Source organism: Acidisoma sp. L85, assembly GCF_009765865.1.
In the GTDB taxonomy this organism is placed as follows: Bacteria; Pseudomonadota; Alphaproteobacteria; order Acetobacterales; family Acetobacteraceae; genus Acidisoma.
In genome coordinates this window covers 343,253-396,772 of sequence record NZ_LMUQ01000026.1, presented here as the reverse complement: position 1 = coordinate 396,772, position 53,520 = coordinate 343,253, and the positions used below count along the sequence as shown (strand labels likewise).

Below are 53,520 nucleotides of genomic sequence, written 5' to 3'. Positions count from 1 at the left end.
CGTCATGGGACCCGCGACCGCGGCGCTCGTCGAGCTCGATCCCAAGCGGGACGGCAAAAAAGCCGCTGTCATCGCCACCGTGGCGATTACGGCGGGTGGCACACTCGGGCCCATCCTGAGCGGCGCCGCGCTCGCCTTGAACGCCGCGCCGAGCGTCACGCCTTACATCGTCCTCGCCGTCGCGGCGGTGGTGACGGCGATTTGCCTGTCACGCACGGCGTGGCCAGCCACGTCGCCGGTCGTGCATCTGTCGGTCGGGATCGCCACTGACGGCTTTGGCCGGACGCTGCGCAACGCGGGGCTGCCCTATGTCATCGCCTGTGCCGGCATGGCGCTCGCCTGGATGGTTGGCGGGACCTTCGTGGGCCTGGGGCCGACCTTCGCCCGCCACCTGATCGGCATCCATAGCGCAGCACTTGCCGGCCTGACCGTCTCCGCCTTCCAGGTCGTCGCGGGAACAAGTCAGTTGCTCACCCGGTCCATGACGCTGAAGCGTATGCTGGTCGGCGGCGCCATTCTCATGGGGCTGAGCCTGCTGCTCTGCACTCTGGCCGCAGCCATGGATTCCGCCGTCATCTTCTGTCTTGGGACGGTATTGACAGGGGCGGGCTTCGGCTGCTGCTTCGCCGGCTCGGCGGCGCTGGCGAGCCGCAGCGCGCCACCGCACTCGCGAGCAACCCTCGTCTCGCTCGCCTATGCCGTCGGCTATATCGGCAACCTGCTGCCAGTAGTGGCCCTGGGCGCCATCGCGGACGACCTCGGCCTGTTCGACGCCATGGCCGCCTGCGCCTTGGCCACCACGATCGGCGCGGCGGGAATCGCCGCGGCGGCATGGCGGGTGCGAGGCGTCTCGGCGGATTAGCGGCGCATACTGAATTGGGCGAGCAGCTCGCTAGTCGCTGCCAGCGAAACGCTGATTAGACGCAGAACCGTCTCAGTAATTTCATTTTCGAAACAATCTTGTTCTTTGTCCGAGACACAAATAGCTTGTGCGGGTGCAAGCGACACTGGCCGGCGTAACCCGCCCGTGTCCTTTCACTTGGTCGAGTATTTATCTGAGCGCCGAAGTTGTGTGCTCCTGATGCAGAGGACGTCCTGCCAACATGTCTCGACTTCAACCGGCCGCGGCGTTTCGCCATGCCCGCGTGGTTTCGCCCGATCTCTCCAAGGCTTCGATCGCTAATGGCTTAGTCGAAGCGCGGAAGTTTTCCGATATCCTCTTGCTCGCTCGGCCCAAGGCTACAGTCGATGCGAAGGCTCTCGGGCGCCGGTTGACGGTCGCCAGGAATACGACAAACTTGCAAATCCAGGCTCTAAATTGGCTGGAGACGCGCGCCAGGCGCGCGTCGTCCGGGGATGACAAAGCCATCGAGGAACTTGACGCGGTCATCTCGGTCCTGAAGCTAATTCAGCCGGAGGCTGCTCCGAACTCGTCCGCTGATGTCACACAGCTAGTCGGCTCGAAGCCTGTCGTGCAGACTTCGACGTCCGCCGCCGCACCTACACCGCCCGCAAAATCCGAACCCGATACTAAGAAGTCGCTCACGACGATCGAGAAGATCGTTAAATTTGGCGACTACTTAGATAAGGCCTTTAAGCCAATCACGCAGGCTATCAGCACAGCAGCTTCCTTAATGACAATCTTAAAAGACCTTGGTGTAACTTTATGACTCTTTTCAGCGACGAAAGCATCGCTAGGAGAGTTTCGTTGTCAGGCGCTTGAGTCTAGCCTCGTCTCAAAGCCTATGGGCTTAGGACCAGCCTCGACCGCGGTCTGGTGCTTTTACTTTTTACTCAATCCTGTTCCCTAGTCTCGTTTGTAGTCGTGAGCATTTCGCGCTGGCAGAGAGGGGAACGACATGTCACGGGTAGCGAGTCTGGCAGCACGATCGACCACCCATCAGTCACCAATCGATCCGGGTAAGCACGATTTCGCGGTCCCGCTCCAGGAGCGCGCTCTTGGCTTCCTCACAGACTCGAACTCAACTGCGCCACCAAACCTCGCTGACGTCAGGGTGACAATTGCTGAGTTCGAGCGTTTACTGGCGCCACTAATTGCCAACCCGCAGAATGAGCCAAACGGCGTCGTGAAGACTGCTCCGCGGATGGAAAGTCGCTGGGGACGCTTACGACCGCTCACATCAGAAATCAACGTGCAATAAATTCTGCGTTCATCGCTCGGCAGAACCGACGACCCGATCACCCAGTTTTAAGTGATATCGAGCCTCCACAGCGGCGGGGGTTGAGAGCGGCCCTGGCACGTCTATTTCGCAGAGGGGCGTAGGCGCCCTATTTCCTTTCCAACGGCAACTGGTCAGGCAGCGCGTCTGGCCAACTCCGGATGCACATCGAAGGAAGCCTCCGTCTTGCCGCGCACCTCGTCCACGGTCACCCCGGGGGCGAGGTCCACTAAAGTCAGACCCGGCCGGGCGACATCGAAGACGCCGAGATCGGTGACGATCATATCCACCACGCCCTTGCCGGTCAGTGGCAAACTACACTCGCGGAGGATCTTCGCCTCGCCCTTCGCGGTATGCTCCATCAGCACCACCACGCGCTTGACGCCGGCGACCAAATCCATAGCGCCGCCCATGCCCTTCACCATCTTGCCGGGCACCATCCAATTCGCGAGATCGCCATTTTCCGCGACCTGAAGCGCGCCGAGAATAGAAAGGTTGATGTGCCCGCCGCGAATCATCGCGAAGCTCTCGGCGCTGTCGAAGAAGCTCGTGGTCGGCAGCACCGTCACGGTCTGCTTGCCGGCATTGATGAGGTCGGCATCCTCTTCCCCTTCGAAGGGAAACGGACCCATCCCCAGCATGCCGTTCTCGCTATGCAGGATGATCTTCATGTCGGGCGGCACGAAATTCGCCACAAGCGTCGGAATGCCGATGCCGAGATTGACGTAAAAGCCATCATGCAACTCGCGCGCCGCGCGGGCCGCCATCTCATCGCGTGTCCAGGCCATGATGCCGCTCCCTAACTGTCGCTGCCGGCAAGCGCCGGTGCCGCTTCGCGCTTGCGCACCGTGCGCTGCTCGATACGCTTGTCGATCACATCCAGCTTCACCAGCTGCGATACGTAAATGCCCGGCGTCACGATGTGGTCGGGATCGAAGCTGCCCGGCTCATGCAACTCCTCGACTTCCGCCACCGTCACCTTCGCGGCCGTCGCCATCATCGGATTGAAGTTGCGCGCGGTCTTTCGATAGATGAGGTTGCCCTCCGTATCGCCCTTCCAGGCATGGATTACCGCGAGGTCACCGAAAATCCCACGCTCCATTACGTAGTGATGCCCATCGAACTCCCGCGTTTCCTTGCCCTCGGCGACCGCAGTGCCATAGCCGGTGCGCGTGAAGAAAGCCGGGATGCCGGCGCCCCCGGCGCGAATGCGCTCGGCGAGCGTGCCCTGCGGATTGAACTCGATCTCCAGCTCGCCGGCCAGGAACTGCTGCATGAACAGCTTGTTCTCTCCGACATAGGAGCTGACCATCCTCTTCACCTGCTTGCTCTCCAGCAGCACGCCGAGGCCCACGCCATCGATGCCGGCATTGTTGGAGACAATGGTGAGATTGGTCACGCCGCTCTCGCGGATCGCCTCGATAAGAGCGGAGGGAATGCCACACAGGCCGAAGCCGCCGGACAGGATCAGCATCCCGTCCTTCAGAACATCCGCCAATGCATCCTTCGCGCTGGCCCGAACCTTAGACGATGGCATTCAGCTCTCCATCCTGAGCCACGGGTATCTCCCGTGGCGGGTAACGCCGCAGCAGGTAGACCATGACGGCTATTGAGGGAAGCGTCGCTAAAGCCGTCATAACGTAGAAGGCATGCCAGCCGAGGGCATGAGCCATGAAGCCCGAGAGTCCTCCCACCGTGCGCAGCGCCAGCGCGGCGACCGAGGAGAGCAGGGCATATTGCGTCGCCGTATGCCGCCGGTCGCAGAGGCCCGACAGATAGGTGATGAAAGCGGCGTCCGCGAGCCCCTCGGCCCCGGATTCCACCGCCGCCGTCAGGATCAGAACGGCGTGGCTGCCGGCGGAATAGGACAGCAGCACATACATGCCCATGCAGAGCGTCTGGAACGAGCCGGTAATGAGCAGCGCGCGTCCGGTCCCGATCCGCGCGACCAGCCAGCCGCCGACCGCCGCGCCCACCAGCACGGCCACCAGCGACACCGGCCCATTCGCCAGCGCGACCTGCGCCCGGTCATAGCCGAGGTGACGGTAGAAGGGCGGCAGCATCGTCCCGGCCAGCGCCTCGCCAAGCCGGAACAGCACGATGAAGGCGAGGATGGCGGTGGCACCGCGCCGCGACAGGAACTCCCGCAACGGCTCCGCCACCGACCGCGCGAAACGCCTGGCGAAGGAAACCTTGGCGCCAAGCTCCCGCACCAAGGAGGCCGCCAGCGCTGGCTCGCGCGCCATCAGCGTCACGATTGGACCGATCAAGGTCAGCGCCGCCATAACGACGAAAACGCCATGCCAGCCTAGGTTGGTCGCGAGGCGGATCGCGGCGGCGCCCGAAACCAGCAGCGCCGCCCGATAGCCCCAGACATAGCCCGCGAGGGCCGTGCCCTGCATCGCCTGGGGAAAGCTCTCGATACGCCAGGCGTCGATGATGGTGTCCTGGCTCGCCGAGCAGAAAGCGAGCAGCGCCGCGAGCCCGATCAGCAAAAACGGCGACGCGCTGGGACTCGCCAATGCCATGGAAAGGCAAGCGAGGCTGAGCAGCGGCTGCACGCCCAGCAGCCAGCCACGCCTTCGGCCAAGCCGGGCGAGGGGGCCTGGCGCCGCATTGTCGAAGATCGGCGACCACAGAAACTTCAGCGCATAGGCGAGGCCGATCGTCGCGGTCAGGCCGATCAGTCCGAGCCCGACATTCCCCTCCGCCAGCCACTGCCGCAGCGTGAAGCCCGATAGCGGCAGCGGCAGGCCGGAGGCAAAACCGAAGCCGGTCATAAGCCAAAGCCGGCGGTCGGCGAGGATGGTGCGGAGGGAGGGCCGGTTGTCAGGACTCACGCCATAGTCTCACACGGCAAGAATGGTTCGGCCATCAGTCGATTGCCTCCAGCAACAGGGGCCGCAACTCCGCTGGCCGCCGCACGGCCGCGCTGAGACGCTCGAAGAAAACGGACTGCACTTCGCCGCGGCGAAGAAAGGCGAGAAACGTTTCGATCGACTGCTGACCCTCAGCGAGCGGCGCAGGCACGCCCGAAGCCGGAATATCCGCCGTCTCGCCGAGCGCCCTGCCATAGCGATAATTTCGCGACTGGGCGGAGGTGCAGGTCAGGATAAGATCGCCAAGCGCGCCCGGCTCGAACAAGGTCCCGGCCGAGGCGCCCAGCAGCGGCAGTAGCCGGCCGAGTTCGCGAATGCCCCGCGCCACGTAGCTCGCACGCGTATTCTCGCCGAGACCCAATCCCTCGCAGAGGCCGGCGCCGAGTGCGATGATGTTCTTCGTCACGCCGACAATCTCCAGACCCCGCAAGTCGCACGTTGCCTGCAGGCCCAGGCGCGGCCCGGCAAGGCGCTCCGCCAGTGTCCGGCCGTGTTCCAGATCGGTGCAGCCGAGCGACATCCAGACGCGATGGCCCGCCTGCATCTCGCTCGCGAAGGTGGGACCGGACAGCATGCCGATGGGATGGGACGGAAAATGCCGAGCGATGACCTCGGTGGGGAAGGCGCAGGCGGCGCCATCCATCCCTTTCATGCAGGACAGAAAGGTAGCCGTCGGCGCGACCGGGTGCGCGATCTGCCCCAGCACTTCCGCCAGTGCCCGGCTTGGCAGTGCGAGGATCACCACGTCGTACGCCGCCAGCTCGATGTGTTCGAGGTGATGGAGGAACCGCGAGGCGGCCAAGAACTCCGTTACCAGCCGGCGGCTGAATACTTCCACCCGGATATCGCCTCGGCATTGCAGCGCCGCCGCCAGGGCCCGGCCGAAGGCGCCATAGCCAATCACCAGCACGCGAAGGGTGCCGTGTTCCATCATGGGGCGATCCGCGCGCTGCTCACGCAGGACGCCTTACGGCAAAGTCGGTGGATGTCCAGCCGGTCAGTCGCGTTTCAGAAGCGGTAGCCGAGTCCCGCGCCGATTATGAGCGGGTCAATGTCGGTATCGGCCGTGACCTCGCCATGATTGATCCGCGCATGGGCGGAGAGAAACAGCTGCTTGATATCGAAGTTGCCATACCACGGGCCACTGATCTGATAGTCGACGCCGATCTGCAGCGCGGCCCCGGCCGCCGCATCGACCCCGAAAGTCTGCACCAGCGGCCCCTCCGGATTCGCGTCGTAATACCAGGCGGCCGCGACACCCGCTCCGATATAGGGGTTGAAGCGGTAATTGGGCAGGAAGTGGTATTCGGCCGTTACAACCAGCGGCACGCTGGAGATCTTGCCGATCGGCACGGTCCCCAGCAGCGTGTCATGGGCCGACAGGCTGGTGCGGAGAAACCCGGTAGTGGCGCCGATCGCAATATGGTCGGTGACGAAGTAGGACAGATCGAAAGCCGGGGAGACGGTGTCATCGACGTCGATATGACCGCCAATCAACGACACCGTCGAATTGCGATCCTCCGGCAGAATGCCGATGACCGAGGCTCGCACGATCAGGCTTCCCGCCCTGAGGCCGCCCGCTGGCGGGACCGACTGTGCCTGCGCTGCCCAAGAGAAGAGGCCAAGGCCACCCGCAAGAAGCACCCGAGAAGCAGCACGCGTCATGACGCCTCCGGAGAAACTCAGTGTTCTTCCAGACTCGCTGTATCGAAGTTGCGCGCCGTCTTCCAGTATTTAATAGAGGTTGAGGCGCTATCCCTCGGCCGCGCAACGTTTCTTGGCGTATTACTGGGTGTTTGGGCAGTTCCCGCGCTTGCTGCCTCGGCACCCGCCGCCACCTCCCTGCCGACGTTGATCGTTCCGGTCTCGCCTGGCTGCGTGACATCTCCCTTCGGTCCGAGGATCATCGCCGGGCAGCCGATCGCCGGCACCTATCATTGGGGCGTCGATTTGCGCGCGGCGGCGGGCGCCTGGGTGCGGGCGGTGGCGAATGGCCGCGTCATCCGCATCGATCGCCGCGGCATGGGCGGGCTTGAGGTCGCGGTCCAGCATGACGGGTTTCGCGCGCTCTACGCCCATCTCGGCCAGGTCTCACCGGCACTGGCCGAGGGCGCGACGCAGGTCCGGGCCGGCCAATGGATTGGCCGCATCGGCCGCACCGGCCTTACCTTCGGCACCCACCTCTATTTCGAGATCGCGGTGGACGGACACCGCGTCGATCCCGCACCCTATCTCGGCGTCGTCCCCTGCGGCGCTGGAAACCAGGCATCGGTGCGGCCGAGCAAGTGATAGGCCACCATCCCCACCCATTCATGGCTCGCGAGGTCGATCATGCCGAGCCGTTCCGGAAGCCCGCCCAACATCAGCACATCGAGCCGCATCGCCGTCTTATAACCGACCGGCCAGGGCAGCACGTTCCAGCCGGCTTTGCGGAAAATGCCGACCGAGCGCGGCATATGCCAGGCCGACGTAATCAGCGCCCAGTGCTGATCTGGACGTGGCATCAGCAGCCGCTTGAGCAGAACCGCATTCTCATAGGTCGTGCGGGATCCGCTCTCGTAGCGCACCCGGCCGGGCGGCACGCCCAGCGAGTCGAATAAAGACCGCGCTACATCCGCTTCGCTCAGCCTTCCGCGCAGCAGTCGCCCGTTGCCGCCGGTGAAGGCCAGGATAGCAGCGGGATAGCGCCGGCTGAGGGCCACCAGCGTCGTCATCCGCTCGGCCGCATCGTTGAGCGCCGGGATGCCATGGGCCTCGGTTAGATCGGTATCGACCGCGCCGCCAAGGACGATGATGCCATCCACCTGCGCTGGCGGCACCGTCACCTGCGGGAACCGGCCTTCCAGCGGCTCCAGCATGAGGGGACCGATCGGCAGCAGGACCACCAACCCCATCGCGCCGAGCGACAGCGTAAGGCAGACCAGCGCCCCAGCGCGCCGCCGAGCGTAGAGCAGCAACAGTCCCAGGAGGCCCAGCAGCAGCAAGAAGCTGCTCGGCCTCAGCAGGATCCAGAGTAGTTTCGAGATTAGGAACACTTGGGCCGCCCATTCAACCGGTGATGTTGGGTGGCGAGGGGCAAAGATGTGTAATGAACGCGATCCAGAGATCCGTCATGGCACGCGAAGGCGTGCCATCCACGCCTGGCGCTTTGTGAAGCAAGAAAAGGCGTGGATGCCCGGCCTTCGCCGAGCATGACGTGGTGGAATGGGCGAGGTTCAAGCCGAAAGCCAATCGGAGGCGAGGACCGCTCAACGGGTTGGCCAACTAAGTCAGGAGCACGTTGCGATCCCGCAGCACCACTGCCGAAAACCTACTCGCAGCGGCCGATGACTTTGCCCGGCGCCGGATAGGCGGCCGGATCGCTGCCCGGCGGCAGGATCTGGATGCCGCGCACCATCCCGGCCCAGGTGCCGCCGCCCTGCCACTGGAACAGCGCGAGGTCCGGGTAATAGCAGCCGTTCTGCACGAACAGGGTGTGATTGGCCTGGCTCGGGTCGGCCGCATCATAAACCGCGATCCACTGCCCCGTGCCGTTCGACAGGGATGTTGTTGGGAAGTTCGGCACCGGTCCGCTCGCCGACATATCCTCCGTCGAGCCCGTGCAGCCGATACCGGTCCACAGCCGCACCAGGCCGGAGGGCGGGGTGCCGCAGGAGCTCTGTGCCAAGGCCGGCGCGGCGAAGCCGAGCAGCAGCGCGCCTCCCAGAAGCACCATGGAGAGCAGCGCGCGGCGAGGGGAGGAACGTGATGCAGAAACCTCGGTCATGGACTGTCCTACCTGAAATCGGGCTGGAAACTACGCCGCCCCAGGCCTTCAAGACAACCTGGGCGGCCTGAGAACCCGCCGGACCGCCTGTCAGCGGAAGTCCCGCGTCGGCACCTTGATGCCGGGTTTGCCCTCCCGAGGGTCCGGCGCACTGCCGCGTTTGACCTCGTCGCCACGGCCATGGGGCAGGGGAAAATCCTCCTCGCCCCGGCCTAGCGACGCCAGCATCGGCGAAAGATCTCCAACCGTCGCCGCCACGATATGCACCACCAACCCCTCTCGCTGGATCCGGCCACGCACCTCCAGCATGCGGGCGGAGATGATCAGCGGCCGGTTGGCGTCGAAGACCGAGGGCCAGATCACGACATTGCCGATCCCCGTCTCGTCCTCGATGGTAATGAACATCACGCCGTTGGCAGAACCGGGCTTCTGCCGCACCAGCACGAGGCCGGCGAATCGTCCCCATCGTCCGTCTCGCGCGGAAGGGAGATCGCCGCAGGGTACCACGCCGCGTGCCTTCAGGGCCGGGCGCAGAAACGCCACCGGATGGCGGCGCAGCGTGAGGCTCACGCTGCGGTAATCCTCCACCACCTCCCGCGCCTCGCTCATCACTGTCAGGGAAACCCCAGGCTCCGCCACCTCGGCCTGAGGCAGGGCGCCCGCATCAGCGGCGGCCCAAAGCGGCAAGGCGCTATCGGCCAAACCACGGATCGCCCAAAGCGCCTGCCGCCGATCGAGGCCGATCGGCGAGAAGGCATCCGCCTCGGCCAGCCGCTCCAGCGCCGCGACGGGCACGCCGCAGCGCCGCCAAGTCTCCTCCACCGTGGCGAAGGGACGGTCCGCCCGCTGCACCACGATTTTGGCGCCATCCTCATTGCCGAGCCCTTTGGCCATGCGCAGCCCGAGCCGGACCGCGTGCGGAGACCCGGTGTTCCCCTCCAAAGTGCAATCCCAGCGCGAGGCATTGATCGACACAGGCCGGATCTCGACGCCATGCGCCGCCGCATCCCGCACCACCTGCGCAGGCGCATAAAAACCCATAGGCTGGCTATTGAGCAAAGCGCAGCAGAAGACGTCGGGGTGATGACACTTCACCCAACTGCTCGCATAGGCAATGATCGCGAAACTCGCGGCATGGCTCTCGGGAAAACCGTACGAGCCGAATCCCTCGATCTGCCGGAAGGTATTTTCCGCGAAGGTGGCATTGTGACCATTGTCTGCCATGCCCTTGAGAAACTTCTCGCGGAACTGGCTTACCCCGCCTGTCACCTTGAAGGTCGCCATCGATCGTCGGAGCTGGTCTGCTTCGCTCGGCGAAAAGCCCGCGCAATGGATCGCGACCTGCATAGCCTGTTCCTGGAACAGCGGCACGCCGAGCGTTTTCGCCAGCACCCGTTTCAATTCCGGTGTCGGATAGTCCGGTTTCTCCCGCCCTTCCCGTCGCCGCAGATAGGGATGCACCATATCGCCTTGGATCGGTCCCGGCCGGACAATCGCGACCTGGATGACGAGATCATAAAACTTCGCCGGCTTGAGTCGCGGCAGCATCGACATCTGCGCCCGGCTCTCGATCTGGAAAGTGCCGAGCGTATCGGCCTTCTGGATCATCGCGAAGGTCGGTTTGTCCTCCTTCGGTATCGTATCCATTGTGAGCGACAAATTCTTATGCGTTTCCATCAAGTCGAAGGCGCGGCGCATGCAGCCGAGCATGCCAAGCCCGAGAACATCGACCTTCATGAATTTCAAATGGTCGATATCGTCCTTGTCCCATTCGATGACCTGGCGATTCTCCATCGCCGCCGGCCCAACCGGCACGAGATCGTCCAGCCGGTCGCGGGTCAGCACGAAACCGCCGGGATGTGTGCCAAGCTGGCGCGGAAAACCGATCAGCAGGCGGGCGAGATCCAGCGTCATCCGCAGCCGCCGGTCCTCGAGGTTGAGATTGAGCGCCTCCGCATGTTCGCGCTCAACCCCATCGCGTGACCAGCCCCAAACCTGCGCCGCCAGCGCTCCCGTCACATCCTCCGACAAGCCGAGCACCTTGCCGACATCCCGCACCGCGCCGCGCGACCGAAAGCGCATGACGGTCGCGCACAACGCGGCATGGCCGCGGCCATAGTGGCTGTAGACCCATTGGATGACGATCTCGCGCTGCTCATGCTCGAAATCGACATCGATATCCGGCGGCTCATTGCGGTTGGCGGAAACGAAGCGCTCGAACAGCAGGCCCGAGAGAACCGGATCGATCTCGGTAATGCCAAGCACGTAACACACAGCGGAATTCGCCGCCGAACCGCGGCCTTGGCAAAGGATGCCCTTTGATCGGGCAAACCTCACGATGGAATGCACCGTGAGGAAATACGGCGCGTATTTCATTTCGGCGATAAGCGTCAATTCGTGCCGTAGCTGAGCGGCGACGTTCTCCGGCAGCTCATTCGGATAGCGAAAGGCAACGCCTTCCTCCCAGACCAATCTTTCGAGCATGTCTTGTGCCGTTTCATTCGGCCGCTCGCTTTCATCCGGATATTGGTATTCGATATCCTTCAGCGCGAATTTGCAGCGCTTCGCGATGATCTCGGTATTGGCGATGGCCTCGGGGTAGTCGGCGAAAAGCCGCGCCATTTCCTTGGGCGGCACGAGGTGACGGTCGGCGAAGCGTTCGCGCCGGAAGCCGACATCATCGATCTTCGTGTGCTCGCGGATGCAGGTCACGATGTCCTGCAGGATGCGCCGCTCGGGCTCGTGATACAGCACATCGCCGGTCGCCAGTAGCGGCACCCGCGCGGACTGGGCGAGCATGGCGAGGTTGTGCCGCCGCACGGCATCGCCGGGGCGCCGGCGCAGGCTGAAGGCGAGATAGGCGCGGTCGGGAAACGTATCACGCAGGCGGGTGAGGTGGCCGGGCAAGGCGTCGTCCGGTTCATCCCCCAGCATGGCGGCGATCAGCCCGCGCGCATGAGCCGCCACATCCGCCCAGTGCAGCAGGCACGACCCGGCGGGCAGCCCGTGCTTATGCGCGCGCCGTTTCCCTAAAGTTAGCAGCCGACAGAGATTGGACCAGGCCGCCCGATCCGTCGGGTAGACGAGCAGGGACGGCGCATCCTCCAGCACCAGCCGGCAGCCCGGCACCAGCCGCAGCCCGGCCTCTTCCGCTCTCTGAGAGGCGCGGGCCATGCCCGCCACGGTGTTGCGATCGGTGACCGCGATTGCCTCGTAGCCCATCAGCTGGGCCGTCGCGATCAACTCCTCCACATGGCTCGCGCCGCGCAGGAAGGAGTAGTTCGTGGTGAGTTGAAGCTCGATATAGGCCATCGCGAAACCCGGTGTTGGTCGGCAGAACGTCTTCTAACTGACGATGAGGTGGATTGGAACAAAACAAGAACAACTCGTTCACGCTGACGGGGCATTTTTCACAAAGATTAAAGAATCCCCGACTAAAGTGGAGGTCTTTCAATTGTGGTGCCGCCTTGACACAGCTCCCGAGTGCCGCCGGCTCCCATCCGTCCATGACGTCCGACAGGTGCGAAGTCGCTTCACCATCCCCCGAGTTTTGCTGCCATCCGTCCGATTACCAGGGGACGGAGGCGAAAACCGTTGAGGCAAAGAAATCGCTTATTAAGCGTGCTCAGCGGACCATCGGAAAAGTCTGGCTCGAACATAGACCTGTACCGCTCGCTAACGGCAACGAACTCACGCTGGTGCACCAGCTCGGAACCCGCCGCATTACCACTGAGGAGGAGGAAACCGCACAGCACTTCCTCAACGAGATTTCCATTGATGTGGACACGACGATCGCCATGGTATCCGGTCCCTGGGACAAGCGGCTCAACGAACTGGGGGCTGCCTGCTTCCTCTTCGCGCCAGAAGGGCCTACGCCAAAAGAAAAAGGCGATCTCCTAAAGATGCTGACGCAAGTCAGAAAGGCGTTGCACAAGCCGATCCGCATCAAGCTATCGGACTATTTGTCCGAGGGTCTCATTGGCTACGTTAACGTCGGGCCGGTTTCCAAAAGACCCAATGGAAAGATATGGTTAAGCCAAATGGAAGGGCTGCCAATAGCGAAGGGAGAAGTGCATCTCAGCCGCGAAGGTTTCAAAAAGTCTCCTGGGATGGAGGCAGCGGTGCTGCATGAAGTCTCACATCGCGAAGCGAATACGACAGATGTCCGCAGCTTGGGGCAAGACGACGAACAGGCCACGTCAGGCTATATCGACTATCCATTTCTTCACTTGGCGCAAGAAATCCGCTTCAGAAAGGGTAGAACGCCCGAAAAACATTTGGCGAAAGTCAATGCTGACGCTTTCACCTATTTCATTCGCGCGCTCGTGGACAAAGAAAAAGTGTCGTCGATATCGACGAAACCCGAGCCAGACCCAGCTAAGCCAACCCCGGCCGTACCAACCGCCACCACCACCTTGGCCCCCACAAAGCCGCCACCGACAAAAACCGACTCGAGGGCAGTAGCGAGACCCCTTCCACTCAACAGTCGCTCGGGTCGTTCCGGCTAAATCGCACCGCCTCAGTAACCGACCCGCACCAGCCGATGCTGCTTCCGGCCCGCCAGTAGCTTTAGCGCGCCATCGCGCAGATCGGCCGCGAGACACCGGCCTTTCATTGCTGATCGCTACGTCGTTCAGTACCCAGCATACCCGACAAACGCTTCAGAAGGCCCACCAGTTACCTACTTCTAAAATCTTGCCACCATTTACAAACTGGCCAGAAGCTAAGGCGGCAACGAGACCCATCTCACACAGCAACGCGCGTCGCTCCGGAAAAAAATCGTCTCGCCTCAGTCGCCGACGCGAACCAACCGATGTTGCTTCCGGCCCGCCGACAACTTCAGCGCGCCATCCCGCAGATCCGCCGCCGAGATCACCAGCCCCTCATCGCTGATCGCCACATCGTTCAGCCGGGCGCCGCCGCCGCGAATGAGCCGGCGCGCCTCCCCGTTGCTTGCGGCGAGACCCGCCGAAACGAAAAGCGCGAAGGCCGGGACCCCCGCCGCAAGTTCCGCCTCCGGCAAGGTCACGCTCGGCAGATTCTCGGCCGCCGCGCCCTCCTCGAAGGCGAGACGCGCGGTCTCGGCCGACGCCGCGGCGGCTTCGGCGCCGTGCGCGAGGGTCGTCGCCTCAGTCGCCAGCCGCTTCTTCGCCTCGTTGATCTCGGCGCCGCCAAGCACCTCCAGGCGCGCGATCTCCTCCAGCGGCACGTCAGTAAATAGCCGCAGGAAGCGGCCGACATCGGCGTCCTCCGTATTGCGCCAGAACTGCCAGTAATCGAAGGGCGACAGCCGCTCCGCTGTCAGCCAGACAGCACCCTTCGCCGTCTTGCCCATCTTAGCGCCCGACGCGGTGGTGATCAGCGGTGCCGTCAGCCCGAAAACCTGCCGCCCATCGGTGCGCCGCACCAGATCGACGCCCGAAACGATATTGCCCCACTGATCCGAGCCGCCCATCTGCAACGCAACCCCAAGCCGGCGGCTGAGTTCGCGAAAATCATAGCTCTGCAATATGGAATAGTTGAATTCGAGGAACGTGAGCCCCTGCTCGCGATCCAGCCGGGACTTCACGCTGTCGAAGGACAGCATGCGGCTGATGCTGAAATGCGGCCCGATCTCACGCAGCAGCTCGATATAGCCAAGCTTGTCGAGCCAATCGGCATTATTCGCCATGATGGCATCCGAAGGCCCGTCGCCGAAACGCAGGAAGGGCGCGATATTGCGGCGGATGCCGGCGATATTCTCCGCGATCTGCGCGTCGGTCAGCAGTTGCCGCGCTTCCTCGCGGAAGGAGGGATCACCGATCTTCGCCGTGCCGCCACCCAGAAGTGCTACCGGCTTATGTCCGTGCTTCTGCAACAGCCGCAGCAGCATGATCTGCACCATATGCCCGACATGCAGGCTGTCACCGGTCGGATCGAAGCCGATATAGCCCGCCACCGTCCCGGCCGAGAGCGCCGCGTCCAGCTCCGCTTCATCCGTGCATTGAAATACGAAGCCGCGCGCATGCGCCTCCGCCAGAAACCCGCTCTTCGTCGTCATCGCCTGCGATCCGTGGCTAAACTGCGCCGCTGGCTATCACGGGAGGGATGAAACGGAAATGTTGCGGGTGATCGGGCTGATGAGCGGCACCTCGCTAGACGGCGTCGATGCCGCCTGGCTAGAGACGGATGGCGAGGCGGTCGACGCCCTCGGCCCGAGCATAACCGTCCCCTACGACCCCAGCCTAAGAGACGACCTCCGCCGCATTCTGGATGACGCCCCCGGACTGGCCCCGGAGGACCCGCATCTACTCGCGGTCACTCGGCGGCTGACCGAAACCCACGTCGAAGCCGTGCGCGCCCTGGCGGCCGAGGCCGATCTCATCGGCTTCCACGGCCAGACCATCCTGCACGACCCGGGTCGTCGGCGAACCTGGCAGATCGGCGACGCGGCCTATCTCGCCGACGCTCTGGACACGCCGGTCGCCTATGCTTTCCGCGAAGCGGATGTTGCGGCAGGCGGGGAGGGTGCGCCCTTCGCCCCTCTGTTCCACGCGGCCCTCGCGCAGAACCTGGCTAAGCCTCTCGCGGTTCTAAATGTCGGCGGCGTTGCCAACGTCACCTTCCTTAGCGCCGATGGCGGCGTCTTCGCGGGCGACACCGGGCCAGGAAACGCTTTGCTCGACGATTGGGTAACGCGCCACACGGGCGCGAGCCGGGACGAGGATGGCCGCCTCGCCGCGAAGGGGAAAGCCGACGCCGCCGTGCTCCGGCGCTGGCTGCAAGACCCGTATCTCGTCCGCGCTTTGCCAAAATCGCTCGACCGCCTGCATTTCCACGCTTGCCTTGACGACATCGCGGCACTTTCCCCGGCGGACGGCGCGGCGACATTGGTCGCCTTCACCGCCGGCGCCGTCGCCCGCACCGCGCTGCCCCAGGCCCCCCAAAGATGGCTGGTCACCGGCGGCGGACGACACAATCCGACGATGATGCACGCGCTCCGCGACGCGCTCGGCGTTCCGGTCGAACCCGTCGAAGCTGTGGGCTGGCATGGTGACGCGCTGGAGGCACAATGTTTCGGCTTCCTCGCCGCCCGCGTGACGCGCGGCCTGCCACTCAGCCTGCCGACGACAACCGGCGTGCCAAACCCCTTGTTGGGCGGCCGCATCGTCAACCCGGCCAAGCCCTGAGAGCCACTCACCTTCTTGCCAGCACGTCTCCCCTTTATGTTGCGTTGCCGGCCTGACCTCGCGATGATCGGCTCCTCTCTAGGGGGGGAGGGTCTCATGATCAGCCTGCGTCCCTATCGTAGCCTCGGTGGCGGCCATCATGGATGGCTCAAAACCCGCCACCACTTTGCTTTCGCCGATTACCAGGATCCCGAGCGCCCCAACTGGGGCAAGCTCCGTGTCTGGAACGACGACGAGATCGCGGCTGGTGCGGGATTCCCGGCGCATCCTCACGCGAATATGGAAATCATCACCTATGTCCGTGATGGCGCCATCACCCATGGCGACAGCCTGGGCAACAAAGGTCGCACCGAGGCCGGAGATGTTCAGGTGATGAGCGCGGGGATCGGCCTGCGCCACGCCGAATACAATCTGGAACCGAGCGCCACCTCGATCTTCCAAATCTGGATCACGCCTGATACGGAGGGCGGCGCACCCTCCTGGGGCAGCCGCGCTTTCCCCAAACAGGACCGCGCCGGAACCTTCACTGTCCTGGCAAGCGGCTTCTCCGAGGACACCGACGCGCTACCCATCCGCAGCGACGCCCGCGTCATCGGCATCACGCTGAAAGCCGGCATGTCCGCCGACTATCCGGTGGCGGAGGGGCGGCTGGTCTACCTCGTCCCCGCGACCGGCCTGGTCGAGGTCAACGGCGTCAGCGTTGCGGCACGCGACGGCGCCGCGATCGAGGACGAAACCTCTCTGCACCTCGCGGCGCTGGAGGAAACCGAGATCGTCCTGGTCGAGACTTCGGCTTAGCCTGCAGGCGAAGGAACCGCCGTTCCCGTCTCCAACGTGAGGCTCGCCTCCAACGCCGGGCTCGGCCCCAGCGTCGTGCTCTTCTGCAACGTCAGGCTCGCTTCCTCGTCATCCTCGGCGAAGGCCAAGGATCCGTGCCTTGCTTGTGGCTGCGGCGGTGAAGGCGTGGATGCTCGGCCTTCGCCGAGCATGACGAATCGCCCGATAGATCAACACGGAGACCGACAAACCCTACAAATACCGTCCGACCAGATTCTCCAAATACTCCTGCTGTCCCGACCGGGGCTTAGGATCGAGGCCCTCCTTCGCCACCCGTGCCGCGATCTCCTCCAGGCTGCGCGAGCCATCCAGCATGGCGCGCCCCTCGGCACCCTCCCATCCGGCGTATCGAGTCTCCACGGCCTTCGGCAGCACACCATCCTCAATCATCGCCGCTGCCATCAGCAATGCCCGCGCGCAAAGATCCATGCCTCCAGCATGGGCGTAGAGCAAATCATCGGGGTCGAGCGATTGCCGCCGGATCTTCGCATCGAAGTTGCACCCGCCCGTGGTGAAGCCGCCCGCGCGCAGTAAATGGAACAGGCCAAGCGCCATCGTCGTCGGATCATTGGGGAACTGATCCGTATCCCAGCCCGACTGCCGGTCGCCCCGATTGACATCCAGCGAACCAAAGATCCCGAGCGCGATCGCAGTCGCGATCTCATGCTCATACGTATGCCCCGCGAGCGTCGCGTGGTTGTCCTCGATATTGACCCGTACCTCGTTTTCCAGCCCGAAGCGCTTGAGGAAACCGTAGACCGTGGCAACGTCGAAGTCATATTGATGCTTCGTCGGTTCCTGCGGCTTCGGCTCGAGCAGGATCGTGCCCTTGAAGCCGATCTTGTGCTTGTGCTCGACGACCATCGTGAGAAAGCGGCCGTACTGTGCGATCTCGCGGCTGAGGTCGGTGTTGAGCAGAGTCTCGTAGCCCTCGCGTCCGCCCCACAGCACGTAATTCTCGCCGTCGAGTCGGTGCGTGGTTTCCAGCGCATGCTTCACCTGCGCGGCGGCATAGGCGAAGACTTCGGGGTCGGGATTGGTCGCGCCGCCGGCCATATAGCGGCGGTGAGAGAACAGGTTCGCGGTGCCCCACAGCACGCGCACCTTCGCGGTCTCCATCTTCTTCTCGAAAAGGTCGGCGATCACATCGAGGTTGCGGTTGCTCTCGGCGAGGCTGTGGCCTTCGGGCGCCACGTCCCGGTCATGGAAGCAGAAGAACGGCACGTCCAGCAGGCGGAACAGCTCGAAACCGACCTCGGCTTTGAGCTTTGCCTGGGTCATTACGTCGCCCGCGAGCATCCAAGGCCGCAGGAAAGTCTCGCCGCCGAAGGGATCGCCGCCGGGCCAGGCCAGGCTATGCCAATAGGCAACGGCGAAGCGCAGATGCTCCTCCATGCGCCGCCCCAGCACGACGCGGTCCTTGTCGTACCAGCGGAAGGCGAGGGGGTTGGTGCTGTCTTTGCCTTCGTAGCGCAGCGGCTCGGTCCGCCCAAAAAACTTGATTGGCTCAGACATTCTCGTCCCCCTCGGCCGTTTCTGTTTGCCGGCAAGCGCGTGCGCGGCAAGGGCGGCGCTACTGCCCCGTCACGCGCGGCGAAAGCCGTGCATCCACGCCTTTTTGAGGGACAGAGGCGGCCGCGACAAGAGACGGTCTGCGCTGAGTATGGCCTGCGGGAGCCGCAACCACAGCCCGGCCTACGGCGCCTTTTTGTCCTCCGGGATCACGCCCAGCGACGCGGCGGCCACCGCAGAGACGACGCCGAAGGCGCTCGCCATCTCGCTTGGGATGATGATCGTCGTGCCGCGATCCTTGTTCATCTCGTAGATCAGGTTCATCTGCCGCAACTTCAGCGCGATCGGGTCATCCGCATAGACCTGCGCCGCCGCCTTCACCTTCAGCGCGATGCCGATCTCGGCCGAAGCCAGCGTCTCTCGCGCCTGCTTCTCACGCTCCGCCTGAGCCTGGCGGCTCATCGCATCCTGCAGAGAATTGGGGATCGCGATGTCCTTGATCTCGACCGAGGTGATTTCGACGCCCCAGATTGTCGTCTTGCGGCTGATCGTGGCGCGCAGCTCCTCATCCGCCGTCTGCCGGTCGGACAAAAGTTGCGACAGATCGTGGCTTCCGATCGTCTCGCGCAGGCTGGTCTGCGCCACGCGCTCCACCGCGAGCCGGTAGTTCTCGATCTCGGTCGCCGCCTGCCGAGGGTCGACCACCCGCCAGAAAACGATGGCATCCATGGCGATCGCCACGGTGTCGCGGGTCAGCGCCTCTTCGGCCCTGATCTCGGTGGTGCGGATCCGCAGGTCGATCACGGTCGCGATGGTTTCCAGGAACGGGATCACATAGAAAAGCCCCGGTCCGCCAAGCCCGCGATACCGCCCGAGCCGGAGGATCACCGCCCGGTTCCACTGATCCGTCATCTTGAGCCAGGCCGGAATCGTGATGGCCGCGATCACCAGGATCACGGCCAGGGCGACCGCAAAGACAGCCTCGTGGCTAAGCTCCACCAGGAGAGCCGCAACGACGAGGCAGATCACGGAGAAGATATAAGCAATGGGCGGAGCGTTCATGGCACGCGTTCCTGGCGGAATGAGGTCGTCAGTCTAGACCCTGCTTAGCCGGAAAGCGGTCGAGGAGGGTGGTCCGCATTGCGGGCGGCAGAAGCGCCGCTAGCCTGGCACCCCAGGCGACCCAGCCGGGGAAGGCGCCTCGCACCGCGCCGCGCTCGATCGCTCGCATCATACGGATCGCGGCCTTCTCGGCGCTCATGATGCCGGGCATGGGAAACTTGTTCACCTCGGTCATCGGCGAAGCAACGAAGCCGGGGCAGAGGCTGGTGAGCAGAATGCCGTGCCGCTTCGCCGTCGGCGCGGTTCCCACCACCCAGGAATCGACCGCCGCCTTCGATGCGCAATAGGCCGGCGCCATAGGTCCCGGCAGGAAAGCGGCGACCGAGGCGACGACCGCAATGCGACCACGCACGCCACCGGCGCCCGGCGACTGGGACATCATGAGCCCAATCGTCGGCAGCACGGTATTGAGAACGCCATCCAGGTTGGTCTCGAAAATCGCCCGCGTCTGCTCTCCGCTCTCCTCGCCGCCCTCGCCGGTGCCGCCCGAAATGCCGGCATTGGCGATGACGAGGTCGAGCGGTCCCGAGGCGTAAATCCAGTTCGCCATGCCCATGCGATCGGTCACGGAAAGTGCGCGAGTCGCGACCTCGGCGCCGCGGATGCGGCACCCCGCCGCCGTCGCTCTCAGCCGCTCGTGATCCCGACCACCGAGATAGAGAGTCGTTCCAGGTTGAGCGAGCAGCACGGCGAGAGCCCGGCCGATGCCCGAGGAGGCGCCGGTGATGAGGATGCGCTGGAGGGGCATGGGATCCATACTAGCTTAGGCGTGATGGTCTTCACACGGCGCCGATTCGCAATACAAGGTGCAACATGGAGCGATCCGAACCTTCTTCAGTGCTGCTACCGCAACCCTGTGCGATGACGACATGATCGCCCCTCGTATCGAACGCCGGGGCCTCTGCCTCGTCCTCGCCGCGCCGTCCGGCGCCGGAAAAAGCAGCATCACCCGCGCCCTGCTGGCCGAGGAGCGCGAGTTGCTGCTCTCCATCAGCCTGACGACCCGTGCGCCCCGGCCCGGCGAGGAAGAGGGCAAGCACTATTATTTCCGCTCGGCGGCCGAGTTCCAGGCGTTGCAGGCCAATGGCGGCCTGCTGGAATGGGCGAATGTCTTCGGGCGCGAGACGCTCTATGGCACGCCGCGCGCCCCGGTCGAGGCGGCGCTGGCGGCGGGCAGGGACATGATCTTTACGATCGACTGGCAGGGCTTCCGACAGATGCGCGCGGCGATGCCGGCCGATGTGGTGGGGGTCTTCCTTCTGCCGCCCTCGATGCAGGTGCTAGAGGAGCGGCTAAGACGCAGGGGGCAGGACAGTCCGGAGGAGATCGCACGCCGCATGGCGGCGGCACGCGGCGAGATCGCCCATTTCACCGAATTCGACCATGTCCTCGTCAATTCCGACTTCAACGATGCGGTGCGCGATGTGCGCGCGATCCTGCGGGCCGCGCGGCTGGCGACCCCGCGCCAGATCGGACTGCACACCTTCACGCAGATGGATTTGGTATGAGACTGATTGCTGGCGGCTGCGCGTTCCTGGGCGCGCTCGGTCTCGCGGCTTGCGCGATTCCCGGCCGCGAGGTGGCGTCGCCCACATCCTACCCACCGTCCCTCGTCACCGTCGAACAGACGGAGGGCCAGTCTGGCCGCGTGCCGTTAGTGACGATCGAGACACCGGTTTCGGCTGCCGACTACAAGGGGCCTTTGGCCCAGGCCGTGCAGGCCGCCGAGGCCCGCAAGCCCGATGTTGCTTTCGACGTGCTTGCGGCCGTCCCGCCTAATGGCACTCCGACCCATCAGGCCGACGCTGCCGACGGAATAACGCCGGACGCTACGGCAGTGGCCGAGGCAATTGCTCGTGACGGGGTCTCCACCGACCGCATCCGCCTGGGCGCGGTGGTCACCGTGAGCAATGTGCCGCCAGCGGTTCGCGTCTACGTGCGGTAGGGCTTACGATCCGGCCGGCTTAACCAGCCACCAATCGATCCGCCTCGATACGCGCCACCGCCGCCGCCACATAACCCTCGTCGATCTCGATCCCGACACCCTCCGCGCCAAGCCGCTCCGCCGCGAGGAGGGTGGTTCCCGCGCCGAGGAACGGATCGAGCACCCGAGGCGTCTCAACGCCATGCAGCTTGATGCAGCGCAAGGGCAACTCCACCGGAAATCCCGCCGGATGGCCAAACTTCTGCGTCTTGGATTGCACGGTCTCGTAGGGAATGAACCAGACATTGCCCGCGCAACGCTTATCCCGAGCGTGACCCCAGCGCGCGATATTGGACTTGTCCTTGAACGGCACCCCCACCGCCAGCCGGTCGATCGGCACCGCGCCCGTTTTGGTGAAGTGGTAGATCGCCTCGTGATTCTGGTTGAGGTAACGCGCGCTGTTGATCGGCTTGAAATGACCGATCGTCTCGTCGCCCTCGCTGAAGGACTTCACCCAGAGTATTTGGTTCTGCAGCAGGAAGCCCGCGCCCATCGCACGCGCCACATCCGCCGCGATCCACGGATCCGTCCCCGTGCTGCCCAGGTTGAGGAAAAACGAGCCCGCCGGCGCAAGCACCTTAGCAATGGCGGCACCAACCTCGCCCAGCCACGCGAGATAAACCTCACGCGGCAAACGGTCTCGGTAGGACCGATAAGCAATGCCGATATTATACGGCGGTGAAGTCACGCAGACATCGAAGCTCTCGGGCTCCAGCCGTGCCAATGCCGCAAGACAGTCATCCGCGATGATGCTCTGGCGGCCAACGCGAATGACGCGGCCCGGCGCCGGTGCAATAGCATCCACGCCCTCAGCGATCCGTAAGCCGGAACTCGATGCGCCTGTTGCGCGCGAAAGCATCCGGCGTCTTGCCCGTATCGAGCGGCTGAGTATCCGCGAAGGCTGTCGCCGCGAGGTGATTGGGCGGCACACCATCGAGGATCAGCAATTGCACCACGGAAATCGCTCGCGCGGCCGAAAGCTGCCAGTTGTCCTTATACGGCCCGCTGGTAATCGGCTGGCTATCCGCATGGCCATCGACACGCAACATCCACGACAGATCCGGCGGAATCTCTTTTGCGATGCCACGAATGGCGGCGGCGATCTTGTCGATTTGCGCCTGGCCGCCGCCCGTCATGTCCGCGCTATTGACCGGGAACAGCACGTCACTCTGGAACACGAAGCGATCGCCGACGATGCGGATATCCGGCTGGTTCTTCAGCACATCACGCAGCTTGCCGAAGAAATCACTACGGTAGCGCTGCAACTCCTGCACCTTGGCGGCCAGCGCGAGGTTCAGCTTGCGCCCAAGATCCGCGATCTGCGCGTCCTTGTCCCGCCCCTGGCTCACCTGCAACTGCAGCGCCACCGAAATCGCCGCGAGCTGATCGCGCAACTGCGCCATCTGCTGACGCAGCAGCTCGATCTCCGCCTGTGCCGAAGCGGTGAGATCCTTCTGCTGATCGAGCGCCGTGCTGCCTGCCGCCGTCACCGCCTTCTGTCGCGCGAGATCCACCTGGTTCTGCTGCAGCTGCACCTGCGCCGCAGCGGTGGCCGCCGTCGCCTGCGTCAAGGCCGACTGCAGATCCGCGAGCCGCGCACTAGCCGAGGTCGCCTGCACACCGCTATCGGCAAGCTGAGCCTGCAGCTTGTCACGCGTCGCGGTCAGCGCGGAGAGTTTTGTCGCATCGCTATTGGCCGTCGCCTCCGCCGCAGATAGCTGCTGCGCCAGCGTGTCACGCGCCGCCGTCACCGCATTGAGGTCATGGGCAAGGCTCGCCACATTGGAACGCAGATCGGAGGTGCGCCCCTGTTCCAGCGACAGCATGTCGGTGAGCTGCGCGATCTCCTGGTTGAGCTTCGCCAGCGCCTTGTCCTTGCTGGTGAGCGTCACCGATAGCAGCCCCTGCGCCAGCACGAAGACCAGCAGCACGAAGATCGTGACCATGAGCAGGGTCGACAGCGCATCGACATAGCCGGGCCAGGCATCCAGCCCATTGCTTTGCCGCCGGCGATGATAACCGGGCATGCTCAGCGGCCCCCTTCGGCCAAGGCCGCGATAGTGCGGGTGAGGACGCGTAGCTCATTGCGCAGCTCGGCCGTGCTCTGCAACCGGCCTTGCTCGGTCTCGGCGATCAACCGCTGCAAGCCGTGTTCGATATTCCGCAGATGGGCGTGCGCCACTTCGTCGGAGGCGCGGTGATCGCGACTTTCGCCGAGCCGCTGCAAGGCCGGCAGCAACCCCGCCTGGGTCTCGGCGATCCGCAGCATAAGTTGCTGGTTAGCCCGCATCGTATCGGTGAAAGTATTGAGCCGGTCGGCCAGCGCCGCCAAAGTTTGCGTCGATTGCCCGCGGCCTTCCTCGCCACGCGACAAGACGGCCTGCAAGCTCTCCATATTCTCGGCGGTCTGCTCCAGCAGCGCCTGCACATAGAGCGGCACATTGCCGCCTTCGCCCTCGCCGCCGAGCACGCCCGAGGACAGCCGGGTAAGGCTCGCGAGCCAATCTTCCAGCTCATTGTAGAACCGATTCTGCGCCTGCCCGGCCTGGAGATCGAGGAAGCCGAGCACCAGCGCGCCGGCCAGCCCGAACATCGAGGAGGAGAAGGCGGTCGACATGCCCGCCAGCGGCCCCGCCAGACCGCTCTTGAGCTGGTCGAACACCGCATTGATATCGCCGCCGCCCACGCTCATGCCGTGGATAACATCGGCGACCGCGCTGACCGTCTTCAGCAAACCCCAAAAGGTGCCGAGCAGGCCGAGGAAGATCATCAGCGCCGTCGCGTAGCGCGAGAGTTCGCGGCTCTCATCCAGCCGGCTTCCGATGCCGTCGAGCAGGCTGCGCATCGCCTGGGTCGAAAGCGTCACGCGGCCATCCGCGCGGGTGCCGCTCTCCGCCCGGCTCGCCAGCATGCGCGCCATAGGTGCGAGCAGTTTGGGCGGCGTGATGCCGGAAATTCGTTGCCGGTTGCGCTGATATTGGCCGACCCAGGAAACCTCGGGCTCAAGCCGCAGCACCTGCCGCAGGTTCCACAGAATGCCGAGCAGCAGCACCAGAAAGATGAAGGCGTTCAGATAGGGGTTGCTGCTGAAGAAAACGCGAAGTTTGGGAATCAGGAAAATCGCGACGACGCCGACCGCGCCCAGGAAGATCAGCATGCGGATGAAGTAGGTAGTGGGGCGGGTCATGTGCGCGTCGGACCGGATCAGTGAGTGGCGGAAGATGGCTGAGGACGGGGCGCCCCGGATGGGCTCGCCACGACCTCGACCCGATTGGGTGGCGAACCGCCCGCATTGCCGAGCGCCAACAGACGGATACGTCCGCCGGGCACTCCGGCTTCGAGCAAGGCGGTCTGGACCGCCTGGGCGCGTGACAAAGCGAGCCGGCGAGGCGTCGATGGGTCGTCGTCGCCGGGCGCTGCCGCGGCATAGGCGCTAACGACGTACTGGGTGGGGCGGCTCGCCCGGTTGTGGGCGAAGTCCCGCAACGCGGCCTGTTCGGCCGGCGGCAGGTCGATATCCTGGACAAGGAACGGCAGCGTCAGCTTGTCGGACCCGGGCGGCAGCCCGACCTCTGCGGACGTCGCGGACGTCGCGGGCGTCGGCTTCCCCGGCGCCGGTGGAGAGGCGGCCGGCAGCGGTGGAGTGGCTGTCGCGAGGCGAGGTTCGGGCAAGGCGGGCGCGGCACCAGGCAGTGCAAGCTCGGGCGGGCTGACTTCGGGCGGGGTAGGCTTGGCCGCGGGCGGCACGACAGCCGCTTTAGGCTCCGGTCCCGGCAAAGGCGGAGGTGTCCATGGCTTCGGTTGTGCCGGGACCGCCGACATCGGGGCTGGCAAAGGCGGCGGTGCAGTGGCGATGGTAGTCAGCGTGGAGACCGAGTTGGGCGGCGTCTTCCCGCTTCCGATTCCGGTGCCGGTCCCGGTCGCGACGGCTGCGGGTGGCGCGGCCTGACCTTGGTTTGGGGCGCCGCGCGCCACGGCACGGTGACGGTGACGCGGAAGCAGGTGGTGCGGTTTCGCCTCCGGCGGCACGGGCAATCCTCCGCCTAGCCGGTCGAGCGCGTTGAGATCGACCGTCACCTGCGCCTGGGCGCCCAGCGGGGCACTCGCCAGGATCACGGGCAAGAAGAGAGGGAAAAACCGACGCATATCATTCGGCTTCTAAGGTAGTTCCGGCTCCGGTGGGAGGGGTTTCACGCGCGAGGCGAGTGCGCCGCCAAGCTGCTCTCGGCGCGGGGCCGTTGCGCGAATGGGCAACTCTCTCCACCTGTGCGGAAAGACTGAGGAAACTCGAGGGAGTGAGCCATGGCGAGCGCCGCATCGGGAACCGCCCCTATCGCTGAGTCCAGGCCGCGCGCATTGCGCGCCTTCCCCGCCATCTTGCGGGTGACCAGCGGCAACTTCCTCGAAATGTACGACTTCATGATCTACGCCTATTACGCCACCTATATCGGTCAGGCGTTTTTCCCTTCGCGTGATCCCTTTGCCTCGCTGATGGCCTCGCTGGCGACCTTCGGCGCCGGCTTCCTCATGCGGCCGGTGGGGGCGGTGGTGCTCGGCGCCTATATCGACCGCTACGGCCGGCGGCGTGGCCTGATCCTGACCCTCGGGCTGATGGCGGTGGCGCTGATCGTCATCGCGCTGACACCGGGCTACGCCAGCATTGGCATCGCGGCGCCGATTCTGGTGGTGATCGGGCGCCTCGTGCAGGGGTTCTCGGCCGGGGTCGAGCTTGGCGGCGTCTCGGTCTATCTGGCGGAGATCGCGCCGCCCGGCCGTCGCGGCTTCTTCTGCGCCTGGCAATCCGGCAGCCAGCAGGTGGCCGTCGCTGTCGCCGCTTTGCTCGGGGTTTTCCTGACCCTCATCCTCACGCCGGAGCAAATGGCCGCCTGGGGTTGGCGCATCCCTTTGCTCGTCGGCTGCGCGATCGTGCCGTTCCTCTTCGTCCTGCGCCGTTCGCTGCAGGAAACTCAAGCCTTCGCTGAGCGTGTCCATCCCAGCATCGGCGCCATCCTCCGCTCGATCGCGAGCCATTGGGCGATCGTGCTGATCGGCATGATGCTGATCGCGATGACGACGGTGAGTTTCTACCTGCTGACCGCCTATACCCCGACCTTCGGCCGCAAGGTTCTCGGTCTCGGCAATACTCATGTGATGCTGGTGACGCTGGCCGTGGCGGTCTCGAACTTCATTTGGCTGCCCGTCTGGGGCGCGATCTCGGACCGCATTGGCCGCCGGCCGGTTCTACTGGGCGCGACGATCGCCTCATTGGTAACAGGCTTTCCAGTTTTACTCTGGCTGACCCGCGACCCTTCTGTCGGCCATTTACTGGTCTCCGAGTTGTGGCTCTCGCTGCTCTTCGGCGCTTTCAACGGCGCGGCGGTGCCTTTCCTGACCGAGGTCATGCCCGAAGCCGTACGGACCACAGGCTTCTCGCTGGCCTATAGCCTCGCCACGGCTTTGTTCGGCGGATTTACACCGGCGATCTGCACCTTGCTCATCCACGCGACAGGCAGCCGAGCGATGCCGGGCCTATGGCTGAGCTTCGCGGCGGTGCTGGGTCTGGTGGCGACGCTCTTGGCGACCCGCGGAGGTGTCGGCCGCCGGAGCGCCGCGCGAGCCTAGGCGTGGCGCCTCAACTTCCTAGCGCGCTGCCGGCCGCGGCCAACCCCTCCGCCACGGCCTGGAGCAGTACCGGATGGAAATGCGGATTGCCGGAGACGATGTCCGCGCCCACCGTCTCGCGGCCTTCGGGATCGGTCACATAGCCGCCGGCCTCGCGCACCAGCAGGGTTCCGGCCGCGATGTCCCAGGGCTTGATCCCGATCTCCCAATAGCCATCGAAGCGACCGGCCGCGACCCAGGCAAGATCGAGCGCGGCGGAGCCGAAACGCCGGATGCCCGCGATCTGCGGCGACAACAGCCCGAGCGTGCGGGCAAAGGCCAGCCGCTGGCGCGGCGGCGCGATGGCGAATGGAATGCCGGTGGCGAAAACCGCCTCCGACAGATCGCGCCGCGCCGAAACGCGCAGACGGCGGTCATTCATGTAGGCGCCGGCGCCCTTCTCGGCCATGAACATCTCGTCCACCGCCGGGGCATAGATCACTGCCGCCGCGGGCTCGATCTCGCCGGTCGGCAAACGCCGCTCCAGCCCGATGCTGATCGCCCAATGCGGAATGCCGTGCAGGAAGTTGGTGGTGCCATCCAGCGGATCGACCACCCAGCGCCAAGTCCAGTTGTCGGAGCCCGAGGCGCCGGACTCCTCCATGAGGAAGGCATAGCCGGGACGCGCCTTGTTGAGATCCTCGCGGATCGAGTTCTCCGCCCGCACATCGGCCTGCGACACGAAGTCGGACGGGCCTTTGATGCTGACCTGCAATTGCTCGACCTCCGCGAAGTCGCGCAATAGCCGCTTCGCCGCCTTCTGCGCGGCATTGGCCATGATCGTGAGGTTGGGGGAGAGACGGGGTGCCATGTCAGGACCCTCGCGCTGTCAGGACTTCGCTCGCTCCATATAGGTCGCGTCCTCGATGCGGACGACGATGCGTTCCCCCGTCTCGATGAAGGGCGGCACCATGGTCTTCACGCCGTTGGAAAGCCGCGCGGGCTTGTAGGAACTGGTCGCCGTCTGGCCCTTCACCACCGGATCGGCCTCGACGACTTCAAGCGTTGCGGAAACTGGCAGGTGGAGACCCACCGGATCGCCTTCGACCAGATCGACGACGACAGGCATGTTGTCCTGCAGGAACGCCGCGGTGTCACCCAGCAGCGCCACGGGAATCATCGCCTGCTCATAGGTCTCATTATCCATCAGAACGAGGTTGTCCCCGTCGGTATAGGAATAGGTGTATTCCTTGTTGTCGGTCATCAGCCGCTCGACCGTGTCGGCGGTGCGCCAACGTTCGTTGGTCTTATTGCCGGTTTTGAGATCGCGCATTTCAACCTGGATGAACGCGCCGCCTTTGCCCGGTGTGATGATCTGCTGCTTGAGCACCGTCCAGCGGCGCCCGTCATGCTCGATCACTTGGCCGGCGCGGATGAGGTTCGCCTGCTGCTTCATGAGTCTGCTCGATCGGAGAATTGGGAAGGCGGGGTTTCTATCCGCCCGCGCCTCCGGCGGCAAGCACGCAGGCTAGGGGATGGCGGGTTCGTGCAGGACATGCCGCTTGCCGGAGGGATCGTTCACCCCGCCTTGCGCATCGAGATAGCTCGGACCGATCGGCACCTTGCCGGCGCCGCCGGGGATGTCGAGCACATAAGTCGGCCAGGCGAGACCCGTCACGCGCCCGCGCAGCCCCGCGAGCAGCGTCTGCCCCTCCGCGATCGGGACATGAAAGCGGGCGGTGCCCGGCGCCGGGTCGAGCTGGTGCAGGTAGTAGGGCTTCACCCGCGCGGCGATCATGGCCCGCAGCAGCCCCTCCAGCGCCGCCTCGCTGTCATTGACGCCGCGCAGCAGGACCGACTGGCCGAGTACCGGAATGCCGCGCCGCTGCGCCCGGCGGAGCGCGGCACGCGCGGCGTCGGTGAATTCGCGTGCGTGGTTGGCATGGACCACCAGCCAAAGGGAGCGCTCGGTTTCCATTGCATCCGCCAGCGCCTCGGTCAGGCGCTCGGGCATCGCGACCGGCAGGCGGGAGTGCAGCCGGATGGTTTCGACATGGGGGATCGTCGAAAGCCGCGTCACGATGTCGCGAAGGCGTCGTGGCGAGAGCATGAGGGGGTCGCCGCCGGTCAGGATGACCTCGCGCAAGGCAGGTCGCGCGGCGATCCAGTCGATCGCGGTCGAGAGTTCGGCTTCTGACAGCAACCCGCCATCCGGGCCGACATGCTCGCGGCGGAAACAGAAGCGGCAATAGACCGGGCAGATCAGCAGCGGCTTGAGCAGCACGCGGTCGGCGTAGCGATGCACGATGCCAGGCACCGGCGAAAGGCCGTCGTCGGCGATCGGATCGGCACTTTCATGCGGAGCGAGGAGGCGTTCGTCAGGATGCGGCACCACTTGGCGCCCGATCGGGTCGTCCGCGTGCTCGATCAGCGCCGCCATGGCGGGAGGGATGCCGATGGCGTAGCGGGCGCCCACCGCCTCCAGCGCCGGGCGGTCCTCAGGCGTGGCGAGACCGGCGCGCAGTAGCCCGTCGATGTCGCGGATCGCCGTCAGTTCTGACGTCAGAACCGACGGGGCCTCGGCGGCCATCGCGGTCAGCTTTCCTCGGGCACCAGCAGGGCGACCGCCGCCTGTGCCGCGATGCCCTCGCGCCGGCCGGTGAAGCCGAGCTTCTCAGTGGTCGTCGCCTTGACCGAGATGCGGCTGAGGGGAACGCCGAGCAACTCGGCGAGGCGGCCGCGCATGGCCGGGGCGTGGGGGGTGATCTTGGGTGATTCGCAGATCAGCGTGACGTCGGCGTTCGTGAGAATGCCTCCACGCGCTGCGATGCGGCTCGCGGCGTGGATGAGGAACTGGGCGCTGTCGGCATCCTTCCAGTCCATCTCGCTGGGTGGAAAATGGCGCCCGATATCGCCCTCCGCCAATGCCCCGTAAATCGCGTCGCAGAGCGCGTGGATGCCGACATCCGCATCCGAATGTCCCGCTAATCCAAGATCATGCGGCACTTCGATGCCACAAAGGATGAGCTTGCGGCCGGCGGCGAGGGCATGGACGTCGAACCCGGTGCCGACGCGTGGCAGGAGGGCGGGGAGCAATGGGGTGGGCATGGGGACCTAATCTCGGTTGCGGGGGTCTAATCCGTCCGGCGCGATTGCGCGTCAACCGGCTAATCCTGTATCTGCCTAAACTATGGGCAATCACGAGAGACTAGAACCGGCGCCTGAGCGGATGCCTAGGAATGGCTCGCCGCTGGGGCGGCTCCGCCCGATCGCGCTGGGCGGCGCCGGCAATCCGCGGATCGAGATGCCCGTCATCCTGGCGCCGATGTCGGGCGTCACCGATCTCCCCTTCCGCCAGCTTGCGCGCGATCTGGGCGCCGGCTTGGTGGTCTCCGAGATGATCGCCTCCTGGGCGATGGTGCGCGAGAATCAGGCGACCTTGCGGATGGCCCGCGTCGCTTCTGACGGCGGCCCCAATTCCGTGCAGCTCGCCGGCTGCGATCCGGGCGCCATGGCTGAGGCGGCGCGTATCGCTGTGGGTCTCGGCGCCGATATCGTAGACATCAACTTTGGCTGCCCGGTGAAGAAGGTGGCGGTCGGCCAGATGGCGGGCTCGGCTTTGATGCGGGACGAAAAGGGTGCGGCCGCGATCCTCGAAGCGACGGCGCGCGCGGTCGAAGTGCCGGTGACGCTCAAGATGCGGATGGGCTGGGACCACGCCAATCTCAACGCCCCGCGCCTCGCCCAGATTGCCGAGGAATGCGGGATCCGGATGCTGACGGTGCATGGCCGGACCCGCCAGCAATTCTACACCGGTCAGGCCGACTGGGCCTTCATCGCTCAAGTGAAGGAGGCCGTGAGCATCCCGGTGATTGCCAATGGCGATATCATCACCGAGGAGGATGCCGCCGAGGCGCTGCTCCTATCCGGCGCGGATGGCGTGATGGTCGGGCGCGGCTGCTACGGCCGCCCTTGGTTCCTCGCCCATGTCGCGGAATATCTAACCACGGGCTGCAAGATCCCCGAGCCGACGCTGGCGGCCCGCAAGGAAATCATGCTGCGGCACTACGAGGCGATGCAGCAGCATTTCGGGACGCAGCCGGGAATGCGGATCGCCCGTAAGCATCTCGCCTGGTATTCGCGCGGCCTGCCGGGTTCGGCCGAGTTCCGCCAGGCCATGAACCGAGCCCCGGAAGTGGAGACCGTGCTCGAGATGATCGATCGCTTCTACGATCCGCTGATCGAACGCGGTGTCGCGACGCCGGTAGCCGAAAGGGCAGTGCTGCTGTCTGAGGCAGCATGAGCGGCGTGACCCGAGCCGTCCGCCGGACGGTTCTTTCCGTGGTGAGGCGGCATCCCTCGGCCGAGGAGCCCGGCTTCGATCCGATGATCGTGCTGGGCGCCCTGCCGGTTCCGCTGATCCTGCTCGATGCCGAGGATCGCTTCCGCTACGCCAATCAGGCCGCCGAGCAATTCTTGGGCATTTCGCTCGGCCAGCTGACGCAGATGTCGCTGCATGACGTGTTGCCGGCCGATAGCCCGCTGTTCCTGCTAATCGGCCAGTTGCGGACCGGCGTGACCTCCATCGCCGATCATGAACTCTCCTTCGAGGGGCCGCGCCTGCGCAAGACCGGCATCAGTGTTCAAGGCACGGCGCTGACGGAAGATCCCGGTTCGGTGGTGCTCGTGCTGCAGGATGGCACCATGGCGCGCGCGCTCGATCGGCAAATTTCGGCGCGCACCGCCGCGCGCAGCATCACCGGCATGGCGACAATTCTGGCGCATGAGGTGAAGAACCCGCTTTCCGGAATTCGCGGTGCCGCGCAATTGCTGGAGGCGAGCGTCGGCGAGAGCGACCGCGAACTCGCCGTGCTCATCCGGGACGAGGCCGACCGCATTCGTGCCCTGGTCGATCGCATGGAGGATTTCGGCGAAAAGCCGATTCTGATGGCGCCGGTCAATATCCACCGCGTGCTGGAACATGTGCGCCGTGTGGCGGCGACGGGTTTTGCCGCCGATATCCGCTTCAGCGAGAATTACGATCCTTCCCTGCCGCCCGTTCTGGGCAACCGCGATCAGCTCGTGCAGGTGCTGCTCAACCTGGTGAAGAACGCGGCCGAGGCTTTGCAGGATATCGGCGGAACAGGCGAAATCACGCTGATCACGCGCTATCAGCATGGCCTCCGCCTCGGCACTTCGGCGAGCGAGGCACGCGTGCATCTGCCGCTGCTGGTCGTTGTCAGGGATAGCGGCCCCGGCATTTCCGATGACCTCAAGGCGCATCTGTTCGAGCCTTTCGTCAGCGGGCGGCCCGCCGGCCAGGGACTGGGACTTTCGCTCGTCGCCAAGATCATCGCCGACCATGGCGGATTGATCGAGGTCGAGAGCATGCCGGGCCGCACCGAATTTCGCCTGCACTTGCCGATGGTTTCAGACGAGGACGGAGAATGATGCCCACGGTCCTGGTGGCGGACGACGATCGGTCGATCCGCACGGTTCTGACCCAGGCGCTGGGCCGTTCGGGCTATCAGGTTCGGACCACTGGCAATGCCGCGACGCTGTGGCGCTGGGTGGAAGATGGGGAAGGCGACCTCGTCATCACTGACGTCCTTATGCCGGACGAGAATGGGCTCGATCTCATTCCGCGCATTCGCCGGCTTCGCCCTGATCTGCGGGTCATCGTGATGAGCGCGCAATCGACGCTGACGACGGCGGTCAAGGCGACGCAGCGGGGCGCCTACGAATACCTGCCGAAGCCCTTCGATCTGCGCGAGCTGCTCTCGGTGGTTGACCGCGCGCTCGCGGCGCCGCAGCCGGTCATCGAGCCGACCGAGCCGGTGGAACCTCGCGACGAGGAAGGCCGCTTGCCGCTCATCGGCCGCAGCCCGTCGATGCAGGAGATTTACCGGACGGTCGCGCGGCTTACGACCACCGACCTCACCGTCATGATCAGCGGCGAATCCGGCACCGGCAAGGAGTTGGTGGCGCGGGCGCTGCATGATTACGGCCATCGTCGCACGAAGCCATTTGTCGCGATCAACATGGCGGCGATTCCACGCGAGCTCATCGAGAGCGAATTGTTCGGGCATGAGCGCGGCGCCTTCACCGGTGCGACGACACGCACGCAAGGGCGCTTCGAGCAGGCCAATCGCGGCACGCTGTTCCTCGACGAGATCGGCGACATGCCGCAGGAGGCACAGACGCGTTTGCTGCGCGTCTTGCAGGAGGGTGAGTTCACTCCGGTCGGCGGCCGCCAGTCGGTGCGGGCCAATGTGCGGATCATCGCCGCGACGCATCGGGACTTGCGCATGGCGATCCGGCAAGGGCTGTTCCGCGAGGATTTGTTCTATCGCCTGAACGTTGTTCCCATCCGCCTGCCGCCGCTGCGCGACCGGGTCGAAGACATTCCTTTGCTGGCGCGGCATTTCCTCGATCGCGCCAAGGCGGATGGCTTGCCGGCCAAGACCCTGGAGCCGGCCGCGCTGGATCGGCTGCGGACGCATCGCTGGCCGGGCAATATCCGGGAGCTCGAAAACCTTATGCGCCGGCTTGCGGCTTTGCATCCGCGCGAGAGTATCGAGGAAGAGGCGGTCGCGCGCGATCTGGCGAGCGCCGCCGCGGCACCCGAGGAGGGAAGCGTCGCCTCGCCTGAGGCGCTTGGGCCGGCGATGGAGCGGCACATCCGGCGTTTCCTCGCGGCGCATGAATCGGGGCAGATGGGCAATGATATCTACGACCGGGTGATTGCCGAGGTGGAGCGGCCGCTGATCCAGCTCACTTTGGTGGCGACGCGCGGCAACCAAATCAAGGCGGCGGCGATGCTGGGGCTCAATCGCAATACGCTGCGAAAGAAGATCCGGGACCTCGACGTGCCGGTGGTGCGCGGTGTTTCTTAGGGGCGCTGTCTCGTTGGGCGAAGACGCGGCTGCGCCTTCGTCACACTCCCGTCATGGCACGCGAAGGCGTGCCATCCACGCCTCACTCGCGGCACGAAGGCAAGACGTGGATGCTCGGCCTTCGCCGCGCATAACGGGAGGGGTGCGAAGGCGCTCCGCGTCGACACTGCGGGGGAAAGCCCCATGCTGATCAGCAATACCCGCTCGGCGATGCCGCTGCTTGGCGACGAGACCGCCGATCCGAAGAACCGCTCGCGGTTTGGGCTGATCGTCAATGTGGCGCTCGGCAAGTCGGTGACGCTGATGCTGGCGGCGGCCGCGCTTGTGCTGGCCGTTGCGAGTTTTGTCATTCTTTCCGGCGGCATGTCGCTCGGCCTCAGCCATCGCGCCGTTGTCGCATTGGTGCCGGCGAATTTCGCGTTGCTGTTGCTGCTGGTTGCCTCCGTCGCGGGACGCGTGGTGCGCGTGACGCTGGAACGTCGTCGCGGTTCGGCGGGATCGCGGTTGCAGGCGCAGCTCGTTCTGCTGTTCAGCGTCGTCGCGGTAACACCCGCGATCGTGCTGGCGATTTTCGCAACCGTCTTCTTCCAGCTCGGCATCCAGGCCTGGTTCAATGAACGCGTTCGCACCGCGATCGACGAAAGCATGCAGGTGGCGCAAGGCTATCTCACCGAGCACAAGGATGAGATCCGCACGGATGCTTTCGCGATGGCCAATGATATGGCACGCGCTGGACCCTATCTGACCAGCAACCTGAACAACTTCGGCCAATTCCTCGGCACACAGATTTCCTTGCGGGGCCTCACGGAAGCGATCGTTTTCGAACCGACCACAGGCCAGATCATCGCGTCCACCGGAATGCTCGGCAGCGCTTCGGGTGGGCTGCCGCCGCCATGGGCCGAGGATGTGGCGCGGAATGGCGATGTCGTAGTCATGGGATCGCGGGATGGGTCTAGCGTGACGGGACTGGTGCAGCTCGATTCCACGCCGCCCCTGATGCTGTTGATCCAGAAGCCGGTCGATCCCACGATCCTCGCGCATATGGCGCGGACCGAGGCGGCGGCGGCGGAATATCACCGGCTAGAAGCGCATCGGCATAGCCTGCAGATCACCTTCGTCGTCATCTTCGCGATGGTGGCGTTGCTGGTTCTATCCGCCGCGATTCTATTTGGCCTGGTCTTTGCCAATCAGATCGCACGCCCCGTCGGCCGGCTCATTCGCGCGGCCGAACGCATCCGGTCGGGTGATCTCGGCGTGCGTTTGCCGGAAAGCCGGCGCGATGATGAGATCGCGGGACTTACGCGTGCCTTCAATCGCATGACGGGCCAGCTTGGTGCTCAACGCTCCGAACTTATGCAGGCCTACAGCCAGATCGATGACCGCCGGCGCTTTACTGAGGCGGTGTTGGCGGGTGTCTCGGCGGGCGTCATCGGGTTGGATCCCGCGGGCCGGATCGAATTGCCCAACCGCGCCGCTTCCACGCTGCTCGGCGTCGATCTTCTCGCCGCGATGGGGCAGCCGCTGGCCGAGGTCGTGCCGGATTTCGCGCCGCTGATCGAGGTCGCACGCGCCATGCCGGAGCGGCCGCGCCGGGTCGAGATTTCGATCGGCCCGGCGGCTCATAAGCGGCTACTCAACGTGTGGCTCAGCGTCGAGCTGACGGAGGAGCGGGTTGACGGTTTCGTCATTACCTTCGACGACATCACGGAACTCGCCTCGGCGCAGCGCAAGGCCGCCTGGGCGGATGTTGCTCGCCGCATCGCGCATGAAATCAAGAATCCGTTGACCCCCATTCAGCTATCCGCCGAGCGGCTGAAGCGGCGGTTCCTGTCGGAGATTACCTCGGATCCCGAGACTTTTCGGCAATGCGCGGATACGATCGTGCGTCAGGTCGGCGATATCGGGCGCATGGTCGATGAGTTCTCCGCTTTCGCGCGAATGCCGCAGCCGGTGATCAAGCCCGAGGAGATCGGCTCGGTGGTGCGTGACGCGCTGATGTTGCAGCAGCATGCGCGGCCGGAAATCAATTTCACGGCCGACATTCCTCTCGGTGGTTTCCGGGTGCCCTGTGATCGCCGGCTGATCGGTCAGGCGATCACCAATCTTCTGCAGAATGCCGCCGACGCCATCCAGATGCGGCCGGGCGCGGGCCATATCGATATCGTGGTGAAGCGCGTCGATCAGACCGTGCATATCAGCGTGAGTGACGACGGGGTCGGGCTGCCGGAGGAGGAGCGGGGGGAACTGACGGAACCGTATGTGACGACGAAGCAGAAGGGCACCGGGCTTGGCCTCGCGATCGTCAAGAAGGTCATGGAGGATCACGAGGGCACGGTGCTGCTCGATGACCGGGAGCCGGGGCCCGGCGCGGTCGCGACGCTGGTGCTACCGCTGGTTTCGGAGGCCGCTCAAGTGCAAAGCGTGATGCAGGCTGACGATGGCCGCTGATATCCTCATCGTCGACGACGAAGCCGATATCCGCATGCTGATCGACGGCGTGCTGCGCGACGAGGGCTATCTCACGCGCCAGGCGGCGAATGCGGATGATGCGATCGGCGCGTTCCATGCGCGGCGGCCGAGCCTCGTAGTGCTCGACATCTGGCTGCGGAACTCGCGGCTGGATGGTTTGGGGATCTTGGAGGCGCTGCATCGCGAGCAGCCGCATGTGCCGGTGGTGATGATCTCGGGCCATGGCACGATCGAGACGGCGGTGAATGCCATTCAGCTCGGCGCCTATGACTTCATCGAAAAGCCATTCAAGGCCGACCGGCTGCTGCTGATCGTGCGCCGGGCGTTGGAGGCGGCGCGGCTGGCCGCCGAGAATGCCGAGCTGCGGCTGCGCGCGGGTGCGGAGTCGCAGCTGATCGGCGAGAGCGCGGCCTTGCAGGCGATCCGCGCGGCGGTGGAGCGGGTGGCGCCGACGGGGTCCCGCGTGCTGGTGACGGGTCCGGCGGGGGCGGGCAAGGAGGTGGCGTCGCGCATGCTGCATGCGCTGTCCCGCCGCGCCGACCAGCCGTTCGTGGCGCTCAACTGCGCCACGCTCAATCCCACGCGGTTCGAAGAGGAGCTTTTTGGGGTGGAGGCGGCGGCCGGGGAGCCGCGGCGGGCCGGGGTGCTGGAGCGCGCCCATGGCGGCACGCTGCTGCTCGACGAGGTGGCGGATATGCCGCTGGAGACTCAGGGCAAGATCGTGCGAGCCTTGCAGGACCAGGCGTTCCAGCGGGTTGGCGGTTCGGCGCGGGTGAGCGTCGATGTGCGGGTCATCACCACCACCAACCGGGACCTTCAAGCGGAGATTGCCGGCGGGCGGTTCCGCGAGGATCTGTTTTATCGGCTGGCGGTGGTGCCGCTGCAGATCCCGGCGCTGCGGCAGAGGCGGGAGGATGTGCCGGTGCTGGCCCAGTATTTCCTCGCCCGCGCGGCGGAGAGTGCGGGGATGGCGCCGCGTATTCTGGCGGCCGATGCGGTCGCGGCTTTGCAGGCCTATGACTGGCCGGGGAATGTGCGGCAGCTGCGCAACCTGATGGATTGGCTGCTCATCATGGCTCCCGGCAGCGCTGTCGATGCGATCCGGGCGGATGTGCTGCCGCCGGAGATCAGTTCCCATGCCCCGCGGCTACTGTCGCTCGATCCGGCCGCCGACATGATGGGGCTGACGCTGCGGGAGGCGCGGGATCTGTTCGAGATCCAATACCTACAGGCGCAGCTCGTGCGGCTGGGCGGCAATATCAGCCGCACAGCCGCGTTCGTGGGCATGGAGCGCAGCGCTTTGCATCGCAAGCTCAAGCAGCTCGGGGTGACGACTGAGGAACGGGGCTGAGGTGGGTGTCGCCGTATGTTGCGAGCGGAGTATCCGCGACTTTGAAGCCACCTAGATCGTCGGTCTTTTCCTTAGGGTTACGTTAAGGCGCTGGCGCCAACGCCGGCCGATGTCAGACGTCTCGGATCTGGTACAGTCCGGCAAGCTCGATTGGTGTGTTTTGCGCGAGCGGAGCGGTGGGAGCGGGAAGGTAGCTTTGGGCGGCCCCGGCGCCTTTGCGGATGAGCACACCTGCGGAGTAAGCCACTCCTGCGATGACGACCACGCTAGCCGCAACGGGGGCCACACGAGCCGCTCGCTCCATCAGCCACCGCAGCGAGTAATTGTTGCCCAATACAAGGACATTGGAAGGGATGGGGGCGCGCCAGGGTATGTCAGGCTTCGACCCACCAAACGTGATTTGCCTCATATGATTTTCCCCCAGACTGAAGAAGTCAGCTTGGGGTCTAGAGATTACTAGAAGGTGAATGTCATGACGCTAAGCCACGCCTGAGAAGGTTTTCTTCGTTTTACGGAGCGTGGCCCGCCGAGGTCCTGCCGTTACCCGACAGCCTTAGCCGAGCGAGCCCTCCGTCTTGACGCCCAAGCGCCCCGCCAAATCCTGAATGTACTGCCATGCCACGCGGCCCGAGCGGCCGCCGCGCGTGACGGACCATTCGACAGCGCCGGCTCGCAAGGCTTCCGGCTCGATTGGCAATGCAAGGGCCTCGGAATAGCCCTCGACCATGGCGAAGAAGGTGGGCTGGTCGCAGTTGTGGAAACCGATCCAGAGGCCGAAACGGTCCGACAGGGAGACTTTCTCCTCGACCGCCTCGCCGGGATTGATCGCGGTCGAACGCTCGTTGTCGATCATGTCGCGCGGCATCAGGTGACGGCGGTTGCTCGTGGCGTAGAACAAGACGTTATCCGGCCGCCCCTCAATGCCGCCGTCGAGAACGGATTTGAGCGCTTTGTAGTCGGCATCCTCGCGTTCGAAGGAGAGATCGTCGCAGAGGATCACGCACCGCTCCGGCCTGCCGCGTAGCAGGTTCAGCAGGTCGGGGAGGGTGCGGATGTCCTCGCGATGGATTTCGATGAGCTTGAGGGTGCCGGGCGTTTCGGCATTTACGGCGGCATGGGCGGCCTTGACCAGGGACGACTTGCCCATGCCGCGGGCGCCCCACAGCATCGCGTTATTCGCGGGCAGGCCGCGAGCGAAGCGGGTCGTGTTCTCCAGCATCGCCTCCTTCTGGCGATCGACGCCACGGATAAGGTCGAGTGCGACGCGGGAGATGCGAGGCACGGGAACGAGTGCCGGCGGCCGGGGCTGCCAGACGAAGCCATCGGCCAGAGTGAGGTCCGGAGCGGCCGGAGGCGGCGGCGCCAGACGCTCCAGCGCCTGGGCGATGCGCGTCAGCAGGTCAGGCAAAGTCGTATCCATCAGGCGAGGATCCATCTGGCTTAGGAAGGGAGGCTTGACGGCCGGGGTGCGGAAACTATGGTCCCGCCCCAATCACCGCAAGCTGGACGACCGACAATGCACCTCATTTCCCCGGCCTATGCCCAGTCGCTCGGCGGCGGCATGTCGATGGCGTCGCTGACCCAGTTCGCGCCGCTCATCCTGATCTTCGGGGTGTTTTATTTCATCCTGATCCGGCCGCAGCAGCAAAAGCAGAAGGCGCTCAAGGCAAGCCTCTCCTCCATCAAGCGTGGCGACCGGGTGGTGACGGCGGGCGGTATCCTTGGCACCGTCCAGAAGACCCGCGAAGGCACCAACGAGATCGAAGTCGAGATCGCGCCGAATGTGCGGGTGACGGTGTTGCGGGAGACGATCTCCAATATCGTCAAGCCGACGGTCGCGAATGACGTGAAGCCGGCGTCGCCGCCCGCCAAGGTTTCCTGAGGCGAGTTGCTCCAAGGACGTGCTTCTAAGAGGGATGCAGCCACCGGGTCCATCTGGAAACTGGCGCTGTAATAAGGCTGACCTGATTTCCGAACGCATGATAGCGCTTCAGGTAGCTGGTGAATCCGGGCACTCGTGAAATGGCGCCATACCTCTGCTGGTTATATTTCTGCCTGAACCTTGTGTCGTCGGACGGCACGGACGGCACTGGCGGGACCGGTGTCTGGCGCACCGGTCGGCTCATGGGTTCATTCCAATCCGTGATGCTCCCGATGGTGGCCGTCTGGACATCGCTTCGAGCGGGGCGCGTCCAGTTCTCTTGAATAGCCGGGCTTGGAGATTGCGGCCTATCTTGCCAGCGTAGCCAGTCGGCCATCTCTGCCGGGCTCATCTGCAGCCCGAGAGTCTGGGATGCCTGGGTGACCTGAGCCGGCCAATTGGTTGCGAAGAGTGTGCCTGTCGCCAACGGCCCAGCGCCACTTTGCAGTCGGCTATTGTGGACCGCGTAGGGCAGGGGTGCGGGAGGCCCAATGTGAGGGCGCTCTCCAGATTTAGTAACGACCATCGCCGGAATTGGTTGGCCGGCCGGTGTTGCCGTCTGAGGAAGCGTGAAGAACTCGGAGTTTGAGTCGTCAAGTCGGACGACGACCGTCTGATAATCCGACGGCTGATGACCCGGCGTTCGACCAACCGGCGTCGCCCTAGTCGGCGCTGAAAAGGACATTAAGCCTCAACTTGCAAATGAGAATTATTCTCAACTATCGAGTTGTGTTTAACGAATTGTGAAGGCGGTGGTAGCCGACGCGGAGGCTACCTTCCGGCAACCCCCGCCACCGCTGGTTTCGCCGCGCTTAAGCCAGTTCGTTCGCCGCGAAGTCGTAATTGGCGATCTTGTCCAGCCAATTGGTCACGTAGTCCGGGCGGCGGTTGCGGAAGTCCAGGTAGTAACTGTGCTCCCAGACGTCGAGGCCGAGCAGCGCCTTGCCCTCGCCGGTGGCGAGCGGGTTGGAGCCGTTGGGCGTCTTGGTCACCTTGAGCTTGCCGTCAGCGGCGAGGATCAGCCAAGCCCAGCCCGAACCGAATTGGGTCGTCGCGGCGGTCTTGAAGGCGTCCTTGAAAGCCTGCACCGAGCCGAAATCGGCGGTGATCTTGGTTTCCAGCTTGCCGGGCAGCTTGCCGCCGGTCGGCGACATGTTCTTCCAGAACAGAACATGGTTCCAATGCTGGCCGGCATTGTTGAAAACCGGAGCCAGGTCGCTCTGGCCGTAGGAGAGCTTCACGATTTCTTCGAGGGATTTGCCCTGGAGATTGGCGTTCTTCTCGACGAAGCCGTTGAGCGCGGTGACATAGGCTTGATGGTGCTTGCCGTGGTGCAGTTCCAGCGTCTCCTGGCACATGCCGGCGCCCGCTAGCGCCGAGGTCTCGTAGGGCAGCGGGGGAAGCTCGAAAGCCATGAGGCGTTCTCCGATGTTCTTGTGACGGCGTTCTTGTGACGCAGGCCAGCGCGCAATGGAAAGGGCACGCTGCCTTGACGCCCTTACCTTATGCCCGCGTCACGACCCGTCAACCCGAGTGGCCCGCGTGCCAGGGCTCGCATCACCGCACCGGCTTGTCTGGGCGCGCGAGAAACGCCATCACGCGGCGATGCTTTCCCCGATTGGTGAAATTGTCCGTCGTCATGACCCGGACCGGTTCCTTACGGCGCTGTTTGCTCCGCCGGAGCGGCGCGAGGCGCTGCTGACGCTCTATGCCTTCAACCACGAAATCGCACGGGCACGTGAAGTCGCCAGCCAGCCGCTGCTCGCGCTGATCCGGCTGCAATGGTGGCGGGAGGTGGTGGAGGGGGAGGCGAAGCCGCATGAGGTCGCGACGCCGCTGGCCGAGGCTCTCGCCGAGGGGCGGCTCTCGCGGCCGGATTTGCTGGCGCTCATCGCCGCTCGGGAGACTGAGGTGGAGGGCGAGATCGCGACGGCGGACGCCTGGCGCGACTGGCTGTTCGCGGGCGCGGGGGGCGTTTCGGTGGCGGCTGGGCAAGCGCTGGGGGTGACGTCGCCGGAGGCGTTAGAGGGGCTGAGGCTGAGCGGGGCCGCTTATGGCGTGGCCGGATTGCTGCGGAGCCGAGGGCCGCTTGGGCGCCGGGGCTGGGCGCCTTGGCCCGCCGATCGCCTCGCGCTTGCAGGGCTGACGGCCGCGGCAGCGGCGGCGGCGCCCTTCGATCCGGCTTTGGTGCCGGTGCTTGCCGAACTTGCCGCCGAGGCGCGGGGATGGCTGCATCGGTCCCGCGATATTCGGGTGCCACGCGTTGCCGTGGCCGCGTGGCTGCCAGGCACGCTGGCGCGGCGGGACCTGCGATCGCTGAGCGTTGGGGAGCCTCGGCCGAGGGGGCTGACGGACCGCGCGGCCGTGCTCTGGGCGGGGCTGTCGTACCGGCGTTAGCAACTCGCGCCGTGTCAGTTGGTTTGCAGGTCGAGGCCGAGATCGATGATGGGGGCGCTGTGGGTTATCCAGCCGACCGAAATCAGATCTACGCCTGTCGCCGCAATGGCGCCGACGGTGGCAAGCGAGATGCGTCCCGAAGCTTCCGAGATGGCGCGGCCATTGATCATGCGGACCGCCTGACGCAGCAATTCGGGCGTCATGTTGTCGAGCAGCACGGCATCCACGCCGATTGCCAGAGCCTCAGCGAGTTGAGTGAGGGTATCGACCTCGATCTCGATTTTCACGAGATGGCCGACCGCCGCTTTCGCGCGCTCAAGCGCGGGGCGAATGCCGCCCGCCACGGCGATGTGGTTGTCCTTGATCAGGATGGCGTCGTCCAGCCCGAAGCGATGATTGCCACCGCCGCCGGCGCGCACCGCCTGTTTCTCGAGAACGCGCAGCCCCGGCGTCGTTTTTCGCGTGCAAACGATGCGCGCGTGGCCGTGGTGCCCCGCGGTGCGCATAAGCGCCGCGGTGACTGTTGCGATGCCTGAGAGGCGGCAGAGGAAGTTGAGTGCGACCCGCTCGGCCGAGAGCACGGCGCAAGCGGGTCCTCGGAGCCGTAGCACGATGTCCTCCGGAGCGACTTCCGCGCCGTCTGGCCGCTCGATGATGATGGTGATGGCGGGATCGACGAGCGCGAAGGCGAGTGTGGCGGCCTGGGTGCCGGCGATGACGCCGGCGTCACGGGCGACGATGGCACCCTCGGCCATCGCCTCGGGCGGGATGACGGCGTTGGAGGTGATGTCTCCAGCGCGCCCAAGATCCTCGAGCAGTGCGGCGCGGATCATCGGTTCCACGAGAAGGCGCGGCAGGGGCGGCGGGGTCGGCAACCCGGCGTCCTAGGTGATTGCGATCATGCGCTCGACCGCCGCGCGGGCGGAGACGGCGAGAGCGGGGTCGATCAGGATTTCCTGTGTCATCGTCTCCAAGGCATGGCGAATGCCGGGCAGCGTAATACGCTTCATATGCGGGCAAAGATTGCACGGCCGCAGGAAGGTAACGTCGGGGAATTCGAGGGCGAGGTTGTCGCTCATCGAGCATTCCGTGACGAGCGCGACGCGAGCGGGGCGGCGGGCAGCGACGAACGCCGCCATTTGCGCTGTGGAGCCAGCGCAATCCGCGGCCGCGACGACGGCTTCGGGGCATTCCGGATGGGCCATTACGACGACGTCGGGGTAGCGGGCGCGGACGCCCGCGATGTCCGCCGGAGTGAAGGTTTCGTGCACTTCGCAATGGCCGGACCAGACGATGATCTCGACCTCAGGGATTTGGTTGGCGATGTTGCGGGCGAGGTATTCATCGGGGAGCATGATGACGCGCGGTGCGCCGAGCGAGCGGATCACCGCGAGGGCATTGCCGGAGGTGCAGCAGATGTCGGATTCCGCCTTCACCGCGGCGGAGGTGTTGACATAGGTCACGATCGGGACGCCGGGATATTCGAGGCGCAGTCCGCGAACATCGGCGGCGGTGATGGAGTCGGCGAGGGAGCAGCCGGCGCGAAGATCGGAGATCAGCACACGGCGTTGCGGATTGAGCAGCTTGGCAGTCTCGGCCATGAAATGGACGCCGGCGACGAGGATGACCTCGGCCTGCACCGTTGCCGCTTGGCGGGCGAGCGCCAGGCTGTCGCCGACGATATCGGCGATGGTGCTGGTGATTTCCGGCGGCTGGTAGTTATGCGCAAGGATGACGGCGTTACGCTCGCGCTTGAGGCGGAGGATTGCCGCGATATCGCGCGCCATGATGGGCCACTCGATTGGCGTGACTTGGCCACGCAGGCGGTCATAGAGATCCGGCAGGGGAATAGGGTCCAGCCGGCCCGCAGCAGTCACGCTCATCAACCGTACCGTGTGGTGAAGTGGTGAGCGTTACAGGGCGAAGGTTAACGAGGGGCTAATGCGGAGGTGTGCTTGTCTGGGAGGGTGTGCGGGTGTCACTCAGTCTCTGAACTTACTGCGCCTCGTCAACACTTCTCCCCTCCCTTGCAGGGAGGGGAGATCACGTACTCACTGAATACGCAGCTCACTTGATGCGTGCCATGCCGCGGTTTGGGACGCGGGTTCAGACGGGGGCGAAAACGAGGGTTAAGAGGCGTTGTTCGATCCGCAGTGGGAGAAGTATTGCCCGTGGAAATGTTTCACCAACTCGGGGTCCGCCCCCACTCCCCACTGCTTACAGGCTTCTGCGCAGAAGGCCGCGTACTGTTCTTTGGACATGCAAAAGCCCGTCTTCTGTTGTGAAGCGGGGGCGTGCGGCTGTACGTAGCTTGAGGGGCCGGGAGCGACCGGATATCCTCTCGCATGATGCTGTGCACCAGACTGCGCCGATGACCCGGGACCAGGCCGCTCTCTGAACAGTTCCTCCGTAAGGGTGGGCTGATCCGGATTGAAATTTCCTGCCGAGACGTGTTGTGTTTGTTGTGTTGGATGTGAGACGGACACCGAGACCTCCTGGATTGATAGAGAAATGACTCGCGCATGCTGAGCGCTACCGCTCAGGACACTGAACGCGGTCGGCGAAGATGGGCGAAGAAATCGATACGAAATTGCACCGAATTGTTGATTGTGCGAAGCCGTTTCGTTCCGCAAAATTAGTTGGCGGAACTGTCTAAACTCTAAACGTCCACGCGTTGGTTTTGTGACGTGTCAGAGTTAGCGCCGTATCCGCGCACAGCTTTCGGCCTGCCGCTCGGCAGGCGGGCCACCAGTCTTCGGTCAGCGCCAGGATCAGGCGCGCTTGCGGGCGGCCTTGGGCTTTACCGGGATGACGGGCAGTCCCTCGAGCAGAGGCGTCAGGAAACGGCCGGTGTGGCTTGCCGGGTTTGCCGCGATGTCTTCCGGCGTGCCCTCCGCGACGATGCGGCCGCCGCCGTCGCCGCCTTCGGGACCGAGGTCGAGAATCCAATCGGCGGTTTTAATGACTTCCAGATTGTGCTCGATGACCAGGATCGTATTGCCCTGATCGACCAGCGCATGCAGGACTTCCAGTAGTTTCCGAACATCCTCGAAATGCAGTCCGGTGGTCGGCTCATCCAGGATATAGAGCGTGCGCCCGGTGGCGCGGCGGGCGAGTTCCTTGGCGAGCTTGATGCGCTGCGCCTCGCCGCCCGACAATGTCGTCGCCTGCTGGCCGAGCTTGACGTAGCCCAGACCGACGCGGTCGAGCACGGAAAGTCGCTCGAAAATGCGCGGCACGGCGGCGAAGAAGGGCAGCGCCTCCGCCACCGACATGTCGAGCACATCGGCGATCGATTTGTCGCGGAACTTCACTTCCAAAGTCTCGCGATTGTAGCGCTTGCCCTTGCAGACGTCGCAGGTGACGAAGACGTCCGGCAGGAAGTGCATTTCGATCTTGATGAGCCCGTCGCCCGAGCAAGCCTCGCAGCGGCCGCCCTTCACGTTGAAGCTGAAGCGGCCGGCTTTGTAGCCGCGCGCGCGACTATCCGGCAGCTCGGCGAACCAGTCGCGGATCGGGGCGAAGAGATCGGTATAGGTCGCGGGGTTGGAGCGCGGCGTGCGGCCGATCGGCGACTGGTCGATGTCGATGATCTTGTCGAGTTCGCCTAAGCCGTCGATGCGGGTATGCGGCGCCGGCACCTCGCCGCTGCCCATCAGCCGGCGCGAGACCGCCTTGTAGAGCGTATCGACGACGAGGGTCGATTTGCCGCCGCCCGAAACGCCGGTGATGCAGGTGAAGGCACCGAGCGGGAAGCGCGCCGTGACGTCCTTGAGGTTATTGCCCGTGGCACCGACCACGGTGAGCATGCGCGCACGATCGACCGGGCGGCGGCGCTCCGGCACCGGGATCATGTTGCGGCCAGAAAGATAGGCGCCGGTGATCGACTTCGGATTGGCCGCGACCTCGGCCGGTGTGCCCTGCGCGATGACGTAGCCGCCATTGACGCCGGCGGCCGGACCCATGTCGATCACATGATCGGCGGCGCGAATGGCGTCCTCATCATGCTCCACCACGAGCACGGTATTGCCGAGGCCGCGCAGGCGCCTGAGCGTGCCCAGCAGCCGTTCGTTGTCGCGCTGATGCAGGCCGATTGAGGGTTCGTCCAACACATAAAGCACGCCGGTCAGGCCGGAGCCGATCTGGCTCGCGAGCCGGATGCGCTGGCTCTCGCCGCCCGAGAGGGTGGTCGAGCCGCGAGCGAGGGTCAGGTAGTCGAGCCCGACATCCATCAGGAATTTCAGCCGGTCGACGATCTCGCGCAGGATGCGGCGAGCGATTTCCTGCCGCTGGGGCGTGAGTTGTTCGAGCACACCCTCGAACCAGGGAAGCGCCCGCCGGATGGCAAGTTCGGAAGCCTCAGCGATGGTCGAGCCTGCGATCTTGACCGCCAGCGCCTCGGGCTTGAGGCGAGCGCCGTTGCAGACGGCACAGGGCTTGTCGGCCTGGTAGCGGCTGAGTTCCTCGCGCAGCCAGGCACTGTCGGTTTCCTTCCAGCGGCGCGCGAGGTTTTTGAGCACGCCCTCGAAGGGTTTGTTCACGGAATAGGCGCGCACGCCGTCCTTATAGGTCAGCTCGACCGAGACATCGCCCGTACCGTAAAGGATGCCGTCTCGCGCCTTCTGGGGCAGCTCGTCCCAGGGCGTCGTCATCCGGATCTTGAAGTGCTTGGCGAGACCCTGCAGCGTCTGGTCGTAATAAGGTGTCTGGCTATGGCTCCAGGGTGCCACGGCGCCGGCGTTCAGCGGCCGCCGCTCATCTGGCACGACCAGCGCGCCGTCGAAGAAGCTTTCGAGGCCGAGGCCGTCGCAGGCCGGGCAGGCGCCGTGCGGCGAATTGAAGCTGAAGAGCCGAGGCTCGATCTCCTCGATCGAGAAGCCGCTGACCGGGCAAGCGAAGCGGGAGGAGAAGGTGATGCGCTGGCTGCCATCGGCCGCCGCATCGGGCGGCTCGGCATAGACCACGCCATCCGCGAGGCCGAGGGCGGTCTCGAAACTATCCGCCAGACGTGGCTCGATGCCGGGGCGAACGACCACGCGGTCCACCACCGCCTCGATCTCATGCTTGGTCTTGCGGTTCAGCGCGGGGACATCGCCAATTTCGTAGAGCTTGCCGTCGACCTTGACGCGGGTGAAGCCGCGGCGCTGCAACTCCGCGAGTTCCTTGCGATACTCCCCCTTGCGGTCCCGCACCACCGGGGCGAGCAGCAGCAGCCGCGTGCCCTCCGGCATGGCGGCGACTCGATCGACCATCTGGCTCACAGTCTGCGCCTCGATCGGCAAGCCGGTGGCGGGGGAATAGGGGATTCCGACTCGTGCCCAGAGCAGGCGCATGTAGTCGTGAATTTCGGTGACGGTGCCGACCGTGCTGCGCGGATTGCGGCTGGTGGTTTTCTGCTCGATTGAAATGGCGGGCGAAAGGCCCTCGATGCTGTCGACATCGGGCTTGCCCATCAGTTCGAGGAACTGGCGGGCATAGGAGGAAAGGCTTTCTACGTAGCGGCGCTGGCCCTCGGCATAGATCGTGTCGAAGGCGAGCGACGACTTGCCCGAACCAGAGAGCCCCGTGATGACCACGAGACTGTCCCGGGGAATCGAGACGTCGATGTTCTTGAGATTATGCTCCCGCGCGCCGCGCACGGTGATGAAGGAGCCGTGCCGAATGTCCGTCACGCTGAGACCGATGTTCCTGAGGTGTTCCGTCTACGACAGGCGGGTGCCGGGTGCAAACCGCCGCCATGGAAGATCGGCATTGCGTCGCCGGATTTAAAGCTCCAGAGAATACTTGCAACCCCGGGTTGAATCTGAGAACTTTAGCTCAATGCGACGGACTGGAAACTCGTTTCGATGCACGAATTAAAGTCTGGCCCATTGCAACCGCTGGTCCCAGACTGGGGCGTAAGGTATAGGCCGCGTGGCAAATACCAGCGTTCTTGTTGAGGAACCAGCCTATGGCCGGCAGCGTTAACAAAGTGACTATCGTGGGCAATCTCGGCAAGGATCCCGAGGTCCGAAACACCCAGTCCGGCATGAAGATCGTCAATCTTCGGATTGCCACTTCGGAGAGCTGGAACGACAAGGCGAGCAATGAGCGCCAGGAGCGCACTGAGTGGCATAGCGTCGTCATCATGAATGACCGCCTTGCCGATGTGGCCGAGCGCTTTCTTAAGAAGGGCAGCAAGGTCTATCTCGAGGGCAAGTTGCAAACCCGGAAATGGACCGATCAGGCTGGCCAGGAGCGCTATTCGACCGAGGTTCTGCTCGGTCGCTTCGGCGCCGAACTCGTGTTGCTCGATCGACCCGCCGAGGGCAGCGGCGCCGCACGTGGTAGCGAGCGGTCCTACGATCAGGCACCTGATCGCGCGGCACGGCCCGCGGCGGCGCGCAGTGGCGCGGGCGGCGGAGCTGGTGGCGGTGGCGGTGGCTGGGATGCCGGCCGGGGCGGCGGCGACCTTGACGACGAGATACCCTTCTGAGCGCGCCGCCCAAGAATGACCCGGCCATAGCGGACGGACGGGAGGAGACGCCGGCCAATCCGCCATTCGGCAGCATGCCACCGTTGCTCGCGCGCGCCTGGCGGCTGTCCTGCACCGGTGAGGTCGAGACCGCGCTCGCCGAAGCTCAGCGCGTGCATGACCAAGCCGCCGGCGAGAAAGATGAGTCTTTCCTGCGTGGCATGGCGGCAAGCCACATGGCTTGGTACTGCTTCATGCTCGCCTATTACGAGGAGGGCATCCTGCATGTCCTCTCGGCCCGCGACCTGTTCAAGGCGCGTGGCGACAAGCCCCGCGAATCCTGGTCGCGCTGCGTTCATGCCTGGCTGCTGATCGAGATCGGCGCGCCGAATGAGGCGCTCGACGAGGCGATGCTCGGCCTTGGACTGGCTGAGGCGTCGGGCGAGGATACCGCCATCGCTTTCGCGCTCAATGTGGTGGGTGTGGTCTTCTGGATGCTTCGGCAACTGGACCGGGCGCTGGAATTCACGGAGAGATCGGTCGAGCTGGCACGGCGTATCGGCATCGATGTCGACCTCGCCCGGTATCTCGTCAATCTGGCGGGGATCGAGGCGGAGTTCTGGCACGCCACCCACGACGATCATGGCACCACGACCCGACCCGACGAGGTGCGGCGGCGAATGGAACGCGCCGTTCTGCTCGCCAGCGAAGCACAGGAACGATCCAGCGCCGCGGGCGATGCCTGGACCGAGCGGATAAGCCTCTGCAACATCGCGGAATACGAGTTGTTTCTGGAGCGGCCGGAGAATGCGGCCGAGGCGCTGAGCAAATGGAACCGGCTCGGCGGCGGCGGCGGCGCGCGTTCGCAGATCTATTACCTCTTCGCGCTCGGTAAGCTGCAGCTTGCCACCAATGAGAGGGAGCTTGCGGTTGGGACGCTGCGCGAATGCGCGGCCACCGCCGCGGATGCCGGCGACCTCGAAATCGGCGTGCCCTGTTGCCGCTCCTTGGCTGAGGCCTATGGCGGCCTCGGCAAGTTCGAGGACGCGCTTTACTGGCATCGGGAGTTTCATGCTCGGCATGTCCGCAAGAGCACCGATACCTCGCAGATCCGGTCACGGGTGGCGGCGATCCATTACGAGACCAACCAGCTCCGCACCCGGATCGAGGCCGAGAGGTCGCGCGCCGATGGGCTGGAGCAGATGAACAAGGCGCTGGCCCAGGAGGCGAAGCTCCTCATGCATGCGAGCATGGAGGATGTGCTGACGGGGCTGCCCAATCGCCGCCGGCTCGAGCGCGCGCTGCTCGACGTGGAGTCCGAGACCAAGGTCTATGCCTGCGCGATGATGGACATCGACAGGTTCAAGCTGGTCAACGACACCTTCTCCCATTCGGTGGGCGATGACGTGCTGCGGCAGGTCGCCGCCCTGCTGCGCGACGCGACTCGCGACATCGACCAGCTCTTTCGCTATGGCGGCGAGGAGTTCGTTCTTCTGATGAACGAGACGAGCATCCTGGCGGCGTCGAAGATCTGCCGGCGGGTGCAGGATGTCATTCGCGGCTGGAACTGGTCGCTGATCCACCCCGATCTGCGGATCACGCTGAGTATCGGTGTCGCCGAGTCGGAGGAGGCCGGCAGTCCGGCTCAGGTCATGTCGATCGCCGACGAGCGGCTTTACGAGGCGAAGCATACGGGACGAGACCGTGTGGTTACTCGCGGCCGCTTCGCCGTGCTGCATTCCGGACCGACGGCGCCGTTGCTGCATTAAGGCCCGGCGTCCCATTCACCTGCGCTTTCCAGGCAGTAATGAGGATGGGTGGAGGCCGGGTGGCGGGGTGTGGTAGTTAGGGGATGTCCACGGGAGAGTAGTAGCCGGACATGTCCTTTCAGACCCTCATTGCCTATTGGCCGCTCAAGCTTGCGGTCATCGTTATTTTCCTGGGTTCGGCGATGCTGGTGCATTTCCGGGGCAAGGTGCGGCATCGGTTCAGCCGGCAGCTGACCGACCACTCGACCTTCCTCGCGCCCTATAACGCCCTGGTTTACCTGTTTTCCCGAGTGCCATCGAAGCCGTTCCTGCGCGAGGAGGACCTGCCAGGGATCGCCGCTCTCACCGCAAAATGGGAGATCATCCGGGACGAGGGCATGCGGCTCATGGATGACGGCATGGTCCGCGCGTCCGAGGGCTATAACGATCTCGGCTTCAATTCCTTCTTCCGGCGTGGCTGGAAGCGCTTTTACCTTAAGTGGTACGACTCGCCGCTGCCCTCCGCCGAGAAGCTCTGCCCCGAGACCGTGAAGGCGCTGGAGCAGGTGCCGGGTTTGCATGGAGCGATGTTCGCGATGCTGCCGCCGGGCAGCCGGCTCGTGTCCCACCGCGATCCCTTCGCCGGCAGCCTCCGCTATCATCTCGGGCTGCGTACCCCGAACAGCGACGACTGCTTTATCGAGGTGGACGGCCAGCGGCGGAGCTGGCGGGACGGGCAGGCGCTGGTCTTCGACGAGACCTTCATCCATTTCGCCGAGAACAAGACTGACATCAATCGCCTCATCCTCTTCTGCGACGTCGAGCGGCCGTTGCGCTCGCGGCTGATGACAGGGATCAATCGCTTCGTCATCCATCACCTCGTCAAGGCGACCGCGACGCAGAATATGGAGGGCGACAAGGTCGGCTTCGCCAATAAGGCCTTCGGTAGCGTCTATAAGATCAGGCTGGTCGGCAAGCGGCTGAAGAAGTGGAACCGCAAGGTCTATTACGCCTGCAAATACGCGATCGTTCTCGGCGTGCTGGTGTTGATCTTCTACTAAGCAGACGGGCCCGCCGACCTTCGACGTGACAGGCCGCTGGTGACAGCGCTCTCCGCGCGCAGGATAAGCGCAGATGCGCATCAACCGACGTTTGTTCCGCCAGCTCCGGCGTCTACCGCTGGTCTCGCCGCGACTTTGGCTGCGGCGGATCGCTTTCTGGGCGGGGGCGGTCATGGTGGCGCTGATGGCGATCGCCTTCGCCTGGCTCGCGGACGAGGCGCAAGCCACGTTTCGCTGGATGACGGGACCTCGCCCCTGGCTGGTGCTGATCCTGGCGCCGGGCGGCCTGGCGCTGGCGGTGACGCTGACTCGCAGTGTCTTTCCGGGTGCGCAGGGCAGCGGCATTCCTCAGGTGATCGCAGCGCTGCATATGACGGACCTCGCAAATATCTCGCGCGTGCTTTCGTTGCGGGTGAGTTTGGGCAAGGTTTTGCTGACGCTGATCGGACTCCTCAGCGGCGCTTCGATCGGGCGCGAGGGACCTACGGTGCAGGTGGGCGCCTCGATCATGCATGCGCTCGGGCGCGCTCTACGACTGCCCCGGCCCGAGACGCAGCGTGGCCTTATCCTGGCAGGGGGCGCGGCGGGCGTGGCGGCGGCTTTCAACACGCCGCTCGCGGGCATCGTCTTTGCGATCGAGGAACTGAGCCATAACTTCGAGGCGCGCACCAGCGGCACGGTGCTCACCGCCGTCATCATCGGTGGCATCGCGACCTTGGCGCTGTCAGGGAACTACACCTATTTTGGCGTGACCACCGTGAGCCTGCCGCTTGGCGTGGGCTGGCTGGCGGTGGTTCTTTGCGCCGCCGCCGGCGGGCTGCTGGGCGGCGGGTTCAGCCAGATTCTTATTCTCGCGCCGTTCAGCCTGCCTGGGCGGCTAGGCATGTGGGTGCGCGGCAGGCCCGTCGCCTTCGCGGCGATTTGCGGGCTGGTGATTGCCCTGGTGGGTCTGGTGTCCCATGGCGCCACTTATGGCACCGGCTATGCCCAGGCGCGCGCGCTGGTCGAAGGCAATGCTCGGCTGCCGGTGAGCTTTTTCCTGCTCAAATTCATCGCCAACGTCGCGTCCTATCTTAGCGGCATACCGGGCGGGGTCTTCGCGCCAGCGTTGTCGGTCGGCGCCGCGCTGGGGAGCTGGCTCGCGCATTTCTTCCCGGAGACACCAGCGCGAGCGATCGTGCTGCTCGGTATGGTCGCTTATTTTTCGGGCGTCGTGCAGGCGCCGATCACGGCTTTCGTCATCGTGCTGGAGATGACGGCGAACCAGCAGATGGCGATCCCGATCATGGCGACCTCAATGCTGGCTTTCGGCTTCTCGCGTCTGGTCTGCCGCAGACCGCTGTACGGCACGCTGGCGCAGCGGTTTCTGCGCGAGACAGAGGGGGCGGCGGCGCGCCTAAGGCGGGCGCCCCGCAAGCCTCAGCTTCGGCCGTAGGTGTCCTCTAGCCGCACGATGTCGTCCTCGCCGAGATAGGCGCCGGACTGGACCTCGATCAGGGTGAGGGGAATCTTGCCGGGGTTGTAGAGGCGGTGGACGCAGCCCAAGGGCAGGTAGATGCTTTCGTTCTCGCGCACCAGGACCTCCTCGTCGTTGCGGGTCACGATGGCGCTGCCGGCGACCACGACCCAGTGCTCGGCGCGGTGGAAATGCTTTTGCAGGGACAGCCGCTCGCCGGGCTTGCAGACGATACGCTTGACCTGGAAGCGATCGCCCTCGGTCAGCACCTCGTAATGGCCCCAGGGGCGGTAGCTGATGTTGTGCATGATCGCCTCGGGCCGACCCTGAGCCTTGAGGCGCTCGACGATCTTCTTCACGTCCTGAGTGCGGTCGCGGTGCATGGCGAGCACGGCGTCCTCGGTCACCACGATGACCGCGTCCTCCAAGCCCAGTACCGCCGTCAGCATGCCGTCACTGCGGACGTAGCAGCGTTTGGCGTCCTCGAGCAGCACGTCGCCGACCGCGACATTGTTCGCGGCGTCCTTTTCGCCGAGGTCCCAGAGCGCGCCCCAGCTTCCGACATCCGACCAGGCGAATTCGGCGGCGATGACGGCGGCGCGGTCGGTGTGCTCGGCGACGGCATAGTCGAGGCTGATATTCGGACAGGCGGCGAATTCGTCGCGGCCGAGGCGAATGAAGTCGAGGTCCGAGGTTCGGGCTTCGACGGCGCGGCGG

At 64.8% G+C, this 53,520-nt stretch carries 47 protein-coding genes and 1 pseudogene; 20 read left to right on the top strand and 28 right to left on the bottom strand.

The features are described 5' to 3' along the window. Both GSQ83_RS07765 and GSQ83_RS07760 read left to right on the top strand, forming a co-directional pair. Window positions 1-862, top strand: an 862-nt coding sequence (locus tag GSQ83_RS07765; RefSeq protein ID WP_158802297.1) for an MFS transporter, incomplete at its 5' end; no start/stop codon positions are given. A 241-nt stretch (window positions 863-1,103) separates the two neighbouring features. Beyond that, a complete protein-coding gene (locus GSQ83_RS07760; protein ID WP_158802296.1) occupies window positions 1,104-1,670 on the top strand; it encodes a hypothetical protein in 567 nt (188 codons plus the stop codon). Between the two features lie 644 nt (window positions 1,671-2,314). Here GSQ83_RS07760 and GSQ83_RS07755 read toward each other — a convergent pair. From GSQ83_RS07755 to GSQ83_RS07735, 5 genes are all read right to left on the bottom strand, one after another. Next, a complete protein-coding gene (locus tag GSQ83_RS07755; RefSeq protein WP_158802295.1) occupies window positions 2,315-2,968 on the bottom strand; it encodes a CoA transferase subunit B in 654 nt (217 codons plus the stop codon). A gap of 11 nt (window positions 2,969-2,979) precedes the next feature. Beyond that, window positions 2,980-3,717, bottom strand: coding sequence for a CoA transferase subunit A (locus tag GSQ83_RS07750; protein WP_158802294.1), 738 nt, complete (start codon window positions 3,715-3,717; stop codon window positions 2,980-2,982). After that, window positions 3,704-5,020, bottom strand: coding sequence for an AmpG family muropeptide MFS transporter (locus GSQ83_RS07745; protein ID WP_254065556.1), 1,317 nt, complete (start codon window positions 5,018-5,020; stop codon window positions 3,704-3,706). The genes GSQ83_RS07750 and GSQ83_RS07745 overlap by 14 nt, the downstream gene beginning before the upstream one ends. A 34-nt stretch (window positions 5,021-5,054) precedes the next feature. Then, window positions 5,055-5,993 (bottom strand): NAD(P)H-dependent glycerol-3-phosphate dehydrogenase, encoded by a 939-nt coding sequence (locus GSQ83_RS07740; RefSeq protein WP_158802293.1) that lies wholly within the window; start codon window positions 5,991-5,993, stop codon window positions 5,055-5,057. A 74-nt stretch (window positions 5,994-6,067) separates the two neighbouring features. Further along, on the bottom strand, window positions 6,068-6,724 hold the full coding sequence (locus GSQ83_RS07735; protein WP_158802292.1) for an OmpW family protein: 657 nt from the start codon (window positions 6,722-6,724) through the stop codon (window positions 6,068-6,070). Window positions 6,725-6,772: 48 nt separating this feature from the next. Between GSQ83_RS07735 and GSQ83_RS07730 the strand changes: the two genes are divergently transcribed. Then, window positions 6,773-7,348 carry a M23 family metallopeptidase gene (locus GSQ83_RS07730; protein ID WP_158802291.1) on the top strand — a complete coding sequence of 192 codons (576 nt, stop codon included), beginning with the start codon at window positions 6,773-6,775 and terminating at the stop codon, window positions 7,346-7,348. On the opposite strand, the gene GSQ83_RS07725 is transcribed toward GSQ83_RS07730, so the two are convergent. From GSQ83_RS07725 to GSQ83_RS07715, 3 genes are all read right to left on the bottom strand, one after another. Then, window positions 7,288-8,094, bottom strand: a complete 807-nt coding sequence (locus GSQ83_RS07725; protein WP_158802290.1) for a YdcF family protein — start codon at window positions 8,092-8,094, stop codon at window positions 7,288-7,290. The two genes, GSQ83_RS07730 and GSQ83_RS07725, sit on opposite strands and share 61 nt — an antisense overlap. A gap of 275 nt (window positions 8,095-8,369) precedes the next feature. Further along, the gene (locus GSQ83_RS07720; protein ID WP_158802289.1) at window positions 8,370-8,825 is read right to left on the bottom strand and encodes a hypothetical protein; all 456 of its coding nucleotides are present in this window, start codon (window positions 8,823-8,825) and stop codon (window positions 8,370-8,372) included. 90 nt (window positions 8,826-8,915) lie between these two features. After that, a complete protein-coding gene (locus GSQ83_RS07715; protein WP_158802288.1) occupies window positions 8,916-12,137 on the bottom strand; it encodes an error-prone DNA polymerase in 3,222 nt (1,073 codons plus the stop codon). A 53-nt stretch (window positions 12,138-12,190) separates the two neighbouring features. Here GSQ83_RS07715 and GSQ83_RS07710 point away from each other — a divergent pair, with 53 nt between their 5' ends. Further along, window positions 12,191-13,333, top strand: coding sequence for a hypothetical protein (locus tag GSQ83_RS07710; protein ID WP_158802287.1), 1,143 nt, complete (start codon window positions 12,191-12,193; stop codon window positions 13,331-13,333). 281 nt (window positions 13,334-13,614) lie between these two features. On the opposite strand, the gene tyrS is transcribed toward GSQ83_RS07710, so the two are convergent. Next, entirely contained in the window at window positions 13,615-14,865 is a 1,251-nt protein-coding gene (tyrS, locus tag GSQ83_RS07705) for a tyrosine--tRNA ligase (RefSeq protein ID WP_158802286.1), read from the bottom strand. A gap of 61 nt (window positions 14,866-14,926) precedes the next feature. On the opposite strand from tyrS, the gene GSQ83_RS07700 reads away from it, so the two are divergent. Continuing rightward, window positions 14,927-15,994 (top strand): anhydro-N-acetylmuramic acid kinase, encoded by a 1,068-nt coding sequence (locus tag GSQ83_RS07700; RefSeq protein WP_174246641.1) that lies wholly within the window; start codon window positions 14,927-14,929, stop codon window positions 15,992-15,994. 96 nt (window positions 15,995-16,090) lie between these two features. Next, entirely contained in the window at window positions 16,091-16,792 is a 702-nt protein-coding gene (locus tag GSQ83_RS07695) for a pirin family protein (protein ID WP_158802284.1), read from the top strand. Here GSQ83_RS07695 and GSQ83_RS30850 read toward each other — a convergent pair. From GSQ83_RS30850 to GSQ83_RS07680, 4 genes are all read right to left on the bottom strand, one after another. Beyond that, entirely contained in the window at window positions 16,789-16,920 is a 132-nt protein-coding gene (locus GSQ83_RS30850) for a hypothetical protein (RefSeq protein ID WP_256367073.1), read from the bottom strand. The two genes, GSQ83_RS07695 and GSQ83_RS30850, sit on opposite strands and share 4 nt — an antisense overlap. Before the next feature lie 103 nt (window positions 16,921-17,023). After that, the gene (gene xylA / locus GSQ83_RS07690; protein WP_158802283.1) at window positions 17,024-18,346 is read right to left on the bottom strand and encodes a xylose isomerase; all 1,323 of its coding nucleotides are present in this window, start codon (window positions 18,344-18,346) and stop codon (window positions 17,024-17,026) included. 180 nt (window positions 18,347-18,526) lie between these two features. Next, window positions 18,527-19,405, bottom strand: coding sequence for a slipin family protein (locus GSQ83_RS07685; RefSeq protein WP_158802282.1), 879 nt, complete (start codon window positions 19,403-19,405; stop codon window positions 18,527-18,529). Between the two features lie 28 nt (window positions 19,406-19,433). Continuing rightward, the gene (locus GSQ83_RS07680; protein WP_254065555.1) at window positions 19,434-20,213 is read right to left on the bottom strand and encodes an SDR family oxidoreductase; all 780 of its coding nucleotides are present in this window, start codon (window positions 20,211-20,213) and stop codon (window positions 19,434-19,436) included. A 121-nt stretch (window positions 20,214-20,334) separates the two neighbouring features. Here GSQ83_RS07680 and gmk point away from each other — a divergent pair, with 121 nt between their 5' ends. Together gmk and GSQ83_RS07670 are read left to right on the top strand one after the other, a co-directional pair. Further along, window positions 20,335-20,973: a guanylate kinase gene (gmk, locus tag GSQ83_RS07675; protein WP_158802280.1), complete on the top strand. Its 639-nt coding sequence runs from the start codon at window positions 20,335-20,337 to the stop codon at window positions 20,971-20,973. Next, complete coding sequence (locus GSQ83_RS07670; RefSeq protein WP_158802279.1) at window positions 20,970-21,410, top strand: hypothetical protein; 441 nt, start codon at window positions 20,970-20,972, stop codon at window positions 21,408-21,410. Before gmk ends, GSQ83_RS07670 begins: the two co-directional genes overlap by 4 nt. A 19-nt stretch (window positions 21,411-21,429) precedes the next feature. Here the strand turns inward: GSQ83_RS07670 and GSQ83_RS07665 are convergent, their stop codons facing one another. The 4 genes from GSQ83_RS07665 to GSQ83_RS07650 are packed head-to-tail and all read right to left on the bottom strand — an operon-like array spanning window position 21,430 to window position 25,595. Continuing rightward, window positions 21,430-22,308 carry a site-specific DNA-methyltransferase gene (locus GSQ83_RS07665; RefSeq protein WP_158802278.1) on the bottom strand — a complete coding sequence of 293 codons (879 nt, stop codon included), beginning with the start codon at window positions 22,306-22,308 and terminating at the stop codon, window positions 21,430-21,432. Beyond that, entirely contained in the window at window positions 22,259-23,476 is a 1,218-nt protein-coding gene (locus GSQ83_RS07660) for a peptidoglycan -binding protein (protein ID WP_158802277.1), read from the bottom strand. Before GSQ83_RS07660 ends, GSQ83_RS07665 begins: the two co-directional genes overlap by 50 nt. 2 nt (window positions 23,477-23,478) lie before the next feature. Next, window positions 23,479-24,636 (bottom strand): flagellar motor protein MotA, encoded by a 1,158-nt coding sequence (locus tag GSQ83_RS07655; RefSeq protein ID WP_158802276.1) that lies wholly within the window; start codon window positions 24,634-24,636, stop codon window positions 23,479-23,481. A 17-nt stretch (window positions 24,637-24,653) separates the two neighbouring features. Then, window positions 24,654-25,595: an OmpA family protein gene (locus GSQ83_RS07650; RefSeq protein ID WP_158802275.1), complete on the bottom strand. Its 942-nt coding sequence runs from the start codon at window positions 25,593-25,595 to the stop codon at window positions 24,654-24,656. A gap of 156 nt (window positions 25,596-25,751) precedes the next feature. Between GSQ83_RS07650 and GSQ83_RS07645 the strand changes: the two genes are divergently transcribed. Next, window positions 25,752-27,071, top strand: a complete 1,320-nt coding sequence (locus GSQ83_RS07645) for an MFS transporter (RefSeq protein WP_158802274.1) — start codon at window positions 25,752-25,754, stop codon at window positions 27,069-27,071. A gap of 10 nt (window positions 27,072-27,081) precedes the next feature. Here GSQ83_RS07645 and GSQ83_RS07640 read toward each other — a convergent pair whose 3' ends face one another. The 4 genes and pseudogenes from GSQ83_RS07640 to ispF form a co-directional block, all read right to left on the bottom strand. Beyond that, window positions 27,082-27,921 (bottom strand): inositol monophosphatase family protein, encoded by an 840-nt coding sequence (locus GSQ83_RS07640; protein WP_158802273.1) that lies wholly within the window; start codon window positions 27,919-27,921, stop codon window positions 27,082-27,084. Between the two features lie 18 nt (window positions 27,922-27,939). Further along, entirely contained in the window at window positions 27,940-28,506 is a 567-nt protein-coding gene (gene efp, locus GSQ83_RS07635) for an elongation factor P (protein ID WP_158802272.1), read from the bottom strand. Window positions 28,507-28,578: 72 nt separating this feature from the next. Continuing rightward, complete coding sequence (locus tag GSQ83_RS07630) at window positions 28,579-29,640, bottom strand: lysine-2,3-aminomutase-like protein (protein WP_158802271.1); 1,062 nt, start codon at window positions 29,638-29,640, stop codon at window positions 28,579-28,581. A 5-nt stretch (window positions 29,641-29,645) separates the two neighbouring features. After that, window positions 29,646-30,137 (bottom strand): annotated as a pseudogene (ispF, locus tag GSQ83_RS07625) (2-C-methyl-D-erythritol 2,4-cyclodiphosphate synthase); the annotation flags it as partial. 142 nt (window positions 30,138-30,279) lie between these two features. On the opposite strand from ispF, the gene dusB reads away from it, so the two are divergent. The 5 genes from dusB (at window position 30,280) to GSQ83_RS07600 (ending at window position 37,766) form a co-directional block, all read left to right on the top strand. Then, a complete protein-coding gene (gene dusB / locus GSQ83_RS07620; protein WP_158802269.1) occupies window positions 30,280-31,353 on the top strand; it encodes a tRNA dihydrouridine synthase DusB in 1,074 nt (357 codons plus the stop codon). Further along, complete coding sequence (locus GSQ83_RS07615; protein ID WP_158802268.1) at window positions 31,350-32,501, top strand: ATP-binding protein; 1,152 nt, start codon at window positions 31,350-31,352, stop codon at window positions 32,499-32,501. The genes dusB and GSQ83_RS07615 overlap by 4 nt, the downstream gene beginning before the upstream one ends. After that, window positions 32,498-33,946, top strand: a complete 1,449-nt coding sequence (gene ntrC, locus GSQ83_RS07610; RefSeq protein WP_158802267.1) for a nitrogen regulation protein NR(I) — start codon at window positions 32,498-32,500, stop codon at window positions 33,944-33,946. Before GSQ83_RS07615 ends, ntrC begins: the two co-directional genes overlap by 4 nt. A gap of 183 nt (window positions 33,947-34,129) precedes the next feature. Then, window positions 34,130-36,394, top strand: a complete 2,265-nt coding sequence (locus tag GSQ83_RS07605) for a PAS domain-containing sensor histidine kinase (protein ID WP_254065553.1) — start codon at window positions 34,130-34,132, stop codon at window positions 36,392-36,394. After that, window positions 36,384-37,766, top strand: a complete 1,383-nt coding sequence (locus tag GSQ83_RS07600) for a sigma-54 dependent transcriptional regulator (RefSeq protein ID WP_158802266.1) — start codon at window positions 36,384-36,386, stop codon at window positions 37,764-37,766. The genes GSQ83_RS07605 and GSQ83_RS07600 overlap by 11 nt, the downstream gene beginning before the upstream one ends. 112 nt (window positions 37,767-37,878) lie before the next feature. On the opposite strand, the gene GSQ83_RS07595 is transcribed toward GSQ83_RS07600, so the two are convergent. Then, on the bottom strand, window positions 37,879-38,175 hold the full coding sequence (locus tag GSQ83_RS07595) for a hypothetical protein (RefSeq protein WP_158802265.1): 297 nt from the start codon (window positions 38,173-38,175) through the stop codon (window positions 37,879-37,881). 144 nt (window positions 38,176-38,319) lie between these two features. After that, window positions 38,320-39,186, bottom strand: coding sequence for an ATP-binding protein (locus GSQ83_RS07590; protein WP_158802264.1), 867 nt, complete (start codon window positions 39,184-39,186; stop codon window positions 38,320-38,322). A gap of 96 nt (window positions 39,187-39,282) precedes the next feature. On the opposite strand from GSQ83_RS07590, the gene yajC reads away from it, so the two are divergent. Further along, window positions 39,283-39,648 (top strand): preprotein translocase subunit YajC, encoded by a 366-nt coding sequence (gene yajC, locus GSQ83_RS07585; protein ID WP_158802263.1) that lies wholly within the window; start codon window positions 39,283-39,285, stop codon window positions 39,646-39,648. A gap of 851 nt (window positions 39,649-40,499) precedes the next feature. Here the strand turns inward: yajC and GSQ83_RS07580 are convergent. Then, the gene (locus GSQ83_RS07580) at window positions 40,500-41,102 is read right to left on the bottom strand and encodes a superoxide dismutase (RefSeq protein WP_158802262.1); all 603 of its coding nucleotides are present in this window, start codon (window positions 41,100-41,102) and stop codon (window positions 40,500-40,502) included. A gap of 127 nt (window positions 41,103-41,229) precedes the next feature. Here GSQ83_RS07580 and GSQ83_RS07575 point away from each other — a divergent pair, with 127 nt between their 5' ends. Beyond that, complete coding sequence (locus GSQ83_RS07575; protein WP_254065552.1) at window positions 41,230-42,084, top strand: squalene/phytoene synthase family protein; 855 nt, start codon at window positions 41,230-41,232, stop codon at window positions 42,082-42,084. Window positions 42,085-42,098: 14 nt separating this feature from the next. Here the strand turns inward: GSQ83_RS07575 and nadC are convergent, their stop codons facing one another. From nadC to uvrA, 3 genes are all read right to left on the bottom strand, one after another. Then, window positions 42,099-42,917 carry a carboxylating nicotinate-nucleotide diphosphorylase gene (nadC, locus tag GSQ83_RS07570; RefSeq protein ID WP_158802417.1) on the bottom strand — a complete coding sequence of 273 codons (819 nt, stop codon included), beginning with the start codon at window positions 42,915-42,917 and terminating at the stop codon, window positions 42,099-42,101. Between the two features lie 51 nt (window positions 42,918-42,968). Beyond that, on the bottom strand, window positions 42,969-43,967 hold the full coding sequence (nadA, locus tag GSQ83_RS07565; RefSeq protein WP_158802261.1) for a quinolinate synthase NadA: 999 nt from the start codon (window positions 43,965-43,967) through the stop codon (window positions 42,969-42,971). Window positions 43,968-44,855: 888 nt separating this feature from the next. Then, window positions 44,856-47,756: an excinuclease ABC subunit UvrA gene (uvrA, locus tag GSQ83_RS07560; protein WP_254065551.1), complete on the bottom strand. Its 2,901-nt coding sequence runs from the start codon at window positions 47,754-47,756 to the stop codon at window positions 44,856-44,858. A gap of 278 nt (window positions 47,757-48,034) precedes the next feature. Here uvrA and ssb point away from each other — a divergent pair, with 278 nt between their 5' ends. The 4 genes from ssb to GSQ83_RS07540 all read left to right on the top strand — a co-directional run bounded on the left by ssb (window position 48,035) and on the right by GSQ83_RS07540 (window position 52,782). Next, window positions 48,035-48,559, top strand: a complete 525-nt coding sequence (gene ssb / locus GSQ83_RS07555) for a single-stranded DNA-binding protein (RefSeq protein ID WP_158802260.1) — start codon at window positions 48,035-48,037, stop codon at window positions 48,557-48,559. Between the two features lie 74 nt (window positions 48,560-48,633). Beyond that, a complete protein-coding gene (locus GSQ83_RS07550; RefSeq protein ID WP_158802259.1) occupies window positions 48,634-50,307 on the top strand; it encodes a diguanylate cyclase in 1,674 nt (557 codons plus the stop codon). A gap of 110 nt (window positions 50,308-50,417) precedes the next feature. Beyond that, window positions 50,418-51,347: an aspartyl/asparaginyl beta-hydroxylase domain-containing protein gene (locus tag GSQ83_RS07545; RefSeq protein WP_158802258.1), complete on the top strand. Its 930-nt coding sequence runs from the start codon at window positions 50,418-50,420 to the stop codon at window positions 51,345-51,347. A 73-nt stretch (window positions 51,348-51,420) separates the two neighbouring features. Beyond that, window positions 51,421-52,782: a chloride channel protein gene (locus tag GSQ83_RS07540; RefSeq protein ID WP_158802257.1), complete on the top strand. Its 1,362-nt coding sequence runs from the start codon at window positions 51,421-51,423 to the stop codon at window positions 52,780-52,782. Here GSQ83_RS07540 and GSQ83_RS30365 read toward each other — a convergent pair. Continuing rightward, on the bottom strand, window positions 52,767-53,520 hold a 754-nt coding region (locus GSQ83_RS30365), incomplete at its 5' end, for a mannose-1-phosphate guanylyltransferase/mannose-6-phosphate isomerase (protein ID WP_254065550.1). The genes GSQ83_RS07540 and GSQ83_RS30365 overlap by 16 nt on opposite strands.

What these genes read in the sequence shown, in the direction of transcription:
- ntrC (WP_158802267.1), top strand. Translation starts at nt 32,498, where the DNA reads ATGATGCCCACGGTCCTGGTGGCGGACGACGATCGGTCGATCCGCACG.
- GSQ83_RS07545 (WP_158802258.1), top strand. Translation starts at nt 50,418, where the DNA reads ATGTCCTTTCAGACCCTCATTGCCTATTGGCCGCTCAAGCTTGCGGTC.
- GSQ83_RS07740 (WP_158802293.1), bottom strand. Translation starts at nt 5,993, where the DNA reads ATGATGGAACACGGCACCCTTCGCGTGCTGGTGATTGGCTATGGCGCC.
- GSQ83_RS07615 (WP_158802268.1), top strand. Translation starts at nt 31,350, where the DNA reads ATGAGCGGCGTGACCCGAGCCGTCCGCCGGACGGTTCTTTCCGTGGTG.
- GSQ83_RS07755 (WP_158802295.1), bottom strand. Translation starts at nt 2,968, where the DNA reads ATGGCCTGGACACGCGATGAGATGGCGGCCCGCGCGGCGCGCGAGTTG.
- dusB (WP_158802269.1), top strand. Translation starts at nt 30,280, where the DNA reads ATGCCTAGGAATGGCTCGCCGCTGGGGCGGCTCCGCCCGATCGCGCTG.
- GSQ83_RS07660 (WP_158802277.1), bottom strand. Translation starts at nt 23,476, where the DNA reads ATGCCCGGTTATCATCGCCGGCGGCAAAGCAATGGGCTGGATGCCTGG.
- GSQ83_RS07720 (WP_158802289.1), bottom strand. Translation starts at nt 8,825, where the DNA reads ATGACCGAGGTTTCTGCATCACGTTCCTCCCCTCGCCGCGCGCTGCTC.
- GSQ83_RS07650 (WP_158802275.1), bottom strand. Translation starts at nt 25,595, where the DNA reads ATGCGTCGGTTTTTCCCTCTCTTCTTGCCCGTGATCCTGGCGAGTGCC.
- tyrS (WP_158802286.1), bottom strand. Translation starts at nt 14,865, where the DNA reads ATGACGACGAAGAGCGGGTTTCTGGCGGAGGCGCATGCGCGCGGCTTC.
- GSQ83_RS07550 (WP_158802259.1), top strand. Translation starts at nt 48,634, where the DNA reads ATGCCACCGTTGCTCGCGCGCGCCTGGCGGCTGTCCTGCACCGGTGAG.
- ssb (WP_158802260.1), top strand. Translation starts at nt 48,035, where the DNA reads ATGGCCGGCAGCGTTAACAAAGTGACTATCGTGGGCAATCTCGGCAAG.
- GSQ83_RS07655 (WP_158802276.1), bottom strand. Translation starts at nt 24,636, where the DNA reads ATGACCCGCCCCACTACCTACTTCATCCGCATGCTGATCTTCCTGGGC.
- GSQ83_RS07605 (WP_254065553.1), top strand. Translation starts at nt 34,130, where the DNA reads ATGCTGATCAGCAATACCCGCTCGGCGATGCCGCTGCTTGGCGACGAG.
- GSQ83_RS07600 (WP_158802266.1), top strand. Translation starts at nt 36,384, where the DNA reads ATGGCCGCTGATATCCTCATCGTCGACGACGAAGCCGATATCCGCATG.
- xylA (WP_158802283.1), bottom strand. Translation starts at nt 18,346, where the DNA reads ATGTCTGAGCCAATCAAGTTTTTTGGGCGGACCGAGCCGCTGCGCTAC.
- GSQ83_RS07670 (WP_158802279.1), top strand. Translation starts at nt 20,970, where the DNA reads ATGAGACTGATTGCTGGCGGCTGCGCGTTCCTGGGCGCGCTCGGTCTC.
- GSQ83_RS07540 (WP_158802257.1), top strand. Translation starts at nt 51,421, where the DNA reads ATGCGCATCAACCGACGTTTGTTCCGCCAGCTCCGGCGTCTACCGCTG.
- nadC (WP_158802417.1), bottom strand. Translation starts at nt 42,917, where the DNA reads ATGATCCGCGCCGCACTGCTCGAGGATCTTGGGCGCGCTGGAGACATC.
- GSQ83_RS07685 (WP_158802282.1), bottom strand. Translation starts at nt 19,405, where the DNA reads ATGAACGCTCCGCCCATTGCTTATATCTTCTCCGTGATCTGCCTCGTC.
- GSQ83_RS07760 (WP_158802296.1), top strand. Translation starts at nt 1,104, where the DNA reads ATGTCTCGACTTCAACCGGCCGCGGCGTTTCGCCATGCCCGCGTGGTT.
- GSQ83_RS07645 (WP_158802274.1), top strand. Translation starts at nt 25,752, where the DNA reads ATGGCGAGCGCCGCATCGGGAACCGCCCCTATCGCTGAGTCCAGGCCG.
- GSQ83_RS07595 (WP_158802265.1), bottom strand. Translation starts at nt 38,175, where the DNA reads ATGAGGCAAATCACGTTTGGTGGGTCGAAGCCTGACATACCCTGGCGC.
- GSQ83_RS07715 (WP_158802288.1), bottom strand. Translation starts at nt 12,137, where the DNA reads ATGGCCTATATCGAGCTTCAACTCACCACGAACTACTCCTTCCTGCGC.
- GSQ83_RS07750 (WP_158802294.1), bottom strand. Translation starts at nt 3,717, where the DNA reads ATGCCATCGTCTAAGGTTCGGGCCAGCGCGAAGGATGCATTGGCGGAT.
- GSQ83_RS07695 (WP_158802284.1), top strand. Translation starts at nt 16,091, where the DNA reads ATGATCAGCCTGCGTCCCTATCGTAGCCTCGGTGGCGGCCATCATGGA.
- GSQ83_RS07630 (WP_158802271.1), bottom strand. Translation starts at nt 29,640, where the DNA reads ATGGCCGCCGAGGCCCCGTCGGTTCTGACGTCAGAACTGACGGCGATC.
- GSQ83_RS07680 (WP_254065555.1), bottom strand. Translation starts at nt 20,213, where the DNA reads ATGCCCCTCCAGCGCATCCTCATCACCGGCGCCTCCTCGGGCATCGGC.
- yajC (WP_158802263.1), top strand. Translation starts at nt 39,283, where the DNA reads ATGCACCTCATTTCCCCGGCCTATGCCCAGTCGCTCGGCGGCGGCATG.
- efp (WP_158802272.1), bottom strand. Translation starts at nt 28,506, where the DNA reads ATGAAGCAGCAGGCGAACCTCATCCGCGCCGGCCAAGTGATCGAGCAT.
- gmk (WP_158802280.1), top strand. Translation starts at nt 20,335, where the DNA reads ATGATCGCCCCTCGTATCGAACGCCGGGGCCTCTGCCTCGTCCTCGCC.
- nadA (WP_158802261.1), bottom strand. Translation starts at nt 43,967, where the DNA reads ATGAGCGTGACTGCTGCGGGCCGGCTGGACCCTATTCCCCTGCCGGAT.
- GSQ83_RS07580 (WP_158802262.1), bottom strand. Translation starts at nt 41,102, where the DNA reads ATGGCTTTCGAGCTTCCCCCGCTGCCCTACGAGACCTCGGCGCTAGCG.
- GSQ83_RS07735 (WP_158802292.1), bottom strand. Translation starts at nt 6,724, where the DNA reads ATGACGCGTGCTGCTTCTCGGGTGCTTCTTGCGGGTGGCCTTGGCCTC.
- GSQ83_RS07590 (WP_158802264.1), bottom strand. Translation starts at nt 39,186, where the DNA reads ATGGATACGACTTTGCCTGACCTGCTGACGCGCATCGCCCAGGCGCTG.
- GSQ83_RS07665 (WP_158802278.1), bottom strand. Translation starts at nt 22,308, where the DNA reads ATGCTTTCGCGCGCAACAGGCGCATCGAGTTCCGGCTTACGGATCGCT.
- GSQ83_RS07640 (WP_158802273.1), bottom strand. Translation starts at nt 27,921, where the DNA reads ATGGCACCCCGTCTCTCCCCCAACCTCACGATCATGGCCAATGCCGCG.